At 45.2% G+C, this 55,993-nt stretch carries 66 protein-coding genes, 3 pseudogenes and 1 riboswitch (2 of these 70 only partly in view); of the genes and pseudogenes, 48 read left to right on the plus strand and 21 right to left on the minus strand.

Annotated elements, in window-relative coordinates; genetic code table 11:
• Positions 1-110: pseudogene (locus tag BTW00_RS01970) on the minus strand (integrase core domain-containing protein) (its annotated part extends 85 nt beyond the left edge of the window); the annotation flags it as partial.
• Positions 111-126: 16 nt separating this feature from the next.
• Between BTW00_RS01970 and BTW00_RS01975 the strand changes: the two are divergent.
• Both BTW00_RS01975 and BTW00_RS01980 read left to right on the plus strand, forming a co-directional pair.
• The gene (locus BTW00_RS01975; protein WP_256713961.1) at positions 127-366 is read left to right on the plus strand and encodes a glutathione S-transferase C-terminal domain-containing protein; all 240 of its coding nucleotides are present in this window, start codon (positions 127-129) and stop codon (positions 364-366) included.
• Positions 367-622: 256 nt separating this feature from the next.
• A complete protein-coding gene (locus BTW00_RS01980; protein ID WP_075105986.1) occupies positions 623-1,207 on the plus strand; it encodes a TetR/AcrR family transcriptional regulator in 585 nt (194 codons plus the stop codon).
• 164 nt (positions 1,208-1,371) lie between these two features.
• Here BTW00_RS01980 and BTW00_RS01985 read toward each other — a convergent pair whose 3' ends face one another.
• Both BTW00_RS01985 and BTW00_RS01990 read right to left on the minus strand, forming a co-directional pair.
• Positions 1,372-1,644: a hypothetical protein gene (locus BTW00_RS01985; RefSeq protein ID WP_256713962.1), complete on the minus strand. Its 273-nt coding sequence runs from the start codon at positions 1,642-1,644 to the stop codon at positions 1,372-1,374.
• Between the two features lie 241 nt (positions 1,645-1,885).
• Positions 1,886-3,151 (minus strand): siderophore-interacting protein, encoded by a 1,266-nt coding sequence (locus tag BTW00_RS01990; protein ID WP_075105987.1) that lies wholly within the window; start codon positions 3,149-3,151, stop codon positions 1,886-1,888.
• Between the two features lie 187 nt (positions 3,152-3,338).
• On the opposite strand from BTW00_RS01990, the gene BTW00_RS01995 reads away from it, so the two are divergent.
• The 13 genes and pseudogenes from BTW00_RS01995 to BTW00_RS02060 form a co-directional block, all read left to right on the plus strand.
• The gene (locus tag BTW00_RS01995) at positions 3,339-4,103 is read left to right on the plus strand and encodes an ABC transporter ATP-binding protein (protein ID WP_075105988.1); all 765 of its coding nucleotides are present in this window, start codon (positions 3,339-3,341) and stop codon (positions 4,101-4,103) included.
• 50 nt (positions 4,104-4,153) lie between these two features.
• The gene (locus BTW00_RS02000) at positions 4,154-5,215 is read left to right on the plus strand and encodes an ABC transporter substrate-binding protein (RefSeq protein ID WP_256713963.1); all 1,062 of its coding nucleotides are present in this window, start codon (positions 4,154-4,156) and stop codon (positions 5,213-5,215) included.
• The gene (gene fhuB, locus BTW00_RS02005; protein WP_083603535.1) at positions 5,215-7,347 is read left to right on the plus strand and encodes a Fe(3+)-hydroxamate ABC transporter permease FhuB; all 2,133 of its coding nucleotides are present in this window, start codon (positions 5,215-5,217) and stop codon (positions 7,345-7,347) included. The genes BTW00_RS02000 and fhuB overlap by 1 nt, the downstream gene beginning before the upstream one ends.
• Positions 7,348-7,388: 41 nt before the next feature.
• Positions 7,389-8,837: an MFS transporter gene (locus tag BTW00_RS02010; protein ID WP_075105989.1), complete on the plus strand. Its 1,449-nt coding sequence runs from the start codon at positions 7,389-7,391 to the stop codon at positions 8,835-8,837.
• A 350-nt stretch (positions 8,838-9,187) separates the two neighbouring features.
• A complete protein-coding gene (locus BTW00_RS02015; RefSeq protein ID WP_075105990.1) occupies positions 9,188-11,572 on the plus strand; it encodes a TonB-dependent receptor in 2,385 nt (794 codons plus the stop codon).
• A 190-nt stretch (positions 11,573-11,762) separates the two neighbouring features.
• A riboswitch (yybP-ykoY riboswitch) is annotated at positions 11,763-11,930 on the plus strand.
• A 7-nt stretch (positions 11,931-11,937) separates the two neighbouring features.
• A complete protein-coding gene (locus BTW00_RS02020) occupies positions 11,938-12,414 on the plus strand; it encodes a manganese efflux pump MntP family protein (protein ID WP_256713964.1) in 477 nt (158 codons plus the stop codon).
• Between the two features lie 655 nt (positions 12,415-13,069).
• Complete coding sequence (locus BTW00_RS02030; RefSeq protein ID WP_058023721.1) at positions 13,070-14,752, plus strand: NAD-dependent malic enzyme; 1,683 nt, start codon at positions 13,070-13,072, stop codon at positions 14,750-14,752.
• Between the two features lie 177 nt (positions 14,753-14,929).
• Positions 14,930-15,049, plus strand: a pseudogene (locus BTW00_RS14150) (transposase); the annotation flags it as partial.
• Positions 15,036-15,548 (plus strand): transposase, encoded by a 513-nt coding sequence (locus BTW00_RS02040; protein WP_075105992.1) that lies wholly within the window; start codon positions 15,036-15,038, stop codon positions 15,546-15,548. The pseudogene BTW00_RS14150 and the gene BTW00_RS02040, both read left to right, overlap by 14 nt.
• Before the next feature lie 370 nt (positions 15,549-15,918).
• Positions 15,919-16,461, plus strand: coding sequence for a hypothetical protein (locus BTW00_RS02045; protein WP_075106084.1), 543 nt, complete (start codon positions 15,919-15,921; stop codon positions 16,459-16,461).
• Between the two features lie 90 nt (positions 16,462-16,551).
• Complete coding sequence (locus tag BTW00_RS02050; RefSeq protein WP_075105993.1) at positions 16,552-18,099, plus strand: Dyp-type peroxidase; 1,548 nt, start codon at positions 16,552-16,554, stop codon at positions 18,097-18,099.
• Between the two features lie 66 nt (positions 18,100-18,165).
• On the plus strand, positions 18,166-19,314 hold the full coding sequence (locus BTW00_RS02055; RefSeq protein ID WP_075105994.1) for a catalase family protein: 1,149 nt from the start codon (positions 18,166-18,168) through the stop codon (positions 19,312-19,314).
• Between the two features lie 53 nt (positions 19,315-19,367).
• Positions 19,368-19,703: pseudogene (locus tag BTW00_RS02060) on the plus strand (IS1595-like element ISPssp3 family transposase); the annotation flags it as partial.
• A 130-nt stretch (positions 19,704-19,833) separates the two neighbouring features.
• On the opposite strand, the gene BTW00_RS02065 reads toward BTW00_RS02060, so the two are convergent.
• The 18 genes from BTW00_RS02065 to BTW00_RS02135 all read right to left on the minus strand — a co-directional run bounded on the left by BTW00_RS02065 (position 19,834) and on the right by BTW00_RS02135 (position 29,170).
• Positions 19,834-20,586 (minus strand): hypothetical protein, encoded by a 753-nt coding sequence (locus BTW00_RS02065; protein WP_075105996.1) that lies wholly within the window; start codon positions 20,584-20,586, stop codon positions 19,834-19,836.
• Positions 20,587-20,672: 86 nt separating this feature from the next.
• Positions 20,673-20,852, minus strand: a complete 180-nt coding sequence (locus BTW00_RS14280; protein WP_143506498.1) for a transposase — start codon at positions 20,850-20,852, stop codon at positions 20,673-20,675.
• A gap of 144 nt (positions 20,853-20,996) precedes the next feature.
• Positions 20,997-21,191: a transposase gene (locus BTW00_RS13890; protein WP_143506478.1), complete on the minus strand. Its 195-nt coding sequence runs from the start codon at positions 21,189-21,191 to the stop codon at positions 20,997-20,999.
• Between the two features lie 85 nt (positions 21,192-21,276).
• Complete coding sequence (locus BTW00_RS02075; protein ID WP_075105997.1) at positions 21,277-21,579, minus strand: IS630 transposase-related protein; 303 nt, start codon at positions 21,577-21,579, stop codon at positions 21,277-21,279.
• 455 nt (positions 21,580-22,034) lie between these two features.
• Positions 22,035-22,307 carry a helix-turn-helix domain-containing protein gene (locus BTW00_RS02080; protein ID WP_075105998.1) on the minus strand — a complete coding sequence of 91 codons (273 nt, stop codon included), beginning with the start codon at positions 22,305-22,307 and terminating at the stop codon, positions 22,035-22,037.
• Entirely contained in the window at positions 22,300-22,980 is a 681-nt protein-coding gene (locus BTW00_RS02085; RefSeq protein ID WP_075105999.1) for a hypothetical protein, read from the minus strand. The genes BTW00_RS02080 and BTW00_RS02085 overlap by 8 nt, the downstream gene beginning before the upstream one ends.
• On the minus strand, positions 22,973-23,941 hold the full coding sequence (locus BTW00_RS02090; RefSeq protein ID WP_075106000.1) for an exonuclease domain-containing protein: 969 nt from the start codon (positions 23,939-23,941) through the stop codon (positions 22,973-22,975). Before BTW00_RS02090 ends, BTW00_RS02085 begins: the two co-directional genes overlap by 8 nt.
• Positions 23,938-24,489, minus strand: coding sequence for a hypothetical protein (locus BTW00_RS02095; protein WP_075106001.1), 552 nt, complete (start codon positions 24,487-24,489; stop codon positions 23,938-23,940). The genes BTW00_RS02090 and BTW00_RS02095 overlap by 4 nt, the downstream gene beginning before the upstream one ends.
• Complete coding sequence (locus tag BTW00_RS02100) at positions 24,476-24,847, minus strand: YopX family protein (protein ID WP_178379231.1); 372 nt, start codon at positions 24,845-24,847, stop codon at positions 24,476-24,478. Before BTW00_RS02100 ends, BTW00_RS02095 begins: the two co-directional genes overlap by 14 nt.
• A gap of 344 nt (positions 24,848-25,191) precedes the next feature.
• The gene (locus BTW00_RS02105) at positions 25,192-25,467 is read right to left on the minus strand and encodes a hypothetical protein (RefSeq protein WP_075106003.1); all 276 of its coding nucleotides are present in this window, start codon (positions 25,465-25,467) and stop codon (positions 25,192-25,194) included.
• A gap of 3 nt (positions 25,468-25,470) precedes the next feature.
• Positions 25,471-26,559 carry a recombinase RecT gene (locus BTW00_RS02110; protein ID WP_075106004.1) on the minus strand — a complete coding sequence of 363 codons (1,089 nt, stop codon included), beginning with the start codon at positions 26,557-26,559 and terminating at the stop codon, positions 25,471-25,473.
• Between the two features lies 1 nt (position 26,560).
• Positions 26,561-26,722 (minus strand): hypothetical protein, encoded by a 162-nt coding sequence (locus BTW00_RS14015; protein ID WP_178379232.1) that lies wholly within the window; start codon positions 26,720-26,722, stop codon positions 26,561-26,563.
• Positions 26,719-26,985 carry a hypothetical protein gene (locus BTW00_RS02115; protein WP_075106005.1) on the minus strand — a complete coding sequence of 89 codons (267 nt, stop codon included), beginning with the start codon at positions 26,983-26,985 and terminating at the stop codon, positions 26,719-26,721. Before BTW00_RS02115 ends, BTW00_RS14015 begins: the two co-directional genes overlap by 4 nt.
• Before the next feature lie 61 nt (positions 26,986-27,046).
• The gene (locus tag BTW00_RS14020; RefSeq protein ID WP_178379233.1) at positions 27,047-27,208 is read right to left on the minus strand and encodes a hypothetical protein; all 162 of its coding nucleotides are present in this window, start codon (positions 27,206-27,208) and stop codon (positions 27,047-27,049) included.
• Between the two features lie 80 nt (positions 27,209-27,288).
• Positions 27,289-27,489, minus strand: coding sequence for a hypothetical protein (locus BTW00_RS02120; protein WP_075106006.1), 201 nt, complete (start codon positions 27,487-27,489; stop codon positions 27,289-27,291).
• Positions 27,486-27,740: a hypothetical protein gene (locus BTW00_RS02125; RefSeq protein WP_075106007.1), complete on the minus strand. Its 255-nt coding sequence runs from the start codon at positions 27,738-27,740 to the stop codon at positions 27,486-27,488. Before BTW00_RS02125 ends, BTW00_RS02120 begins: the two co-directional genes overlap by 4 nt.
• Before the next feature lie 285 nt (positions 27,741-28,025).
• The gene (locus BTW00_RS02130) at positions 28,026-28,469 is read right to left on the minus strand and encodes a hypothetical protein (protein ID WP_075106008.1); all 444 of its coding nucleotides are present in this window, start codon (positions 28,467-28,469) and stop codon (positions 28,026-28,028) included.
• Between the two features lie 2 nt (positions 28,470-28,471).
• Positions 28,472-29,170 carry a LexA family transcriptional regulator gene (locus BTW00_RS02135; protein WP_075106009.1) on the minus strand — a complete coding sequence of 233 codons (699 nt, stop codon included), beginning with the start codon at positions 29,168-29,170 and terminating at the stop codon, positions 28,472-28,474.
• Between the two features lie 109 nt (positions 29,171-29,279).
• On the opposite strand from BTW00_RS02135, the gene BTW00_RS02140 reads away from it, so the two are divergent.
• The 33 genes from BTW00_RS02140 to BTW00_RS02305 form a co-directional block, all read left to right on the plus strand.
• Positions 29,280-29,468, plus strand: a complete 189-nt coding sequence (locus BTW00_RS02140) for a Cro/CI family transcriptional regulator (RefSeq protein WP_075106010.1) — start codon at positions 29,280-29,282, stop codon at positions 29,466-29,468.
• A 23-nt stretch (positions 29,469-29,491) separates the two neighbouring features.
• Positions 29,492-30,115, plus strand: coding sequence for a hypothetical protein (locus BTW00_RS02145; protein WP_075106011.1), 624 nt, complete (start codon positions 29,492-29,494; stop codon positions 30,113-30,115).
• A gap of 8 nt (positions 30,116-30,123) precedes the next feature.
• Complete coding sequence (locus tag BTW00_RS02150; RefSeq protein ID WP_075106012.1) at positions 30,124-30,975, plus strand: hypothetical protein; 852 nt, start codon at positions 30,124-30,126, stop codon at positions 30,973-30,975.
• Positions 30,976-31,072: 97 nt separating this feature from the next.
• On the plus strand, positions 31,073-31,837 hold the full coding sequence (locus tag BTW00_RS13815) for a phage antirepressor KilAC domain-containing protein (RefSeq protein WP_083603537.1): 765 nt from the start codon (positions 31,073-31,075) through the stop codon (positions 31,835-31,837).
• On the plus strand, positions 31,837-32,148 hold the full coding sequence (locus BTW00_RS02165) for a hypothetical protein (RefSeq protein WP_075106013.1): 312 nt from the start codon (positions 31,837-31,839) through the stop codon (positions 32,146-32,148). The genes BTW00_RS13815 and BTW00_RS02165 overlap by 1 nt, the downstream gene beginning before the upstream one ends.
• Positions 32,145-32,975: a helix-turn-helix domain-containing protein gene (locus tag BTW00_RS02170; RefSeq protein WP_075106014.1), complete on the plus strand. Its 831-nt coding sequence runs from the start codon at positions 32,145-32,147 to the stop codon at positions 32,973-32,975. Before BTW00_RS02165 ends, BTW00_RS02170 begins: the two co-directional genes overlap by 4 nt.
• 43 nt (positions 32,976-33,018) lie before the next feature.
• Positions 33,019-33,531 carry a hypothetical protein gene (locus BTW00_RS02175; protein ID WP_075106015.1) on the plus strand — a complete coding sequence of 171 codons (513 nt, stop codon included), beginning with the start codon at positions 33,019-33,021 and terminating at the stop codon, positions 33,529-33,531.
• Complete coding sequence (locus tag BTW00_RS02180; RefSeq protein WP_075106016.1) at positions 33,528-33,833, plus strand: hypothetical protein; 306 nt, start codon at positions 33,528-33,530, stop codon at positions 33,831-33,833. The genes BTW00_RS02175 and BTW00_RS02180 overlap by 4 nt, the downstream gene beginning before the upstream one ends.
• 12 nt (positions 33,834-33,845) lie before the next feature.
• Complete coding sequence (locus BTW00_RS02185; protein WP_075106017.1) at positions 33,846-34,154, plus strand: hypothetical protein; 309 nt, start codon at positions 33,846-33,848, stop codon at positions 34,152-34,154.
• A 20-nt stretch (positions 34,155-34,174) separates the two neighbouring features.
• Positions 34,175-34,591 carry a DUF1064 domain-containing protein gene (locus BTW00_RS02190; protein ID WP_178379234.1) on the plus strand — a complete coding sequence of 139 codons (417 nt, stop codon included), beginning with the start codon at positions 34,175-34,177 and terminating at the stop codon, positions 34,589-34,591.
• Between the two features lie 16 nt (positions 34,592-34,607).
• A complete protein-coding gene (locus BTW00_RS02195) occupies positions 34,608-35,315 on the plus strand; it encodes a hypothetical protein (RefSeq protein ID WP_075106018.1) in 708 nt (235 codons plus the stop codon).
• A 101-nt stretch (positions 35,316-35,416) separates the two neighbouring features.
• Positions 35,417-35,872 (plus strand): hypothetical protein, encoded by a 456-nt coding sequence (locus BTW00_RS02200; protein ID WP_075106019.1) that lies wholly within the window; start codon positions 35,417-35,419, stop codon positions 35,870-35,872.
• Positions 35,872-36,288, plus strand: coding sequence for a hypothetical protein (locus BTW00_RS02205; protein ID WP_075106020.1), 417 nt, complete (start codon positions 35,872-35,874; stop codon positions 36,286-36,288). The genes BTW00_RS02200 and BTW00_RS02205 overlap by 1 nt, the downstream gene beginning before the upstream one ends.
• A 252-nt stretch (positions 36,289-36,540) precedes the next feature.
• Positions 36,541-37,368 (plus strand): hypothetical protein, encoded by an 828-nt coding sequence (locus BTW00_RS02210; protein ID WP_143506484.1) that lies wholly within the window; start codon positions 36,541-36,543, stop codon positions 37,366-37,368.
• A 74-nt stretch (positions 37,369-37,442) separates the two neighbouring features.
• Positions 37,443-38,108 (plus strand): HGGxSTG domain-containing protein, encoded by a 666-nt coding sequence (locus BTW00_RS02215; RefSeq protein ID WP_075106022.1) that lies wholly within the window; start codon positions 37,443-37,445, stop codon positions 38,106-38,108.
• Positions 38,059-39,573 (plus strand): terminase large subunit domain-containing protein, encoded by a 1,515-nt coding sequence (locus BTW00_RS02220; RefSeq protein ID WP_256713968.1) that lies wholly within the window; start codon positions 38,059-38,061, stop codon positions 39,571-39,573. The genes BTW00_RS02215 and BTW00_RS02220 overlap by 50 nt, the downstream gene beginning before the upstream one ends.
• An 11-nt stretch (positions 39,574-39,584) precedes the next feature.
• On the plus strand, positions 39,585-40,292 hold the full coding sequence (locus BTW00_RS14100) for a Gp49 family protein (RefSeq protein ID WP_218609000.1): 708 nt from the start codon (positions 39,585-39,587) through the stop codon (positions 40,290-40,292).
• A 58-nt stretch (positions 40,293-40,350) separates the two neighbouring features.
• Positions 40,351-40,521, plus strand: a complete 171-nt coding sequence (locus BTW00_RS14025; protein WP_178379235.1) for a hypothetical protein — start codon at positions 40,351-40,353, stop codon at positions 40,519-40,521.
• The gene (locus BTW00_RS02235) at positions 40,512-40,949 is read left to right on the plus strand and encodes a hypothetical protein (RefSeq protein WP_075106024.1); all 438 of its coding nucleotides are present in this window, start codon (positions 40,512-40,514) and stop codon (positions 40,947-40,949) included. The genes BTW00_RS14025 and BTW00_RS02235 overlap by 10 nt, the downstream gene beginning before the upstream one ends.
• Positions 40,946-43,282: a hypothetical protein gene (locus BTW00_RS02240; RefSeq protein WP_075106025.1), complete on the plus strand. Its 2,337-nt coding sequence runs from the start codon at positions 40,946-40,948 to the stop codon at positions 43,280-43,282. Before BTW00_RS02235 ends, BTW00_RS02240 begins: the two co-directional genes overlap by 4 nt.
• Positions 43,279-43,491 (plus strand): hypothetical protein, encoded by a 213-nt coding sequence (locus tag BTW00_RS02245; RefSeq protein ID WP_075106026.1) that lies wholly within the window; start codon positions 43,279-43,281, stop codon positions 43,489-43,491. Before BTW00_RS02240 ends, BTW00_RS02245 begins: the two co-directional genes overlap by 4 nt.
• A gap of 11 nt (positions 43,492-43,502) precedes the next feature.
• Positions 43,503-44,456: a hypothetical protein gene (locus BTW00_RS02250; protein WP_075106027.1), complete on the plus strand. Its 954-nt coding sequence runs from the start codon at positions 43,503-43,505 to the stop codon at positions 44,454-44,456.
• Positions 44,457-44,470: 14 nt separating this feature from the next.
• Positions 44,471-44,674 carry a hypothetical protein gene (locus tag BTW00_RS02255; protein ID WP_075106028.1) on the plus strand — a complete coding sequence of 68 codons (204 nt, stop codon included), beginning with the start codon at positions 44,471-44,473 and terminating at the stop codon, positions 44,672-44,674.
• Positions 44,675-44,678: 4 nt separating this feature from the next.
• The gene (locus BTW00_RS02260; RefSeq protein ID WP_075106029.1) at positions 44,679-45,809 is read left to right on the plus strand and encodes a N4-gp56 family major capsid protein; all 1,131 of its coding nucleotides are present in this window, start codon (positions 44,679-44,681) and stop codon (positions 45,807-45,809) included.
• A 94-nt stretch (positions 45,810-45,903) separates the two neighbouring features.
• Positions 45,904-46,356 carry a hypothetical protein gene (locus BTW00_RS02265; protein ID WP_075106030.1) on the plus strand — a complete coding sequence of 151 codons (453 nt, stop codon included), beginning with the start codon at positions 45,904-45,906 and terminating at the stop codon, positions 46,354-46,356.
• A gap of 87 nt (positions 46,357-46,443) precedes the next feature.
• Complete coding sequence (locus tag BTW00_RS02270; RefSeq protein WP_075106031.1) at positions 46,444-47,004, plus strand: hypothetical protein; 561 nt, start codon at positions 46,444-46,446, stop codon at positions 47,002-47,004.
• Between the two features lie 40 nt (positions 47,005-47,044).
• Complete coding sequence (locus BTW00_RS02275) at positions 47,045-47,689, plus strand: DUF6682 family protein (RefSeq protein WP_075106032.1); 645 nt, start codon at positions 47,045-47,047, stop codon at positions 47,687-47,689.
• Between the two features lie 12 nt (positions 47,690-47,701).
• Positions 47,702-48,325, plus strand: coding sequence for a hypothetical protein (locus BTW00_RS02280; RefSeq protein WP_075106033.1), 624 nt, complete (start codon positions 47,702-47,704; stop codon positions 48,323-48,325).
• A gap of 56 nt (positions 48,326-48,381) precedes the next feature.
• Entirely contained in the window at positions 48,382-48,906 is a 525-nt protein-coding gene (locus BTW00_RS02285; protein ID WP_075106034.1) for a hypothetical protein, read from the plus strand.
• Positions 48,887-49,201 (plus strand): hypothetical protein, encoded by a 315-nt coding sequence (locus BTW00_RS02290; protein ID WP_075106035.1) that lies wholly within the window; start codon positions 48,887-48,889, stop codon positions 49,199-49,201. Before BTW00_RS02285 ends, BTW00_RS02290 begins: the two co-directional genes overlap by 20 nt.
• Positions 49,202-49,232: 31 nt before the next feature.
• Positions 49,233-49,973, plus strand: a complete 741-nt coding sequence (locus tag BTW00_RS02295; protein ID WP_075106036.1) for a glycoside hydrolase family 19 protein — start codon at positions 49,233-49,235, stop codon at positions 49,971-49,973.
• Position 49,974: 1 nt separating this feature from the next.
• Positions 49,975-51,861, plus strand: a complete 1,887-nt coding sequence (locus BTW00_RS02300) for a hypothetical protein (protein ID WP_075106037.1) — start codon at positions 49,975-49,977, stop codon at positions 51,859-51,861.
• An 8-nt stretch (positions 51,862-51,869) separates the two neighbouring features.
• Positions 51,870-55,993, plus strand: the 5' portion of a protein-coding gene (locus tag BTW00_RS02305; protein ID WP_075106038.1) for a DUF1983 domain-containing protein. The gene runs 2,680 nt beyond the window's last position; 4,124 of the gene's 6,804 nt are visible here — the first part of the coding sequence; it begins with the start codon at positions 51,870-51,872; the stop codon falls past the right edge of the window.

The following is a 55,993-nucleotide window of genomic DNA, read 5'->3' on the forward strand; positions in this document are numbered from 1 at the left end:
TCAGTCAACTTACTAACCTCGTTTAAATTATTAAAAAGATAACAGTCTAAAACCTCATTGCGGTAACTGCGATTAAACCGTTCAATATAAGCATTCTGATAAGGACAGCCAGAAGATCGTAGCGAGATGCTCTCATGGTTGATGTTTTTAGCAACTGGTCTGGGCCCTTATTCTGGTCAGTCTGTGCATTTTAGACACAAGGCGCCAGAAAAAATCCCCTATGCGATGAACCGCTATCTTCGTGAGGCTGAGCGTCATTACGAAGTGCTCGACACCCATTTGGAAGGCCGTGAGTATTTGGTTGGAGACGAGTATTCAATCGCTGATATCTCCGCATGGGGCTGGTTCGATAAAGCATCAGCCTGAAATGACAGGACTCTTTTTTGCCGCTTCATTGCTAAAAATACACGTATAGAATGACTATACTCACTATTTTTACCTGCGAATCGCCTAAAAAATAGCCTCTGTCAGTGCCATGGTTGAATGTTCAGCACGCCTTAATAACAGCAAAGAGACGTAAAAAGCTTTATAATAAAAAAGTGATTAAAAACAGCAAGTAAGATTGATTCTATAAACTTTGCCTTAAAATAGATTTTGAGGCAAAGCGATTAAGGTAAAAACTATGAGTGCTCCGATAAAGTTCAATCGCGAGGATGTGATCGAAAAAGCAAAAAATCTCTATTGGGAAAAAGGCTATCACGCAACCTCGATGCGCAATTTGCAAGACGTCATCAATATGCATCCTGGTAGTATTTATGCCGCTTTTGGTAGTAAAGACAAGCTCTTTATAGAGTCATTAAACCGTTATGCGGCAGATGATGCCAAGCGTTTGGCTGACTGTATGGAGCAAAAAGACACCGTGCTTGCTGGATTAAAACATTTTATCCATACCGTCATCGTAGTCAATAAAGCGACAGCACCAAGTGGTATGTGCATGATTGTAAAAACGATCGCTGAATTGACTCAGAATGATAGCCCCGAGCTATTGGCACATGCCACAGAGATTTTGGAAGAAATTGAGGCATCATTTGCCACGTTATTCGCACAAGCTATTGATAGTGGTGAAATCAGTGCAGAGAAAAACCCGATTGAATTGGCACGCTATCTTCAAATTCAGATCATAGGTCTGAGGACGTATGCTCAGATTACCAGTGATGACGCTGCGGTAGAAAAGTACATCGATGATATTTTTAAAAACATCGTATAAAGACTGATACTTTTTAGCGAAAACACCCTGACTGTCTACTTAAACAGTCAGGGTGTTTTTTATTGGTCATTTGATAAGAGTCGTTACGGTATATTGGTAGAGTCGGTAGGGTTATCTCGAATGAATTTAAGTAGCAGCTCAGCCAGCGTTTCACCTTGATCTTCTTAAAGAAAATGGCCACCGTTGATAATGGTCGTATGCTGCTGACCATTGGTGCCGGGGATGAGTTTTTGCAAAATACGATCGCCACCACCCGTCACTGGGTCAGAGTCACTAAACAGCGTAATAAAAGGCTTTGTCCATTTGCTTAGTACTACCCAAGCGGCACGATTTTTTCCTGAAGCAGGGTCATCTGGTGTGTTGGGTACCAGGAGCGGAAACTGCCTAGCGCCTTCTTTGTACGATTCATCAGGAAAGGGTGCATCGTACGCAGCCATCACCGCTTGTGATAGCGTCGTTGTGGTACCAATGTTAATCGTCGCGCCTACATTGAACTGCGGTGTCTCTTGCGAGAACTACTGCCATAATAAGGTCTTGAATAAAGACTATAGCGTACAATGCTTTGCTGCTACAAACCTTAGTCATGAACAGGTCAGTGGTGAATGCTATGCATGAGAATGCTAAAAAACTGTCATCTTCAGCTCGATTGTTGCGGTCAACAAGCCATATCTTATGGATTTAATCCTGACGCCAATAAACCTTTATCACCACCTCTGCGCGGCTAAGATCAAGCCGCTCTCTAAGCATGGGCCGTAGTGCCTTGACAGTACTTGCCTCCAATGCACCCCAGACTTTATCAATTTTTATAGGTTGATCTATCAAATAATTGCCTATCGTATTATCGATTAAGGACGCTAAATGCTGTCCTGAGCATTGCTGATCGGTGACGATGGGAAGTACAGTAAAGTTGTCTTTAACGGTATTCTTGGTAGTGCGCTCACTATTGCTGTCAATACGATTATTTATGCTACCAATATCAATACCACTACGTATTTTTACGGTATCAAAATAACGTTGATCCGCCGCGTTTTGTGTGACACTAACAACTAACGGCGGTGTTGGGTTTTCCCATAGCTCGAGTAATCTCGCGACAGTTGGCATAGACGTTTCATCAGCGATCAGTAACGCTTGACCGTCACGCAAATGCTCAATTTTTTCAGGAAACTCCCTTTTGGTCACTACGGTATCACCTGCTTGTAGTGAGTTTGCCCAATTACCGCCCGGTGTATTGCCATGCAAGAAAACATCGACCCACGCTTGTATGCCAGCAGGGGTTTGCCATGCTTTTCTTAAGGTGTAATAACAATGAGATCGAGCAAGGCGCGAGGTATTTTTACTGTCATCAATATTGTCAGCTGTCGTGTCTTTAATCAATGCATTGTGCTCTAAATCAAATAAATACGCGTAACCTGCCTCGTTGATGGGTACTGAGGTCGGGTTTGATGTGCCGTTAGTATTATTCAACGTAGGCATGTTCAGTTCAAGGCGCAGCATATTTTTGCTGACTCTATAACTGTCTTGCACATCAAATACTTGCTTGGTCAGTTTAATCGTTTTTTTACCCAGCTTTTTATCCGCTTTTTGTTTGAGTGCAATATATTGAATTTGTAGCTCATCAGGATGCGTAATGGCTGCAGGAAAGGCAATAAAAAAAGTCTGCCTCTGTTCAGGGTGATTTTGAGCATTGGTAGATGGAGATTCTGTATTTTTTGTCTGTACTTGTAACTCAAGGCCTTCAGCGTAAACGGTGGTTAATTTCACCTCTATATTATCCAATTCAGCCGTGGATATAGGAGTAAATGCGTTTAAAAACCCTAACAGCTCATCAAGGCTTTCTTCATTGATATAGGTGATGATGTCGTTTAGTTCATGAGTGTTTAAGGAAGTATATGGTTTGTCTTGGCCATAGGTATTATGTGCAGAAGATAGGAAGATATTAGCCATATTGATACTCATAAGCAGATGATAAGTGAGGAGATAAAAAGTCTAGTTGGTTAATGATAATTGTTTTTATTATCGTTTACGAGTAAAATCCTCTTTTATTGTCGCTTTTGTTTCAAAACTATAAGCATCATCGACGCCAATTTTTACTTTTTATCAATTTTGATTTTTATCAATAATGAGTGCCTATATGCTACGTGCAAACCAACTGACCATCAGTCGACAAGGGAATACTTTACTAGATAACGTGAGCTGCGAGATTGATATCAAGCAGTTGGTGGCGCTAGTGGGACACAATGGTTCAGGAAAGTCGACTCTGATTAAGGCATTGGCAGGGGAGATGGCGAGTAGTAGCGGTAGTATTACCTTAGATGATACTCGCATCAATGATTACGGCAGTAAGGAGCTGGCACGTCATATGGCTTATCTGCCACAGCAACTACCTGACGCCGCTGGATTTACCGTGCGTGAGCTTGTGATGCTCGGACGCTATCCGCATCAAAAGTGGCTACAAAAGCCAACCCAAATGGATAGAGATAAAGTTGATCAAGCGCTAAAGGTGACCCAAACCGAAGCCTTTGCTGATCGCATTACATCGACGCTATCAGGCGGTGAGCGTGCCCGTGCTTGGCTTGCGATGTGCTTGGCGCAAGATACCAAGTACCTACTGCTTGATGAGCCGCTCGCTGCATTAGATATGCATTATCAGATTGAGGTCATTCAGCTGATCCGCCGCTTGGTAGATGAGCAGGGCTTGAGTGTGGTGATTATTATTCATGATATCAATCTGGCGGCGCAGTATGCCGATCGAATCATTGCGCTAAAAAACGGCCGAGTTTGCCACAATGGCACTATCAAAAGCACGATGCAGCCTAGTGTATTATACGATATTTTTAATGTGGATATGCAGCTGCTCAGTCATCCCATTACTGGGCAGCCTGTTGCAGTTGCTTGACATCAGATCGCTTCTCTTTCACCCAAACTCGCCTAAAAAGATATGCTCCTATGTTTTCTATTTTTTATCAATACGAATCATTCAAGCGCTCGATACTCATGCCAGCGTCAGTGACGCCAATAACAGTACGCAAGTGGCAGACGCTTTTAGCTTTTATAATATTAGTCTGTCTAACGTTGACCGCTTGTAGTCACTCAGCATCTGATAAAGATATTACTCACTTTGATACATCACCTCCCAAAGATATTACCGAAACAGCAAACAGCCATAGTGACCGTATTAATAGTGATCGTATTGATAGTGACCGTATCAATATCGTCTCCCCTGATTGGGGCAATGCTGCAACGCTGACGGCGATGGGGCATGCACCGATTGCCACTGGTGATATCAGAGTGTGGGACAGATGGGTGGGGCGCCCCCATCTCCCAGCAGCAACCACCGATATTGGGATTCGTTATCAGCCCAATGCTGAGCTGGTTGCACAGCTTCCTGTTGATATGGTCATAGATAATGCTTTTTATGAGCATGCCCGTAGCTTATACGGTGATGTGCCTGCGCAGTCGGTGATGTTTGCGGCAAAAGGGAAAACGGCAACGTGGGCTGACTATACCGAACCGACGCGCGCGCTTGGTGCATTGATTGACAATCCCAAGATGGCTGAAGACTATATTGTACAAAGTCAAAAAGACATACAGCTTGCCAGTCAGCAGTTTCAGCAGCGCTATCCAATAATCAAAAAGTTCGCGGTCGTCCAGTTTGCGGATGCCAATAACATGCGCATGTATGTTGATAACAGCCTGTTTAAGGTGGCATTAGAGCAGATGGGCAAAGAGCTTGTGGTCTTAGGGGAGGGCAATCAGTGGGGGTTTGTACCGATACGAATGGGTGATTTGGCGCAGTTAGATGATGAGACTTGCCTGCTGATCATCGACCCACTCAGTCCCATCACCAGAGCTGAGATTAAGAACAGTTTGGTATGGCAGCGTTTGGGCTATGGTGAGCGCCGCTGTATGGCGGAGTTGCCGCCAGTCTGGATATATGGCGGAATGTCGTCATTGGTCAGTCTGGCCAATAATTTATCCACGGTTTCGTTAACAGGTGGCGCGATATAATGACTATTCATACCAATCATACGAGCAGTGCCAGCAACACCCATAGCGCTAATAGCCTAGGCTCCACGTCCTCCTCGCATACGGCAACTGTGATGACATCATCGCCCAAGCCGCCACCCCAGTCACCACAGCCATCACAGTCATCTGTAGCGAGCAGCACAGTATGGCGATTATGGGTGATTTTTATAGGATTGGTGGTTTTGTCCGTCTGCAGTGGCTGGGCACTATTAGAGCGAGAATGGACACGCCCGCTCAGTGAGCTATTTTTACCAAGTTTGCAGCTTGATATTGCCAGTATGGCGACTCAGCTTCACTTAGTGGCGACCAGTGTGGTGGCGCTATTGGCAGGCGGATTATTAGGCGTAGTCAGTATTTTGTTACAACAGTTGGTCAAAAATCCATTGGCATCAGACACCACTTTGGGAGTCGGAATTGGTGCCCAGTTGGCTATGTTGATTGTCACGTTGTTTTTACCGAGTTTAGCCATTTATGGTGGCCTCTACGTGGCCTTTGTCGGTGCCATCATGAGTATGGGCTTGGTGTTTGCCTTGTCCGCGCCTAGTCGCTTCAATCCGCTGATTTTGATACTAGCAGGTCTGGTCGTCAATATCTTGCTTGCCGCTGTTGCCAATGTATTGGTGTTATTTTTTGCTGAAAGAAGCAACGGTATGTTGTCATGGGCCGCTGGGTTTTTGGCACAAAGCAGCTGGGATAGCAGTCGAGCATTGATGATCACAGCGACCTTGGCGGCGATAGCCTGCCTGCCTTTATTGAAGCCGCTGACCCTGATGAGCTTAGATGACTCACAAGCCAAACGTTTGGGCGTGCCTATCAATGGTATTCGCGCCTTAGTGGTCGTGATTGTGGCGGTGGTGACCGCACTAGTCATCAGTGAGGTTGGGCTGATTGGTTTTATAGGGCTTGGTGCCGCAAGCTTGGTCAATGCGCTAGGTATCTCGTCCATTGGTAAGCGCTTGGTCACGGCATTTGGGCTGGGTGCATTGTTATTGCTATTGACCAGTAACGTTGCCTTATTGCTTGAGCCGATACTGGGGATGCAAATTCCCGCTGGTGCCATGACGGGAATCTTAGGAGCGCCACTGATTATTTGGCTGATTTTGCGCCAGCGCCGCGATCGGATAGAAACCATCACCCCTATGATGAGCGGTCAAAACAAGACCATTGTGTTTTGGCGATGGAGCGTTGGAGTTATCATCACGATAATGTTGGCTTGTCTTTTTGTACAGGATATCAATGGCTGGGGGATCAGCACAGATTGGGCGCTGACACAGCAGTATCGTCTGCCTCGTAGCTTGAGCGCGGCGGCAACAGGGATGATGTTGGCGGTCGCAGGCGTATTATTACAGACGCTAACGCGTAACCCTATGGCTAGTCCTGAGGTCTTAGGGGTCAGCTCAGGCGCGGCGCTGGGGGTGATTTTAGGATTTTTATTATTACCCAGTTTGGGGCTGTCGGCTGGAGCAGGTACATTATTGATTTCAGGACTGTCAGGTGCGATGGCGGTGCTGCTGTTGATTATGTGGCTGGCGCGTAGAGTCAGCTCAGGTTACCTGTTATTGGTTGGTATTGGGATTGCAGCGATGATGGACGGGGTCATGCATATGGTCAAACTCTCAGGTGACCCGCGTCTTGAGGCGATGCTCAGTTGGCTATCAGGCACTACCTATAGCGCGCAGCCTAGTACAGTATGGTATCTGATGGGCATTGCGCTTATTTTATTGGTACTTAGCTTATTGATTGTCAAACCCTTACGTGTCCTTGGTTTAGGGACGGGTGTGGCACGTAATTTGGGTGTGGCAGTGACACCCGTGACATTATCATTACTGGCGCTCGTAGCCGCGCTTAGTACCGCGAGTACGCTTGCGGTGGGGCCGTTGAGTTTTATTGGGCTGATGGTGCCGCATTTGGCGACGTCTCTTGGCGCTGTCAAACTTGAGCGCCAGTTGCTGCTGGCTGCTCTCTTAGGCGCGGGGGTTATGGTAATAGCGGACTGGATCGGGCGGTATGTGATGTTTCCTTATGAGCTGCCTGCTGGTACGGTTGCCGCTATCATTGGCGGTGGCTACTTCTTGTGGCTTATTCGCAAAGTGCCAACCGCTGCTAGTGGTTAGTTTGTTTTTTTATGAAACGATGAACCAACAATCAAGCGCTTATGAATGATGCTCATAAAAATAGCAGGGATCAGCGCTTGAGCGATGAGCAAGTACGGCGGGTACTGGTGACCTTATTGCTCGGTGGTACGGTCATAAGCTTTAGTAATAGTGCGCTCAACCCAGCGATCCCTGTTTTTATGTCAGTGTTTGACGTCGATATTGTGCTGGGCGGCTGGGTGTTAAATGCTTATGTATTGGCCATGAGTGTGGGGCTCATGCTGAGTGGTTACTTAAACAAAAGGTTTGCTTCTAAGCCAGTCTATTTGGCGGCAGTACTTGGGTTTATGCTCGGTTCGGTCATGGGTATGATGGCGTTTAATATGAGCTTTGTCATCATGGCGAGAGCCGTACAAGGGCTGAGTGGTGGGCTGATTATTCCGCTCTCAATTGGTATGCTGTATCAGATTTACCCAAAGCAGCAGCACGGTAGGATAATGGCGCTATGGGGCATCGTTATTATGATGTCCTTGGCATTTGGTCCTTTGATTGGTGCTTATTTGGTTGATCAGTTTGCATGGTGGACACTGTTTGCCGTTACATTACCCCTTATTGTGATCGTTATGGCGATGGTGTGGCGATTGATACCTGAACCTGATAGAGGCACGCATGACACCGCAAGCCCTTTTGATACGGTAGGGTTTGTCAGTTTGATCATCTGGCTACTGGCGATGATGATTTGGCTGAGCACCCTCAAAATAGATTTTACTCACGGTATCTCAAGGCGCGATGATTTGTTAAAAATAGTGGCATTAGGCGCATTGTCTATTTTATTTTTGCTGTCAGCCGTGGCTTGGTGGGCGTATGAGCGTCGTCAGAGCCATCCGTTGCTAAATGTGGGTTTGTTCGACAATAAAACTTATTTGCACAGTAATGTCATTAGTATCACCCAAACAGTAGGCTTGATGCTGTGTCTTTTATTATTGCCGATATTGATTCAGGAGGTGATGGGTGAAAGCGCTTTATGGACAGGCGTCGTTCTGATGGTTGCGACGCTCGTCGCCAGTATCACCACGCATTATGCTGGCAAGCGGGTAGACAAACGCGGTGCCCGAGGGATTGGTATGGCGGGTATCACGATTAGTGCGCTGTCTACTTTGATGCTCGCATGGTGCTTGTACCAGCCCACACTTTGGCTACTCATATTGACGATGAGTGTGCGCGGTGTCGGCGTGGGTTTGGCGTATCTGCCAACCACCACAGTGGGTTTTAGTAGCTTACCTAAAGACTCGGTCACTGAGGGAGCTGCACTCAATAATATCAGTCGCCGTATCATCTCTACCATCGTTATCACGTTGACAACCCTTTATATCCATAGTCGAAGCGCGCAGCTACTAGCCGCAGGTAGTGATGTTGGCATAGCAAGCGCTATCCAAGAAATACTGGTGATAATCGCGTTGATGCTATTGTTCACACTTCCTTCTGCCTGCAAATTACCCCGCGCGCCATAACGATCAACTTCATAGTTGGGCAGCATGTAGATTACCGGTGTCAATGACGATCTGCTTGAAGGCTTATCCCTTTTATCTATTTATTTGAACAAACTTTGAGACAAGCCGCTTATGTCACTGTCTAACCATTTCGCCAAATTTACCAAAGAAACGGACGGTAATTGCAGTAAGTCAGTCAACATGGTCACTCGCTACTTATAAAAACCTATTTGTAAATACTTATAGAAATAAAAATCATTATCATTTAGAATTTCATTCACAAAGTTAGTACATACAGTATCATTTGCTAAATATAACGCATATCACTGTCCACCTATCCAACTAAGTGAAATAACCTAAGTGAAGTAATTATGAAAAGCCACCATCACGTTGCTCTATCTCTTCTTACCCTTTGTATCAGCCAGCAGTTATACGCCCAAACCAATGCCAATTCAGTACAAAGCGCATCAGGTGTGCAGGCCACCGCTGCGGCGACCTCGAATGCATCATCAAGCGATGTACCTAGTGTGACTTTAGATGCTATTACAGTTAGTGCCAATGCCAAGACAGGCACGGCGCTGGCGCAAAAAATCAGCGAAATGCCCGCTGTCACGCAAGTGATTCGTGAGGCGGACATTCAGGCGCAGGCGACAGGTAACCGCACGGTCGGGGACATCTTAGCCCAGCTCGTGCCCAGCCTCGGCGTGAGTAGCGGCTCGGTCAGTAACTACGGCACGACCATGCATGGGCGTCCTGTACAGTATTTACTAAACGGCGTGCCATTATCTGGCTCGCGCAGTCTGTCACGCGAGCTGAACAGCATCGACCCTGAGCAAATTGAGCGCGTCGAAGTGCTCTCAGGTGCGACCAGCATCTATGGCGCGGGGGCAGCAGGCGGTCTGATTAATATCGTGACCAAATCAATGGCAGGCTATGGCTTCACAGGGCAGACACGCCTTGGCATCAACAGCAGTCGCGAGTTTAAATCCGACTCGCTTGGCTATCACGTAGGGCATAGCTTTGGTTATGGTGGCGAGCGCGTGTATGGTAATGTTGATATAGATTATGAAGCCACAGGTGGCAAGTTCGACAGTCATGGCGACCGCATCAGCCCTGACGCCAATCAAACCGACAACCAAGACACCGATACTGTCAGCGTCAACGCCAACCTTGGCTTTGATATTAGCGACACCAAGACCATGAATCTTGCGGCGACCTATTATGACAGCGAGCAAGATACCGATTATGGCGTCGATTATGGTGATAACTTGTCTGTACTGCTAAAAGGAACCACACCGTCACTACGTGCTATCGATGGGGCCGATATCGAAAATCAGCCGTACAATACTAAAAGTTCGCTCAATTTAAACTACAATGACAGCGACTTTTTTGGCTCAAATCTTAGCCTAACAGGCTACTACCGTGACGAAAAAGCACGCTTTTATCCGTCAGGAAAGCTTTTTAACAAACAAGCCCAAGAGGTATGGGTAAATAATGGCTTGACGGATGAAACAACCTTAGGAAAATTATTGGCTGCATCGGCTGTGGTTACTCAATCAGAAGCGGACATTGAGGTGATGGGACTGCGCGCCGCTATGCAGACTGAAACCGATGTTATGGGTAAAAATACCTTGTTCAGCTATGGCGCGGACTTTGAACGTGAAGAGAGTGAGCAGACCTATTATGGCCAAGACCTGACTACCTTCCTTGCAAGTAATGGCTTGACTTCAACAAGTAATGGTCTGAGCTATAACGGCGGACCAAAAACCACTATCGATAAATGGGGCGCGTTCGTCAATGCCGATGTGGATATGACCGACAAATGGCACACCAGCGCTGGCGTGCGCTATCAAAACATCAAATCGGATACCGACCGTTTTGTACCCATTTATGAGCAGCTATTGGCGGATTATTTTGCGACCAATGGCATCAGTGATATTGCTGACGCTTACGGTATTGATTACGAAGCAGGTGCGGTTGAGGCGGGTAGCAGTAAGCACGACAAAGTGCTGTTTAACCTTGGCAGCAGCTATCAGTTGACCGATGACGACCAAGTCTTTGCTAACTTCTCGCAAGGCTTTACCACGGCTGACGTGCAGCGCGCCTTACGTGACGTGCGTGCTGGATTTGTGGTCAACTCAGACAATATTCAGCCGATTTCTATCAATAACTATGAGCTGGGCTGGACAGGTAAGCGCGGTGATACCAGCGCAAGGGTTAGCGGTTTTTATAACGACTCAGACAAAACCGTGCGCTTTACCAACGACTATACCGTCGAAGTCGTCGATACGGACGAACGTATTTACGGCGCTGAAGCCTCGCTCACGCATGATTTGAACAAAGACTGGCAGTTTGGCGGCAGCCTTGCCTATACCCGCGGGCAATACAAAAAAGACGGCGACTGGCTGGAGCTGGATGCAGTACGCCTGACGCCACTCAAAGGCACGGCATACGCGCAGTATAACTTTAGCGAAGGCAGTAACATTCGATTGCAAGCGCTGGCAGTCGGCGGTAGCGACAAGGCTTATAAAGACCAACAGAACGACCCAGACGCGAGTGCGCAGCCATTGACAGGCTATGCGACCTTTGATGTGCTTGGGCAAGTCAAATTACCTGTCGGCCGTATGGGCTACGGCGTGTATAACATCTTAAACAAAGACTATCAGACCGTGTATCATCAAACGACCTTTGGCGATTTAAACCGTTTGCCTGCTTCAGGGACAACTTACGGCTTGAGCTATACCGTGGATTACTAAAAAGCGCCACGCATTAAAAAACCCTTCATGCTATGAAAATTTAGCGTGAAGGGTTTCTTTATGTTCATAACTCTCTAAATCATTCATCTGCTCCAAGAGTATTTGCTAGCGTTTCCAACTTCACGCTTTATCAGGTGTAAAATTCTTCTTTAGTATTTTATGATTGACTTATAGCGTATCAATGCTAATCTAAGCACTCTTTGGGGAGTAGCCTGCTTTCGTACTGCGAAAGCGTTCGTATCAACACACTTGGCCACATACCATGGTGCGAACACCTCTCGGTTGGCGAGACCATCGATATATCTACACTGCAGGTCGGGGGTGTGGCTATGTCGTGGACTCTATACTCGACCAGAGAAAATCACATGAATCCTATCGCACTTCTATTACTTGCTTTTTCTATGTCTACGGATGCCTTTTCTGTGGCAATCAGTAAAGGAGTAATTCTTAAAAACCCTCGTTTTACCGAAGCCTTCAGAATGGGCGTTATTTTTGGCACCATTGAAGCGATCACGCCGATTATTGGTTGGTTAATTGGTCACTCTGCCACATCCTTTATAGATGCGTCTTTTATTGAGGCATGGGATCATTGGGTCGCGTTTGTCATACTTTTTGCGCTCGGTCTGCACATGCTGTATGAGGGACTGAAGCCAAGTGATGAAACGGCAGAAGTGCTATCGAGACATTCTTTTTTTAAACTTGCTTTGACTGCATTTGGTACCAGCATCGATGCCATGGCTGTCGGTGTGAGCCTAGCATTTGTCAAGGTCAATATTTTGCTGGCGGCGGGTCTGATTGGTCTAGCGACTACGATAATGGTCACTCTAGGGGTGATGTTATGAAAGGTGTTGGGCTCCATAATCGGTCACAGAGCTGAAATATTTGGTGGTGTGATGCTAATTGCCATCGGTACATGGATTTTATTCAGCCATCTTTAGTCACTCGATAGATATGAGCTACTTGATAAATAAAAGTCCATCTATATCAATAGCTGGGCTTTTTTATGTCTATAATCAGCACATAACACCATAACTCTTGCTAAATGACCGGAACATCTCAGCACTACAAAAATTGCTAATCATCAATAGAATAACCATGATGAAGATAAAAATTCCAATGCCCCACATAGGCAAAGTGAGCATCCAATTCGTCAAATTTTGGTTACCACAATGGCTACAGCTCCAATCAGAACGTTTGAGACTAGTATCACATTTCGGACATCTTTTATGATTAATAAACAATTTAGCCTCCCTTACAAATATATACTTTTATAGAAGTATATATCCGCTACATCAATTGGGCAATTGTTTATTAAGACAATTGTATGTTGTCAGCGATTGGATGCGAATCAGGATGGAGTGCATAATGATGAACATCTCTAAAAAAATACATATTTAAAATGATTTTGTTACATATTGTTAAATAGCAGTCGATGCTATGTATAATGCAGCCCTAATACAGTTTTCATTCATATGCCCTTAAGAAGAATATTTTATCATGTCAAATAAGCGTCCCTTATATATTCCCGTTGCTGGCCCCGCTCTTTTAGAGACCCCTTTACTCAATAAAGGCAGTGCCTTCTCAGCAGAAGAGCGCAATAGCTTTAATTTAACTGGGTTACTACCGCATAATATTGAGACGATTGAAGAGCAATCATTGCGTGCTTATCATCAGCTGCGCTCATTCACGAGTGATATGGACAAGCATATCTATTTGCGTAATATTCAAGACACCAATGAAACCTTGTTTTATCATTTGGTTGAGCAGCACATTGAAGAAATCATGCCGCTCATATATACCCCGACAGTTGGTCAAGCGTGTGAAAAATTCTCGCAAATCTATCGCCGTAAACGGGGGCTATTTGTCTCATATGCTGAGCGCCATCAAATTGATGATATATTGCAAAATGCCACCAAACAAAACGTCAAAGTGATCGTTGTCACTGACGGCGAACGTATATTGGGCCTTGGAGACCAAGGGATTGGCGGTATGGGCATTCCAATCGGTAAATTGTCTTTGTATACGGCGTGCGGTGGTATTAGCCCAGCGTATTGCTTACCAATATTGTTAGATGTCGGCACCAATAATCAACAGCTCCTTGACGATCCTATGTATATGGGCTGGAGAAACCCACGTATCTCTGGCGATGAGTATAATGAATTTGTGGATTTATTCATTCAAGCCGTTAAACGCCGTTGGCCAGAAGCGTTATTGCAGTTCGAAGATTTTGCACAGGAAAATGCCACCCCATTATTGAATAAATATCGTGACCAGCTATGCTGTTTCAATGATGATATCCAAGGTACTGCTGCGGTATCGGTCGGTACCTTGATTGCTGCTTGCTTGAATAAAGGTCAAAAATTAAGCGAGCAAAAAATCGCGTTTTTGGGGGCAGGCTCGGCAGGTTGTGGTATCGCCGAACATATTGTTCGCCAAATGCAGCGTGAAGGGTTGACTGAAGCGCAAGCACGCAGCCAAGTATTTATGGTGGATCGTTATGGTCTGTTGACCGACAGCATGACCGAGCTACAAAAATTCCAAGTACCATTGGTACAAAAAGAATCAGACATTGCGCATTGGGACAAGAGCAACAAGCTCGGTTTGGCACAAGTCGTTCAGCAAGGCGGTGTCACGGTATTGTTCGGTGTTAGTGGCCAAAAAGGTCTGTTTACTCAAGAGGTCATCGAAGCGTTATGCGCCAATACGGAACATCCAATTGTATTACCGCTGTCAAACCCAACAACTCGTGTTGAGGCAACACCGCAAGAAGTGATGAACTGGAGTCGTGGCAAAGCCATCATTGCAACAGGCAGTCCTTTTCCTCCTACGACCTTCAATGGCCAGACCTTTGAGGTGTCTCAGTGTAATAACAGCTATATATTCCCAGGCATCGGTCTTGGCGTTTTGGCGGCTCAGGCGACAAGTATCAGTGATAATATGCTCATGGCGGCAAGCCAAGCCCTTGCAGATATCTCTATGGAGTACCAAAAAGCACCGGGTGCTATACTACCGCCAATTAAAGTGATTAGAGAGATTAGTGAAAAAATAGCCTATGCCGTAGCAGTGCAAGCGGTTGAAGATAAGCTGGCACTACCTGATACCGCGGAAAACTTACAACGCCGAATAGAGGCAAACTTTTGGTTACCTGAATACCGTCACTATCGCCGTACTTCTTTTTAATATAAAAAAGATATAAAAAAAGCCTAATGCCACGATGAAAAGTGGTGTTAGGCTTTTTTGTTTGAGCAAACAGATAAGGCATATACTCGCAGAGATGCAAGAAAATTGGAAGGATATCGATAGTATAATGGCAGCTTAGTTCTACTTATTTGGTGTTTTAAATTTGGGGGGTATTTCCGTTTGAACTGTAGTAAAACAGGCATTCATCATGCCCTAAAGCGCCTAGGCATCAGTCAAAAAAAAGACCTTAGAGCATCCAAAAGCCTGTCCGATCAAAAGAGCGATATACCACAGTAAGCTTTATAGCTTTAAGCAGCAAGGCTATCCCATCGTTTATATATACGCGCGCGGCTTTGAGAGTCAGACCATTCGCTCTCATGGTTATTCACCGATTGGTAAGCCTTGCATTGATCGCTACAACTGGCAAGGTAAAAAGCGAACCAACGTTATCGGTGCTCTGTATGAAAAGATGCTGTTTGCACTAGATTACTTTGAGACAAACATCAACAGCATCGTCTTCTATCACTGGTGCAAACACAAGCTAATCCCAAATCTTAAAACCAAATGCGTGATTGTGATGGATAATGCCAGATTTCATAAGAGTAAGCGTATTCAAAAGCTACTGAATAGACATGGTCATCGTATTTTATGGTTGCCGCCGTACAGCCCTGATTTGAACCCTATTGAAAAGAAATGGGCTCAGGTGAAGTTTCTACGCCAAGGCTGGATGGAAAACGACTTATCCAAATTGTTTTATGATGTTTGTCCTAACCATAACAATTTTATTTTAAACTGACTATATAAATAGTTATAAAAACTCGAAGTATGATTTCAAAGCTTGGTTACCTAGAGTAGCCAAGCTTTTTTAGTATTTAATAACAAGTACAAAAACAGTCATGCTTTTAAAGACTTAATAAGTACGACCAAGATTTATTGCGCCGGTAAGTGCGCCGTCTATCTTTGTAACACTGCTGCAATTTAAAACGTTATTGTTAAACCTATGTTTTGTTTTGTGTGATTAGTCCGCTATTACTTGAGCCTTTTACCGTTTTTGCTATGGTAATAGCTCAACAGCAATCATATAGGAAAGACTTATGAGTAAAAACAATAATAAAGAGCGCATTATCGATAATTCAGAAGATCTGAAAGATAAAATCACTGAGTCTATGGATGCCTTTAAACTGCGGGCAGATCTGTTAGTGGCGAATTTAAAAGAGGGCGGCAATGACGGTTATGATCACTCAACCTCTAGCGCCGGCGAGAAAGGTCTAAAGTCAGGCAAAGTATCCGAGCTTACCGTTATCGCACCGCTAAAAGACGGCGGCGCTGCCCGTCTCAAAGAGATTCTAAAAATAGCAGGGGGCAATCTAAAAGGCGCGACAAGGGTAGGCACTTTGCACGATTTGCGCTTCGTCTTTTTAGATAATGATACAAGAGTGCTTTTTTGCACCGCTTATGACGGCGACTGGGATCCTTATATTGATGATTTCGCCACCAAAATTCCTGAACTCATGGATATTTTATTCGGCAATGTCAAAGGCTGGCCGGGTATCAAAGACCCAAGTGTTAAGCAGTTTATTCTTGATCATCAGATTACCGCTGCAGGCTGGTACGTAGGCGTCCCGCATCTGACGGTACAAGATATTCGCCGTCATGAGCGTATTGTTAAAGGCATCAATAAAGCTTTAGATGAAGCGCAAACAAACTAATTTTTTAGACATTGTATTTTTAAGCGCATAAATTTTAGGGCTTTGATACGGTCATACTTTAATAACGATAAAAAATGAATAGGGCGATGTATGAGTAATGATGATAACAAACCTTTAACGGGATTGACCGATAAGTTGCAAGACTTAAAAGATGAGTTTGGCAATCGCATCGAAAACAGTGATTTTGAGACGTGGCTTAAAGGGGTGAAAGAGGAAGTCGGTGACGGTATTGAGATGATGGCTCGTAGGGCGCGCGGGGTCTTTAACCCCAATCTCGTCACCATGCAGCTAAAAGATATTCAATCCATCGTCCTACGTGAGCGTCCCGCCCCATATTTTGGCACGGTAGTAGCACTAAAAATCAATAATGCTGACGTTGGCAAACAAATGCTAGCAGAGGTGTTGCCTCATGTAACCGGTAGTGAAGACTGGCACAAAGACATGCAAGCCACGCTGTCTATCGTCATGACTTACGAGGGTCTACAAGCATTAGGTGTACCGCAGTCATCACTTGATAGCTTTCCTGAGTCTTTTAAAGCAGGTATGGCAGCGCGTGCTGAGCAGTTACGCGATTTTGATGTTAATGCCCCTGAGAATTGGATGGCACCTTTTGGGGATAAGGGTGATATCCATGTGGGCGCGGCTATTATCGCTGATACTAAAGATAAATGGCAGGCCAAACTTGACGAGCTTCGAGATAATCTTACCGATCATATCGATGTGGACAATCCTGCTAATGGTGATGTAGAAATCCTAATCGAGCAGGACTTTGGTTCAAATGACAACGTCAAAAACGTCTTTGGTTATCGTGATGGTATCAGTAATCCTGAGATTCAAGGCAGTGGTATTCAGACGCCTTCGAACCATGACGGCCATCCTATTGCCGCAGGGGAGTTTGTGCTCGGTTACGAAGGGGAGGCAGGACTAGTTGCGCCTATGCCGCAGCCTGAAGTCTTAGGCAAGAACGGCTCGTTTATGGTGTTACGTGCTTATCATAGCGATGTTGCTACTTTTAATAAATACCGCAAAGATAATACCGACAGCGAGGAAGAGGCGGAGCTGCTGGGTGCAAAAATGTGGGGACGCTGGCGTTCAGGCGCGCCGCTCGTTTTGTCTCCCGATCATGATGATAAAGCGCTTGGCGATGATCCTAGCCGCAATAACGACTTTGGTTATAAAGACGATCCTTACGGTAAAAAGTGTCCGTTTGGCGCGCATATCAGGCGTATGAACCCACGCGATAGCGAAGATTTTATTTTATCTGATGTGCGTATTCACCGTATCGTTAGACGTAGCGTGGGCTTTGGTGAAGTTGTGCCATCCGATGTAATAGAGGACGATGGCAAAGATCGCGGTCTGTTTTTTATTGGTATTAATGCTCATGCCATGGAGACGGTTGAGTTCTTGCAATCACAGTGGATCAACGATGGCAACTTTATGAGCTTAGGCGAAGAAAAAGATCCTATGGTTGGTTTGCACTCTGGTGATAAAGACAGCGATGCAGATAACTTTACTGTTCCGGCTGATCCAATTCGCAAACGCTACCATGGTATTGAAACCTTTAATACCTTGCACGGCGGCGAGTACTTTTTTATTCCGAGTTTATCGGCGCTAAAATGGATTAGCGAGCTGTCTTAACTCTCAGTACCATTTGTAATAGTCACCACTTAACAATAATAATCATGAATAAAATTAGGAAATATAATGCTAAAAAAATTATTTAAACCCAAATACGTCCCCTACGATCCAAAATATATCGAATTAAATGCTGAGGACGAAAAAAACATTCGTACTATTACCGACGATATCAAAAGCTATATTGCGCGTAGTGATAAAGCCAGCAATATCGATTATCACACGCGTGATGCCCATGCCAAGGGGTACTGCGCACTAAAAGCCAAGTTTGAGATATTAGATGATATTCCCAAAGAGTACGCGCAAGGTTTGTATGCTAAAGCGGGCATTCATGATGCGGTGATTCGTTTGTCCAACGGTTCATCTCGAGTATTCGCTGATCGTAAGTTGGGCTTTGCTCAAGGTCTCGCGATTAAAGTCTTTGACGTACCGGGTAAGAAGCTCGCTCCCGGGGAGGAGGACAGTACGACCTTTGATTATAACTTTATCAATCATCCGGTGTTCTTTTGCAATAGAATTGAGGAGTATACCTATCTCTCAAGACTGTTTTTGGAATTACCTAAATACACGGAGAAGGGCGCGATCGGTAAAGCGCAGTTGGCGTTTAACTGGCTGACCAATTACGGCTCAAGATTACCAACCAAAGAGTCGATTAAAACCTTTAAAGCTATCGGCGGCTTTACGAGGATTGAACCAAAAAATACCTTGTTATACGACTTTCATTCGCAAGGTGTGGTGCGTCATGGTGATTATATGGCAAAGATACGGGCAACGCCAACAGCCGCTTCTGTCAAAAAAGTCACGCGCCGTGATGTCGATGTCGACGCCCGCGAAGAGGCGATGCGACCGCTTATCGTTGAGGAGATACGCGAACATGATTATCAGTTTGATATCCAGATTCAGCTATGCCGTAATCTCAAAAAGCAGCCGATTGAAGAGATTACGACGCAGTGGCAAGAGTCGGATACGCCCTTTGTCACCGTAGCGCGTTTAACCCTTCCTTGCCAAGACGTACCAGATGACGGTAATTTTGAGATTATGGAGAATCTATCCTTTACCCCATTTCGCTGTCTTGAAGAGAACCGTCCTATCGGAAACTTACAACAGTCGCGTCTCAAGGCCTATCAAGTCGCCTCCGAGACTCGCCATAAACTCAACGACGTCAAGCGCCGTGAGCCAAAGAGTTTAAAGGAGACGTTTGCTAAGTCTTTTTTTTAGACTAATTGTTTTTGGGGCTGTCCTAGATAAGCAAAAATATTTAGGATAGCACTATGAGAAAGAGTAAACTAAGTTGGTATAAACAAAACAGACTCATCGAGTTATTTGTTGCTGGTTCTACCGCGAGAACAGCAGCAAGCCTAATTGGTGTTAATAAAACCACAGCCAGTTATTACTTTCATAGGCTACGAGTGCTTATTTACGAGAATAGTCAAGACCCTGGTCTATTTGAAGGCGAAATCGAAGTAGACGAATCATACTTTGGTGGAACTCGTAAAGGCAAGCGAGGGCGAGGTGCTGGTAGCAAAGTGCCCGTGTTTGGCCTATTAAAGCGTAATGGCAAGGTCTACGCTTGTATTATACCCAATGCTAAAGCAGATACTTTAATCAAAACCTCTTATCAGGTGTCTAAAATTAGTTGACCACTACAATTCGGGATGGGTTCAAATATTAAACCCAGTCAAAACAGGTATTAATTTATAAACTCAAAACCAACTTGAACAGCATAAAGACCAACGTTTATAATTTTTGACAGTTTTGCAATAACACGTAGCCATCTTTAGATTTTTTTAAATCTACCAAAGAGTAGACCATTGAGTCTCCAAACACGCCATCATTAATAGTTCCTACGCTCAGTAAGTAGTTATTATTGGAGAATACTGGATTATTTTTTTTACTATATTGATCATCAAAGTTTAGCTGTTGTGAAATATTATCGTAAGTCACTGTCGCACTAGTTTTTTGGTTATTAAAGTGGTAGGTTACGCTTAGATTTTTGTTGCTATCACACTTGTAGTTGACGACATAATTTTGCTGGTTAGATGGTTGCTGCTGGTCAGTGATAAAGGCTTTCAAATTAAAGTTTATTGCGGTGTTTGCATGCTTACGGGCATCATTGCGTGTTTGGCTTACGATAAGCTTATAATCCCCTGTATAAGGCAGGACTTGGAAATCACCAGAGAGTTCACTAGTTTTATTGTTATTTCCAAGATACAGTAACTTTAATACCACATCGTCTGATGTGTTTTGTCTTACTACTCTTAATACTTGATTAGCTTGTGCATGGAATATATATTCCTTTGTATCATAGCCAGTAATACTTCCCTTGATATCCAAAACTTGGGGGTTAGCAATATTACTGTGACTATTTTTATGAGAAGTCTCTACTGCATTAGTATACTGACTATTGTTATCAGGTGTTGTGTTACAGCCTGCTAAAGCAGCTATGCACGACATCACAAATGCAAGGGCGAGTATTTTCTTTGATTTCATCTTAAAACCTTTCGTATTAAAAAATAATTGATTATTTTAATATCCAAAATAGTTGAGTTTATTGGCGTCGGAAAAACTATATACAGTCAATCCAACTTAAAGTTGTAACAGCAGGCATTGCTGAATAAATGATTTAAATTATTCTCACCCCAGCCTTGCCTGAGCGTTTTTACTTCAGCCCACTTCTTCTCAATAGGATTTAGATCAGGGCTGTAAGGCGGTAGCCATAGAATACGGTGACTATGTCGGTTTAATAGCTTTTTGATACGTTTGTGCTTATGAAATCTGGTACTCGATCATAGCTCTCCCCTTGCACTCAGGCAAAACAGTGCTTTGCTTTATCCTCGCTCATATCCATGACGATGACACATTTGCGACCAAGCTTTGGAATGACGTTATACTTAAACCAGTTATACACCACTTGCCAATTGCCAATTGATATTCTGAGTAAACGTGTCCACGGCAAACAAGCTTTTTTGATATAGCGCCCCAATGACGTTAGTTCTTTTTGTTTTTTGATAGTTATAGATATCGATGCAAGGTTTGCCTACTGGCGTATAGCCAAAAGCTCTGATGACTTCTTGCTCAAAGCCGCTTTCATCCATATAAATAATAGGGTAGCCTTGGCATTGATAGTGTTTCAGTTTAATGGTTTACTCTAATCGCTTAAGCCAGCTTGCTTTTGGGTGTTTAAGACTTTTTTTTGCGGGTATAGCCCAGCCGCTTCATGGCAGCTTCTACGCCAGACTTACTACAGCCCAAACGAGCAGCTCTTTCATAGTAGTAAGCGTCAGGATAGTCAGTAATGTCTTGTTTTAGGGCATCATTAGATATTTTGCGCGGTGCTCTAACGATGGGCTTGATACTGATGTCTTTTTTCCAGTTAATAATGGTGGTGGGACTCATATCATAAAGCTTCGCTGCGGTGCGCACGCTCATGCCTTGTTCAAGAGACTGTAGTACCTTTTTACGAAGGGTAATGGGGTATGTCATGGTAATTAGCGAGCTGGAATTTAGAATTACCGTAACAGTTCTTGGTAGGGTTTACTATAGTATCAAAAAATTAATTACATCCATGCAGTCACATAAATTTTAGACAATAAAAAACCCTTACAGTCATTGACTTGTAAGGGTTTGAATTTGGTGGGCCCAGTAGGACTTGAACCTACGACCAAAGGATTATGAGTCTTATATTCGGTTAAAATACATAGAGATAAATACTAATACATGATGATATATAGCGATATATAACTATAAATATCAAATACTTATATTGTGGTTAGCGATAAATGGCAATATATGACTATTGTGTAACGATAATTATAAAGTGCCCAAGAAGTTCTCATGGGTACTTTTGCTTGCTGTAAACAGTGCCCACGGCCAGAGCTGGCCGTGAGGCAAGGCAGGAAAACGGTAACGGCATTCTAAGGAAAATTCGCAGGGCCGCGTTACGCATATTGCGCGGTGCACTGGTATGCGTCATTGGTTAGGTAGTTATCTAAATCGCGCTTATAGTAAACAATACATTTATGGCGCGGTTTAAAGAAGGGTATGCCTTTAGTGTTTGTGCAGCGCATTTTTTGCAGTGTTGCGGTTGATATATCCAAGTAGCTTGCGGCATACTCAGGCGTCAGCGGTGTGTCGTCTGGATTGTTAATAACAAACTGCTTCATCTTCATTTTTTCGTCTTCAGTGACGTCCTTCCATGACTTCTTAGCCATTCGTATGTACTCCTTCTATTGCTTTAAAATCAATCACCCAAACCCAATCTGTGTAATGCACGGCAAGTTTTTTTTCATGTCGTAAATGCAGGAAAAGAGCGCTAGCCCATATGCCGATACAACCTATATCTTCGCAAGTTTGATATTTGTGATCGCAATAGTCTGGTTTTAACCCCATTGCCTTTGCGTCAGCCTCACTAATATCTTTTATTCGCTCGATACGAATATCGGTTATCTCCAAGAGTATGCGACTTGCCCAATATGGCATGTGTTCAGCGTCAATAGGCCCCGTGTATTCTTGATGATCGTCGTCCCACGGCAAGTACAAGTCACTTGGTGTGTAAGGGTCTTTGCATTCAACTAACGAGTGCGTCGCATCATAGAACCAATCCCAGCTATTAGCTGTATGCGTTGGCTCTTGTACCCACAAACGATCACCAACTTTACCAAGTGGACACTCAAAGTCGTAAACCGAACCATCTTGATAGGCGCCAGTTACGAGCTCCGACAAAGTGCAGTTCGTTTCATCTGCTACTTTCTGTACGATTGGCACGTTGGCTTCTTTAATAAACTCAAAGTCAAACGGCACTCGATGCTGTGTCTTGTCACCTGCAAGCACTGCTTTGACTTCTTGCACCGTTAAAACTATTGGACGTTCTTTTGTATTATTCATGAGGAAAAGCTCCTATGTTGAAATGTTTATTGCACCAAGCCTTAGCGTCCTCTACCGTGTCAAAATAACCGTCATCAACAACACGATCATCTAATTTTTTAAGGGCGGTGTAAGGCTTAGCTGCGGCAGGACTATAGTAGACATGGTAGTTATCACCATTATCGACAGTTGCTAAAAAGGGCAGGCTGGCTTTATCCCATATCAACGGAGTAATAGTATTTAGCACAGCGCTGCAAGCGGTTATCAGATATGGCTTATCTTTAATAGTGTCTATGACCCAATGTAGGTATTTACGGTCCTTCTCATGACACGCCATTTCTTTAATGTTTTTACCTTCGTTCTTGCCAAAGGTAAAAGTAAGCGGTATTCGCGCCTCTTCGCTGGCAAGATATAACTGTTCCATGCTGGTAATACCGCCCAGCTCGCATAGATGCTCAAGCAGCCACAGCGTAAACGTCACATCCCAGCCAGCATTGTGAGCATTGCGGCAATGCTGACGCGCTAGCTCAGGGTTAATAGCGTAGGTCAGTGCGCCTAGTGAGTGGCTATCCAAGTCGGGCAGCAATCGACGCGCCAGTGCTTGCGTACAGATAGCTTTATACTGGCTAACATCGACGCCAGCATTGGCAGCGACTTGAATGTCGAAATCGACGTTATGGCCTACGATGTAGGCTTCACCTTTTGGTAGGTATTGCGGCACCACTTCTTTATGACTTGGGTGTCCTTCAACATCTTCAGGTGTGATATGACTGACCGCCATTGCACCGTAGCTAATAACTCGATCAGGTTGGCAGTTGATCGTATGACTAGCAAAATCTATAGCGCCATCGTAGAAAGCCATATCAGCTATTAACGCACCTTCATCATCAAAACCTATATTTCTATACCCAAGCTGCGTTGCTTCCGCTTCCTTACTAACATCGGTCGCTTCAAAATCTATAATCATTGCTGGCGTGGTCATGCTGCTTGACTCCCTTGGTTTTTCGCTGTCATTAACCGCAACTCTCTTTTTATCATCTGTTCTGCTTTTGCGTAGTTTAGGCCCATGAGTGGCACCTGCTTCTTCTCAACCAGGCGTTCAGCGTCTATCGCCTTACGCTCTTTATCGGTCAGCTTTTGTGCTCGCAGAACAACGTAAGAGCTTGGCATATCGATGTCGTTCTCTTTCTCTCGCGCTGCTGCAAACGCTATTTGAGCCATTTCAGGTATGGTTCTACGTTCACTGAGACAGTCTTTATCAACCGTGGCAACAGCTTTGCCATATTGACGACTGAAAACATGGGCTGTCATCTTGTAGCGATGGGGATAGCCCAAAACCTCATTGATGACGCCTTTATGCCTAAACTCATCAAAAAATTGGCAGCGGTCACGAGTCTGCGTGTCGCTCAATGATGGGTCCAGCGGAATAACCATATAACCATCATAAAATTGCGGCTCTTTTGCACGCGCCTGGTTTACTTTCTTTGCCTGCGCCTTTTTGCGCTTGTCGCGGTTTTTAATCTTTGCCATTGGTCGCGCCTCCTAGTAAATCAGGATTTTCGTAGATATTTCCTACAACGCCAACCATATCTAGCGAATCACCTCTATCGCCATCCTCAATATACATCGACGCCAGCATGACCATGTTGTCGCAGTCCTCATTAAAAACGAGTGATATGTTTTTTGCATAAAACCAAAATGCGCCACACTCATAAACCACTTTAGCGGTAACATAATACCCATCATTACCGCTTACTTGGACAATATCGCCCTCGTAAATCTCATTGCCATTCACGTCTTTTAAGTCAGTGAATTGCATGATAGGGCACGCGCAATCAAACTGAATTAAACCTGCTTGTAATTCGTTCAATGTAAATGGTTTTGACATATAGTCAGTGTTATCCCAAACTCTAAATTTTTTAATTTTTTGCATAACATTCTTCCGTAGTGGTTTTAAATAGGGTGTTTAGGTAGTAACGCCACTCTAGCGTTACCCTTGCGTCGTCGCCTTGGAGCGCCTGATCTCAGACACGCCCTTTTTGAGCCATCACCTCACCAACTAGCTGATACCAGTTGCCTAAACGATTGATGGTTTGTTAAGCAACTTACGGCTGCCAGTCGGATTTTAGTGTTAGCCCTACGGGGCATTCGCTTTCCTTTTTTCTGAGGCTTCGCTCATAGTGCCGTAGCAAAGGGGTCTTACCTGTCCTATACCCCAAAAGTCCATTCTCGCTAAGGTTCATAACACCGTCGCTGTGCAGGGGACATATCCTTTGATGCGCTGATAAATTCAATATTTCTAATATAGAGATAGCCTTTACCCTCTGTTTTGTTTACTCTTTTGATTATCCCTACATCAGACAGCACCTCAACATGACGCTGGGACATGCGCACACCAAAACCAGTAATCTTGCTCATATCTAAGACAGACAAAAAGGCGTCACTATCCAGAATAACCTTTAGCGTCTTGAATATAGACCGATTAGCATTCGGGCTGCTCTTCTGCATTCATTATCCCTCCGCCATTTCTTGTTGATTGTCGTAAAGAACATCTTGAACACCATTGACGATAGTGGTTGCCTCGTACTCATTAGCACTATCAGACTGCTCTTGCGCGTAGCTTGCCTGTTCATCTTGGATAGCTTGCGCGTCTATCGTTTTTTTGAGCTTATTTTGATAGGCGTCAAAATCACTTGCTTTTACCATCCTTACATCCGGAATAGCTTTTTCGATATTAGCGATAGAGTCTGGATTGGTTATGCACTCAATCATTTTCGTTAGGATGTTGGCTTGCTCATCGTCAACGTACTCTATGGCAGGCTCGTTGCTTTGCATTTGACTGACTTGAGATATGGCAGACGGTTGATTGCTTTGCTGCTGGGGTGGAGTTACGTCACGCGCTTCAGTAAAGTCCTCAACCTCATCCTTGGTGTAGATACCCATCGTGACTTCTGGTGCATAAACTCGACCAAAGAAGGCCGCAGCTCTATACATTGCCATTTGACGCGGCATGGTGGGCCATTTACTGCCTTTCTTGAAATACCACCCTTCTTGAATGGCGAGCTCCAAAGTAATAGGTGAAGACTCCACCTTTTTACCAGTCGCTTTATCAATCGCCCATGCCACGCAAGAGAACTCGTTGATATTGGCAGTCTTGTTGCTGTACTGCTTGTTTCTGCCATAACCAGTAGATTCTTGATATTGAATATCGCGGTTGCCAATTTCGGTAAACTCAAAATTTAATGTTCCAAAACGGCCGCAAGAATTAATGCTTGCGATAATGAAAGTTGATGACCATGCTGGACGGCCTTCGATAAGGTGAAGATTTTGCATAATCATTAAGGGGTCAGCACCCATGCGATTAGACATATTGAGCGCGATCAAGCAGTTTGCGACCGCATTAGGGTTTTCGATACGCTCTTCTCTGTAGTTGTCACCCCATCCTGATTTTTTCACTACTATCGAACGATAAGTCTCAGGTACGATGTTTGAGTTAGCTAAAAGCTTAGCGGCTTGGATTACTTCAGAGAAGTTGTTAAAGTTGAAAAGTCCAGAACCAGGCGCATTCATTTGCGCATTTACTTGTATGTCACTATTCATATTATTCACCCTCATTCATAAAAATACTGTCAAAGTCAGCGAGCATCCGATCTGTCACTGACTGATCTATTGGCTGGCGAGTCGCTGCAAGCTCTTGCTCGGCGTGCCAGCGTCGCTCATCTTCCTGCGACCATTCCCACCCAGCTTGATTAGAGTTACTCATGACTCTCTCCCATACGCCTTAGCGATAACCAGGTTAGCGTGCTTAGCAGTTTCAGCCTGCTGGCTAGACTCGTACTGATCATCGTTATCAGTAACCGTATTTTCTTCAAGCCACAGTTTATGCTCTAAGTGCGTGCGATCTTCTGCTTCGATGCCAGTATCGATAGCGTTTGCACCAGTAACGATGACTGCGCTGGCGAGTAGCGCGGATATTGCGAGCTTTGCTGTCAGCTCGATGTTGATTTGCTTTATTAGATGTGCCATAATTTACGGACTCCGTAGTAGAGTGTTATGCCCCATTCAGTTCGTGCTGATTGGGGCTTTTCTATGCCTGTTTGTTAAGTGCTTTGATCAGCGCGTCAGCGTGTTTAACCGCTGTTTCTGCCGTCGCGTAGCTGGACTTACCAGTATTGGCGGTGATAAGCGCTTGCATGGCAATGGCGGCTAGTTGCTCGCGCTTGGTCAGTTGTTCTGTTTTGTCTGCCAAAATTGACTCCTTATCGATTGGGTAGGTTGTTACGAGATAGACGACTGCGAGCAATCGGCTATGTTGTAATAACTGGTTATTTATTCAGGATCGCTCTCGATAACATCGAGGTAATGCTCTAGCTCTACGATCCTGTCTCGAATTACGCCTTTAGTGTCTGCGTCATAAACACTGCTCGCTAAACTCTGCCCCATATCCTCTATTGCTGCTTTTACCGCGTTGACTGTGTAGATTGATGTTGCTCTATACGCGTTAAGCACCCTTATATCTTCTTCGCTCATACGTCCTCCTGATACTTCACACCGCAGAAAGGGCAGTAAGTAAAAGTCATAGTCGTTTTCTTTGGTGTCTTACGACCTTCGACCGCCAGTAAAATATCTGCTTTCAATGCGCTAGTGATTTGACCGTCGCGCATTGGGAATACTACGTCTTTAAATCTTGCTCTTAACACTGGCGGTTGCTTTGGTGTTTGCGGTTGGTTGCAATGAGCGATAATCTTTTCGGGTAAATCTTCTAAGCATTTACATGCCATATCTTTATCTCCGTAGTAGTGGTCGTAGACCGTTAGTTAATACGTGATAGCCAACCGTCTAAAATGATTGGCTATTTTTTATTAGCTAATTTTTTTCATTGAGTTGTTAAATAGTTTTAGCGATTGTTCGCAAGGCGTTTGCCGTTTTGATACATATAAGGTAACTTAACTTACCTTTTAAGTCAAGAAAGAAAGTAAGAAAGGTTATCATATTTCTTGTAGGCAATAAAAAAGCCACTTAAAGGTGGCTTGTGCGAATAAAGAGCTAAGACTTACTTGCTTACATTAGGAGCGTGAGAATAAACACATATCGTGAATAACAAAGTTTCCCAGACTGTTGGGGAAAGCTACATTAAAGTCATTGGCTGTAAAATACCTATTACGATGACTATCTACCACCCTGTTTTGTGCATCATAAGCATTAAACACAGGAGTGTAGTAAGTATTATCATCGCAATTAACTATGAAGTAGTATTGCATATAGTACCAACCCTTCTTTCTGTATTCATGATCGTCGAGATAAGAAAAATGCGCAAACCCAGACATATAATTACCGCCTGAGTTATCCAGCATGATTTCTTTTTCGTAAGGCTTGATTGAGTCTATATCTAAATATACCTGAACGTTAGTATCAGTAGATTCAGCCAAGGCCACCCAATCTACAGCATTGGCATTAATGCTTGTGCAAAGACATGAAGCCGACAAAAGAAGTCCTAATAGTTTACTCATAATTAAACCTTATTGGATACCCAGTGCACTCTACCAAACAAATCAAAATGCCCGAAAGTATCACGGGTCACTATTTGGTCAGGGTAAGTCTGCTTATCAGGGTTATCTGATATCAATAAAACAGTGCCGTCCAAGTTCTTAATAGCACGCTTACAGATCATTTCACCGTCAACACTGAATACATATATCTTGTTGTTTACAAAGTTATCAAACTCTCGGTTATTGGTATTTACGATAATCAAAGAAGCATTAGGGATGGTGTAACCCATACTGTCATTACAAGAGTGCATAACTATCACGCCTTTTCCGTCGATAGGTAGGTCGTTATCTCGCAAAAACTCAACGCTTAAATACTCAGAATGTGCAGTAGGGAAGTCTTCATTTGCATAACCAGAACCGCAGCTGGCTTTAATATCTAAATATTCAATTTTGACTGGTGCGTATTCAGAAGGCCTGCCGATGGCAACGATGTTCGATGGCAGCTCTACAACAGGACTGTCAGCCTTACCATCTACTAAGTAATCAATACTACGGTTAAAAACATAAGAAAGCTTATCTAGGTATTCATGCTTTGGAGTGTTTTCGTCGTCTTCCCAATTTTTAATTGATGTTTTAGACACGCCAATTCTTTTGCCAAGTGCTTCTCTTGAGAGCTGCTTTTGCTTTCTTAAATTGAATATGCGTTTTCCCAACGTTTCCATCTTACCCTCCTAACCTATAGTAAGTTATCTTACCAGTTGATAAGGTAAGTTTTCTGTGTTTTAATAGGTAATAAAACTTACTTTAACCGCGACAAAAGGAACTTTTAAAGTGACTAAACAAGAAGCTTTAAGCTATGCCGATGGCTCGGTTGTAAAGCTGGCAGGCATTCTAGGTATTGAGCATCCAGCAGTGTCTCAGTGGAGTGAAGACAAAATACCTGAACTTCGAGCCTACCAACTTCGAGAAATGTTCGGTGATCCAAAATCAACCGAAAATCAAATTACCGAACACGCTTAACCCTACTACTACGGAGAATAACCATGTCCACAAATCAATTATCACTCGAAAGGCAACGCCAGTCACGCAATATGCAAGAAGACATATTGCACGCCATTGCAGAGAAAAAGCAGGTCAATGTTGCAAGACACTTAGGTGTAGAACCAAGCACCGTTGGGCGCTGGATAGATGCAAAAAATCAAGATAGTCAGGTCGTAAGATTTTGCGACATGCTGGCGTTCTGCGGCTTAAAGGTCGTGCCAGCTAATGCGCAATGCTATGACAAAGAAAAAATCGACATCCTTTTTCACATCACAAAATACCACTTCCAGAATTTAGAAGCGGTTGATGACTTCTTTCAAAACGATGCAGGCATGTCTGACAGCCGTGAGTTGCGTTTCAGCCGTGGCGCTGATCTGCCATGTACCAGTGCAGCTACCGCGTTTGGATGGGTCGCAAGCCTTTATACCGCAATCAAAGCTTCTATAGTTGCCAAAAATGAAGCTGTTAGACCGTCAATCTTAGTCGCAAGACAAAACGCCAATGCTGAGATAGAAGAAGAACGCCAGGCACTCACTGCCGACGAGCAGAAGCTTTGGAAAATAATCTACATCCTTGTTCACGCCGTATTGGTACTGGTCGTACTGTCAGCAATTTATAGATTTTAGGGGTAGTTATGCAGGTAGAACATCATTTTGCGGATTTAAGCCGCTACGCAAAAGTGAGTGAGACATCAACACCGATTGATGTCGTCGAATGGTTTGCAAAAAACAAAGGCATCACAAACTTGGATGATCCAAGCGTGAAGATAAAAACCATCATTGATGATGTGAACGAGTGTGAGCTGGCAAGACAGAAAGCTAGAAAGGCGCGTGAAGCGAAAGCACAAGATGCGTTCCTTGATGCGATGTTCAATCTCAATAATGGCACCGCTGAGTTACGTCAGAAAAAAGACCGCACGCCACTGCCAGTAGCTAAACCAAAAGTAGCTAAGACGGCTAAAAAAGTAGCTAAACCAGCTAAAAAGATAGCTAAAGCCGCTACGGTCAAGAAAGGGCCGTCATCAAAGCAGATTGCCAAAGCGAGGCGTGATGTCCTCATAGCTGACCTGAGCGCTGGCAAGATGATAAGAATGGTATCTGAGAGTGAAAAAGGCAATACGCAAAAAGATTACCAGAAGCAGCGTGCTGATTTGGTTTATATCAGAAGAAATATGGATATCACGTTGATTCGTCTGAATCGTATTCAGACCGGAGAGTCGTATTTCATGATCGATAGCCTCACACGCCATAAACGAGTCAAGCTGTCAGGCAACTTAATTGGGCCAGACCGTGAACCGTTCATCAAAGCATTGAATAGCGGCAAGCTGTTTGAGGCATCAAATATCACTAAGGGTGGAAAAGCTGGGTCAGCAAGCGTGGCCAATCTAGCTGATAACCACGGCATGAACATCTATTCGGTTATCAGTGGTCGTGACTTGGTTGGTTGGGTAATGCCGAAGGACGTTGAAGTTGCGCTGACAGAATAGCAGAAGCATGCCGCGAAAGACGCGCAATAAAAACGCCTTATCAGCAGCAACTGATAAAGCGTCTAACAAACTTAACCTGTAATCGGAGTATATATCCATGAACGACATTATGCAAGTAAACGAAGTAGGCAAAACCATGAGTAGTCGCGAAATTGCCGAACTATGCGGTAAAGAACACCGCAATGTTTGTCGTGATATCGACACACTCAATGAAAGCTATGAACAAATGGGCCTGCTCAAAGTTGAGCAGGGGTACTACACCCTTCAAAACACTGGCAATCAGCAACATCGCCAGTTTTTACTAAGCAAAGAACAGACGATTGATTTAATAACTGGTTATCGCGCTGATATCCGTATTCGTATTAATCGCCGCTGGCAAGAGTTGGAACAGCAAGCGCAAGCAAGTAGTCCAGTCATGCCAGCACTGCCAGACTTTACTAATCCAGCAGATGCAGCGATTGCATGGGCAGAAGAATATAAAGCTAAAGAAGCGGCACAAGCTGAGGTTATCGAGTTAAAACCCAAGGCCGAAGCGCTGGCACGTATCAGCAGCTCAAAAGGCGCTACTGGTATTCGTGATACCGCTAAGGCCGTTGGTATGCGTCAGAACGACTTTGTAGCGTGGTGTGTTGATGATACCAAGCCTATTAGCCGTCGCTTTATGTACCGCGATGATAGAGGCGTGCTTAATGCGTACTCACATCGCACCAGTGCAGGACTCATGACGCAAAAGCTACAGTCGTTCGTTGGTCGTGATGGGCGCGATAGAGCAGAGCCTAGAGTGAGGTTTACGCCGGCAGGCGTGGCTAAGATTGCAGAGATGCTTGAGAAAGAGCGTAGTCGTGAAGCGGAGCTAGTGTAATGGCTGTCATTGGTATCAAACCAAGGTTGCATCGAGTTGTCACTGACAAGCACTTCCAAAGGTCAGCTGCAAAAGGATTATCTACAGGCTTTACCACGCTGGTTAGAAAGGGCACTTATCCACGCTCAGGAATGGATCATCCAAGCTTAGCGATAGGCGACCACTTGGAGTTTATCTTAAGCGAGAAGGGTTTAAGACTGCTTGGTAACCAGCCAGCGTATGAGGTTACAGAGATAGGCTTGCAGCGTGATAAAGATAGCGGCCAGTGGGTATGGACTGTTGAGTTTAAGAAATTGGAGTTGGAGCCATGAGCTTTAAATTAGTAGCACAAGTGATGGATATTAAAGTCGGCAGCCCATTGCGCAAGATAATACTTATCAAGCTTGCAGACCAGGCTAATGACGAAGGTGTGTGCTGGCCTAGTTATGAGTCTATTGCTAAGACTTGCGAGATCAGCAAGCGCTCAGTCATTACTCATATTCAGAAGCTAGAAAAACAAGGGTTTCTCCGTATTGAGAAACGATACAACAAAGATGCTGGCAAGAATTTTAGCAATAAGTATCACTTAACCTTGTCTAAGGGTAGTGCAAATGATTCACCACTAGAGGGTGGTGCAAATGCTGCACTAGTGCAAATGAGCGTCGAGGGTAGTGAAGGAGATTCACTAGGTAGTGAAGGAGCTGCACCCGAACCTATCAATGAACCTGTCAATGAACCTATCAATAAAGAAGTAGGGGCAAAAAAAGATAAGTCTGCTTTTGATGCTCTTAGTTACCCAGTACCTAGTTTTGTTGATAAAGAAAATTGGAATGATTTTGTAGAAATGAGAAAGAGGATTAAAAAACCTCTCACAGAAACGGCTTGTAAGCGCTTGGTTAATAAAATAATCAAATTGGATGAAGATGGTTTTGATGTTAACGACTCATTGGACTACTCAATCACAGGCGACTATCAAACGGTATTTGAGCGCAAACGCAAGACAATCACTCAGGGGAACACTCATGCAAGCAACCAATCAGCTAACAACAAACCTCGCAGAGAAACTACAGAAGAATACAAGCAGCGGATGCAGCGAGAGTTTAACCAAGAGTTTGGAATCGAAGTACAGCCCGGCAGCCATACAGACTGCTACAGCTAAAGTCTTAAATCTTTTTGCAGAACTCAAGGAAGAGTATGGCGCATTGTTTGACAACAAAGAACATCGCTACACGCCAGCCAAGGCACGCGAATGGGCAGTAGAGCTGCTAGAGAGTGGCATCAACGGCGAACAGTACCAACGTGGGCGCTGGCAAGCACTCAAGCAGCAGGATTATCCAGTAGAGCGAGCATACAAGTTTATTCAGTTATGCAAACTTGGTGAGATTGATACATACCCCACAGCCAACGACGCTTTTACAGTCGCTTGCCAAAATTGCGGTATGAGAGGCGATGTTAAGCGCGACTGGAAGCATGAAGTGGTCTATGAGACAGCAAACCGCATTGGTTGGGGAAAGCTGGCAAGTGCGACGGAGTATTTCTTCAAGACGTTCCATCAGGTTTATGAGCAGGTAGTAGCGGAGCACAAGGCTGGCAAGACGTTTGTTATTCCTGAGTCGCATCAAGTCGCTTATGAGCATACGCCGGTGCAGCCAGACAGCCCTTTTAACGCAAAACTGGATGATTTTTTTAAACAGTTTGGGAGTAAGGCGGTATGAGGGTTTGGGAAGTAGAGCTGCGCTGCAAATACGATCATACAGGGTATAGACGGTTGATAAAAGATGATAGCGAGCTTTTGCAGAAGGCCAAGGATTGGATTGTCTCTTGCTTAAAAGACCAGCTCGATAGCGTGATTGAGCTAAACGATGATGGTTTTCTTGATAAAGAGATAAAGGCGATCCGTAGAAACACAGAGTTTATGAGCAAGAAAGTTTTGGCTGCTAATAATATCGACGCATTGGTAAGGCTGGATTTTTACGATAGCCAAGAAATCATTATTCATGAGCGCGTTATTTTTTAAGGTGATCTAACCATGAAAAAAGACCCAGCCGACTATACACCGGGCGAACGCAAGTTTGCTGATCTAGTAGCAGCGCTAAAGGCTGGCAAGCCGAACGCCTACACGTACCGTGTGAATAGCGCAGTCACTAAAGATGGGGATTTTGTCATCGGACTGACGTATCACAATGATCGTCAGTATTACTCAGCAAGCGCGATTGAGATTGACGGAGTACGCGATAACGGCAAGGTGTGTAGTTGGGACGCAGAGGGCGGTGCATTAGAAGGCGATTTAAGCGACTTGTTATTGGCTTCGGTACATTCATCGGTCAGGACGGTTTAAAAGGGCAGGAGGGCGGTAAATTGGCACGTAAAAGCAGAAAACGACCCTCTAGTCTTGAGCAGTTGGTCAGAGAGATAAGCGGAGAGCCTAAAAACAAGTTTAATGCGGTCAAAGTTGTAATAGATGGCATTAAGTTTGACAGCATAACAGAGGGCAATCGTTACGAAGAGCTAAAGGTGCTGGTACGCGCTGGCTTGATCAAAGACTTAGAGACTCAGCCAGTATTTATTTTGGTAAAAAGCGTCAAGTTTAGTGGCGATAAGAAGTCCACGCCAGCCATGATATATACCGCTGATTTTAGGTACTACGATATCAAGAAGGGCAAGGTGGTTGTTGAAGATGTGAAGTCTAAGGCCACGGCAAAATTAACTGATTATAGGATGCGACGGCACATGATGCTGGCATTTCATGGGATAGAAATATTAGAGACTTACTGAGCGAGGCATTAGATGTATGAATGATAGCCAACAACTTTTTGTTGCACAGTACGAAAAAAACTTTCCAATTAAAATTGAGGATATTCGCATGTCAAAAGAACCAAAAAGCAAAACGCTGGCACGTCACGGCTCGCTTGATGAGTATGTAGATAGCTTGCCTGCGTATGAGGATAGGACTATCAACTCAGCATTAGAAGCAAGGAAGGTTAAGGTGGGCTCTAAGTGGACCGTACTTAACGAGTACCACACAGCAATAAGTGACGACATCTTAGCTGCTGGCGAGGTTGAGGTTTACAAGTTGGCTAGTAGTGAATGGGGCGATGTTATGGTTACTGTTATTTTTGGTGAGGGTGAGACAGATGAGTTTGAGTTGTGTTTGTTCGTTAAGTTATTTAAGCATAAACCAATAGTTGACGATACGTTCAACAACGACACACCAGCGCAGACGTTTGGCGATATTAAATGGGATATGGGCACGCAAGACAAAGGTGAATCTATTTTAGTGACCGTTTGTTCTAAGTGTGGAAGTACCGTACCTGCTGATAGTGTTGACAGTCTAGCTCTTGGTGAACTCAAAGATGATGGTTATCAAGATTGGCTTAAAAGACGCAACAGAATGAATGGCGAGATCGTGTACTACAAGCGCTATCAAATGGAACTGCTTAAAAAATACAGTTGTATCTTGGTTGGTTTAATGGGATTTGTATATTTAGTTTTTAGCTAAATAAAAACCGCCCACGTTGGCAGACGTAGGCGGCTTATAGCTGGCAAGTAACAGAGCAATGTTATTCGCAAAATCATTATACATTATTTTGGGGATAGCTGATGAGTGATACGATTGATAAAACTGACGTAGTTGATTTATTAGAGGTGCAAGGTTGGCTAACTGGATGGGGTGATTTTTGTAATAATCGTGGCACTGTGGGCGGTCACTTGGGATATCAATCGCCTTGTGCGATTATCATGCGTGATAATGTAGAGCAGCAGAGCGCAAGCGTTCGCCCGGTGCTGTGGAATGTGGACGATCAGGCGTACTATACACTGATAGACCGCGAACTCGCTGGTATGAGGCAATCAGGGGACAAAGAGCTTATGATGTGGGCAAGCTTGATACGTCGTTATTACTTGTATGGTATGTCTTATACTCGCTTGAGTAAGTCAGTCGTGAGTGAGTATGAGCATGGCAAGGGTACGACAGTGCAAGCGCATGTGCGCAAGGTGCAACGGCATTTGGCCAATGCTGAGCGTCATATTTATGAGGCTATTTTGGAGTTGAGTTGATGGGTAGACAAACGCCAGTAGTGAGAAAGCCGTTTATGATCATCGGTGGACATGCTGAAAACAGTCGAGACGGTGAGATAATCTATCAGGATTGCTTTTACGGTCAGTCGTGGCCCAAAGATAGTCGTTTGTTGCTACCGGAACCCTCATGTGCTTTGCCAAAACCTATGGATATGGATTATCTCTCTCGATATGGCACAGCGGTATACGCAGAGAATGAATCAGCCTATCGTTTATTTATAGCTGATTCCGTCACTATGCACTCTGTTTCAGAACATCCCTGGACTTACGGAGCGAAAGATGAATGGCGCTATTGGTTTTATCGTAATGCTTATGATCTGGCATATAAAGAACGCTATACAAGTGATGAGATATGGCAGCGATTGCATGAGTTTTATAAGAGTCTTGATGAATAAACCCACTCAGCCCACACGCCAGCCAGCAATTCAACCCCATGCAAGCAAACATCAAGTGTTTTATCGTTAATTTTCATCACAGCGTTAAAATACCTTGATTATTGGCACGACTTGAGGTAACTTTATGTTATCGTGAACGGATAGGTTAGTGGATAACAGGTTGTGTATAGCAACTACCATGCCTAGCCGCACTAACTATATTCTAAAAAGCTCATACCTTAATTGGTGTGGGCTTTTTTTATGGGTGATTTTATGGCTATTCAGACGATCAACTTAACAGTGCCGGGCGGTGACACGCCTCGATCTGCTAATACAAAGATTAATGCTAATTTTAGTAACCAGGCTCATGCAGCGAGTCGCTTAGTGGGTACGTCAGCAGGTCAAGTACCATTAGCTGAAAATACGTATAAAGCTGCATTTTCAAACCTTGCTCGTAGAGCATCAGATGACGCAATCACTGATGCAAATAATCTGCCGTCAGGCACTCGCTACTACTTAGCGGCAGGTTCTACTAACACCCCTAATACTAAGCACGATACCGCTTGGAATATAGAGACGCGACAAGGCGTTAGCAGTAACGTACTAAATCAAATCGCGTTAGGTGGTAATAATAGTACGGCAGGTATGTATTTACGGAATAGAAACTCATCGTCAGCGTGGGGCGAATGGTCAATAGTCTATACCAACAAAAATACCACTGTTGACGGCAACGGGTTGTTAAAGCCGTCATCGCCAGTTTTGCGCGTCTTTAGTGACCGCATTGAAGGCAATAATGATGCAGATATTATGCAGGCAGTTTTTACTAAAAACGGCGTGGGTGACTACACAATCAGCAACACAACAGGTCTACGCACAGATGGCTGGTATATCACCATTCCAAATGATATGAATGGAAATCCAAAAGTTGCGGTAACACTATCTGAAAAAGATGGCGTTGTTAGCTTAAAGTCTTATAAGCGTATTTTTGATATGAGCGACTTTATCTTTAAGCCCGATTTAGAGCAGCCGCTTGAAATACCGGATGGACGTTGGATTGACTTACGTTTTGAAGAATTGACGATAGACGAAACAACCCTATAAACTCTTTTTGGCTCATAAGTATCTGATTGTTGTGAGCCTTTTTTACATGCGAGGTAAGCCAGAGAGGTGCAAGCATGGCAGATAATATTTGCGGTGCTAAGACACGAGCTGGCAAACCTTGTAAGAAAACGCCAATCGCTGGCAAGAAACGCTGCCGATTGCATGGTGGTCTATCAACAGGACCCAGCAAGGGCAGTCGAAACAATTTAAAACATGGCATCTACAGTCGTATCTTTGATGACAGTCAGATAGATGATGCTATAGCTATGCAGGGCACAGTAAGCCGCGAGCTGGCAATCGCACGCATACAGCTTGCTAATTGCTTGGCCTATCGTAAAGCGCAGGGTGACACGCCAGCATTGGACGAGATTAAAGACGAGACGCTGGCAGATGAAGAAGATGAGGATGTCGTTAAGAAGGCTCGCGCTAAAGATGCAGCCAGATGCGGTGAATATTATGATCCCGATGAAGATGATTATGGCGGTCAAGAATCAGAGCCGCTAAAGCGCACTAGGGTTTATCGCACACGAGACTGGGCAAACGAAGAAGCCCGGCTGATTAACTTGATTGCTAGATTAGAGATGCAGTTGGTTAAGCAAGAGTTAAGCGTTGTTGAGCTTGCGCAGAAAAAACGCGAGGCAGAAAAGCTACCGACGGGCGGCAATAACCGCAATGTGGATGATATGACAGATGACGAACTCGATGAGTACGCTCTTAGACTACTCAGCGGAAAGTCTTAAAAACTATCTGCCCTATCTCACGCCAGCGAATAAGCGCGCACTAATTAAGGTTATTAAAGAACGTCAAAAGCGTGAGCAGTACAAGCTATACAGTTACTTCCCTGATGACGGACCGTTTGCCCGTCATGGCTACACCAAGCACCTATCCTTCTTTAAAGATGGGGCGTTCTATGGTTCGCGCCTATTCATGGCTGGGAACCGTGTCGGTAAGACAATCGCTGGCACGTATGAAGATACGTTACACGCGACAGGGCTTTATCCGGACTGGTGGGTAGGTAAGCGCTTTGATCATCCAACAAAGGGCTGGATTGCTGGCAAGACCAACGAGACGACACGCGACATTCTACAAGCGGAGTTGTTTGGTAATGTCATCTACAAAGATGGCGGTAAGAAAAAGACCATAGATGGTAGTGGCATCATACCGATTCACTTGATTGATCAAAAGTCTATCCGGTGGAAGTCTGGCGTCGCTGACTTAATCGATACAGTAAAGGTCAAACATGCCAGCGGCGGCTGGTCATATATTGGCTTAAAGTCGTACCAACAGGGCCGAGGAAGCTTTGAAGGTACGGCAATGCACTACATCCATTTGGATGAGGAGCCGCCCGAGGAAGTTTATACCGAGTGTCTGACACGTACAGCGACAACACGCGGTCTGATTTACATCACGTTTACGCCACTAATGGGCGTGACACCGATGGTCAAAGGCTTTATTGAGAAAGCTGATGAAGGCATTAACAGCGTTACTCGCGCTACATGGGACGACGCACCGCATTTAAGCGAGGACGACAAGGCTAATTACTTAGCGTTATTCCCTAAGCACGAGCATAAAGCACGTATGCAGGGCATACCATACGCAGGTAGCGGTCTGATTTATCCGGTTGATGAAGATGAAATCATCATTGATCGTTTCGATATACCAGCGCATTGGCCGCAAATCAAGGGTATGGATTTTGGTTGGGATCACCCAACAACGTGCGTCACGCTGGCATGGGACCGCGACAACGACATTGTTTATGTCATCAACGAGTATGCAGCACGCGAGAGAACACCGCGCGAACACGCACCACACTTTAACGATAATGGATCATGGCAGCCAGTTGCTTGGCCACACGATGGTTATCAGCATGACAAGGGCAGCGGCTTAACACTTGCAGAGCAGTATCGTGCCGAAGGCGTGAACATGCTCGATGAGAACGCCACGCATGATGACGGTACTAATGGCGTCGAAGCTGGCCTCATGGAGATATTACAGCGCATGGAGACAGGCAGGCTGTTTGTCTTCCGTGATTGTACCGAATGGCAGGACGAGAGACGCACCTATCATCGTGACAAAGGCAAGATTAAGAAGTTATACGATGACTTGATGGACGCCACGCGATACGCAGTGATGATGCTTAGGTATGCTCAGGTTAAGCCTAGAGCTGGCAGCAAGAAGGCCAATAACAATAGAACGGTTATATAAAGGATAAAGATATGTCAGAGCTACCGAACAGCGTTACCAAAGATCAGTTAGATAGCCTAGTTGCTCGAAGCAATGTTGAGTATGCAGTATTCGGCAACAAGCTAACGGTAGCTGTTATTACGCTACCAAGTAATTTTAAGGTAACTGGCGAGGCCTCTTGCGTTGACGCTAATAATTTTGATAAAGCGTTAGGCGAAAAGTATGCGCTTGAAAACGCGGTTGAGAAACTGTGGGAGCTTGAAGGTTACTTGCTAGCCAATGATCGTTATCGTGCTGAGCAAAAACGCACTGACAAATATGCTGACGAGTTCGTACCATGCACAGCACCGAAAGACCCAGACCACGTATTGACTGGTGATGAAATTGTACGACTGGCTGAAACTGGCTCATTGTGCGATTGTGCAGACTTCACCCAATACGGCGGCGACTGTCCGATTGAAGAAGGTGACCAGTTTGATTTTGGTTCAGCTATTCATCTACTGAAGATGGGTAAGAAGGTCATGCGCGCTGGCTGGAACGGCAAAGGCATGTTCTTGTACTACGTGCCAGCAGCAAGTTACCCCATGCAGCGTAACAGCTTAGAGACAATGGGCGGTATGTTCCCTGATGATATGGTTCCATACGGTGCGTATATCGCAATGAAGACCGCACAAGACAATGTTGTGCCGTGGCTGGCAAGTCAGACCGACGTACTTGCCGAAGATTGGCAACTAGCATAAACAACCAAACACCAAAAGCCACCTCGTCGAAGGTGGCTTTTTTGTGGGAGTCATTAGCATGTCGCATTACAAGATACCCAACAGCAGGCTATACGGTAGAGCGCTTGGTGGTCATGTGACTAAAGAGCTACAAGCCTACAGCTATAAGACGCTACAAGACCGCGCTAACAACGGTAATGCAGAAGCTAAGCGGCTGATTCAGCAATTAAAGGATAAGCAATGTCACTAACGATACGATATGGCGTGCCAGCCCCAGCAGCAGTACGCAAAGGCTATGGACTGGTGGCGTTTGTCTCAAACGTATTCTTTGAAGCAGACGAAGGCGCAACTGCTAACGATGCTGCATTGATACTGTGCCGTCGTGCGTTTGGCTTGGGCAAGTCTTATATTGCTGTGCGTCGCAATCAAGCGTACCAACTGCGTGATAAAGACGGTGCGTTCTTGGCAGACACCGCAGAGGACTGCGCTCAATATTTATGGAATGGTCATGCAACAGACCGTGAAAAGCATGTAATCATGGATTGCTTGCTTGAAAACATTGATCAGTTAGTCATGCATAAGCCAGAAGGTGAAGATTTAAACCGTAAGGCGCTTGATAAATATTTTGAAGGTGAAGAGACGTTCACTCACGGACTAATGGATATTGCTAACTCATGAGTAATCAAGCGACACACGGCCTTGCCGACGACTTTAAGCTAACAAAGGACGGCAAGTTTCTTGTGTGGGCGCACGATATGTATGAGTACGAGCGCGAAGCACAAGCAGAAGGCCGAGCACTGCGCGCACGCGATGAGCGCTTTTATGATGGTCATCAATTCAGCGACGAAGAAAAGCAGGTTTATGCAGATCGCAATCAAAAGCCGCGCACGTACAACGAGATCAAGCCAGCCGTCGATTGGATTATCGGTAGTGAGCGTCGTGCGCGTAGCGACTGGAATGTACTACCACGCACCCAAGATGATGTCGAGCCAGCCCAATTAAAGACTAAGCTCATTAAGTACATTGACGATATCAACAAAGCCAAGTGGCAGCGCAGCACAGCGTTTGAGGATTGCGTCAAGACTGGTGAAGGCTGGACCCGTATTAGCGTAGAGCCAAACGAAGATGGTGAGCTGATGATTCAGCTTAACTATGAGAACTGGCAAAACGTACTGGTCGATGGTCAGTCGGTCAAAGCGGATATGTCTGACTCGCGCTATATGTGGGTATCTAAGATTGTTGATTTAGAAACCTTGCAGGCGTGGTTCCCCGATAAAGAAAGCGAGCTTAAGCTGGACGCTGGCGAGTACCAAGAGCTTGAGGATGACTTGAAGTCTGATCAAACAGGCGATGATGGCAACGACTTGTATAACAACGGCTATCGTGCGCGTGGCTGCGGTGACAATGCTATCAATGTGGTGCGCTCAGGCTCAATGAGCATCACAGGCGGCTACTACTCATCAACCCGTCGTGCAGTGCGTGTGTGGGAAATGTGGTATCGCAAAACGGAGCGAGTCACGCTACTGGCTAATGCAGGCGGCCTAACAGGTCAGATATTCGACAGCAACAAGCAAGAACATCAAGCAGCACTCAAAGCAGGCGCTAAAAAACGCGAGACAGTACGCGAGCAGATGTATATGGCTATCTACACTGCGACGACTGTACTGTTTCATGGCAAGTCAATCTATAAGCACAACCGTTACCCGTTTGTCCGTCGCTTGGCATTCATCGATAAGACAACCAAGTCGCCTTATGGCGTGGTACGTCAGATTGTCGATCCGCAATCAGATTTAAACCAGCGTCGTAACTATGCGCTATATCTTATGGCCACACGTCAAGTGATTGCCGAAGAAGATGCGGTAGATGATAAAGATGAAGCCATCAAAGAGGTGGCTAAAGTTAATGGTTATATCGAAGTTAAGAAGGGCAGACGCTTTGAGATACGCGACAATCAATCGCTGGCAGGTCCTCATGTGCAGTTTGCTGAAATGGACAGCTCTTACTTAAAACAGATCAGCGGTGTGACCAGTGAAAACCGTGGCATGAATCAAAATGCCATGTCCGGTATTGCTATTCAATCATTGCAAGAGCAAGGGACTGTCATCACCACACCTATCATCGACAATCATCAACTGGCCCATCAAATCGAAGGCGAGATTGTATTGTCATTGTGCGAGCAGTACATCAACCGTGAGATGCAGTTTAGGGTCACAAGCGATATTAAGAACCCCGGTAAGAAAGACTTTGTGGTGCTTAATGAGTCACCAGAGACAGACATCACCGCGACGCAAGCAGACTTTGTTATATCAGAGCGTGATTATCGTCAGACGATGCGCCAAGCACTGTCTGAGCAGCTAATCAATGTCTCAGCACAGATCACCCAAGCCACAGGTAACCCAATGCTGGCGATTGCCTTTATTGAAATGGCAGTTGATTTACAAGACCTACCAAACAAAGAGCGCTTACTCAGTAAAATCCGCGAAGCTACAGGACTACCACCCATTGATGAAAACGATGAGCAGAAACAAGCGCGTGAAGAAGCACAGGCGCAAGAGCAAGCGGAACAAAAGGCAATGCAAGAGCAGGCGCTTAAACTTGAGATTGCAAAGAAAGAGTCAGCAATCAACCTCGACAACTCACGGGCCAATCAGAACAACCGCGAAGGCGAGCGCGAAAAAGCCAATGCTCGTCGCGCTCAAGCTGAAGCAATGGTTAAGTACCTTGAAGCGGCTGGCGTGGTCGTACAAAACGCTGAGCTTACTGCTATTGCTGATGATCTTATTGGCAATATGGACAATATTATGAACGGCACCTTACCAAGTAGCGAGCAACCAGTACAGGGCCAGCCAGTAGAGCAGGCGCCAGTACCGATGCAGGTAGAAGCGCAACAGCCACAACAACCGCCAATGCCAGAGCCAAGCCAGCCAGTAGGAGGTGCGCCTGATGTGAACAACATGACGCCTGAAGAAGCCGCCATGATGGAGCAGCAAACAGGAGCGCCAGACGCATGACTACGAATTTAGAAATAAAGGTAGATGATGATAAAAAAGGCAAATGGCAAAGCTTTACAGCTAGTGTCGACTTGGGAATGCCGCATTTATTTAATTCAGAAATAGAAGCTTACGGTGCTGATGAAAAGGAAGCTGTGGACAATCTCATGGCATTCATAAACGACATAGTAAAAGATATTAATGATAAACATAAATCACTAAATCCATAAGGATAATTAACATGACAGTAGACACGCACGACGACGATTTTGAAATCGACACCACAGAGCTAGATAACTTGCCAGCCGACGCAGTAGATGCTGACGATGACCTTGATGAAGATTTTGGCCTGAGCTACGACGGTTTAACCCAAGCTGAGATTGACGCTATCAATAGCCCTGAGAGTGATGATGACGACAATGACCAAGATGACGATACAGAAGTCGATACTACTGACGATGGCGATGCTGGCGATGATGTTGCAGCCGACGACGCTGAGACTGACAGCACTGATGACGCTGATACTACTGATCAAGACGACTTCACACAAGAAGCCGCCACGGTAGCAGATAAGCGCGCTTCTATTGATGCAGAGTTCGACGCTAAACACGCTGAGCTTGCCGCATTGGGTGAGCAGTACGATAACGGTGACATCTTAGATGGTGCCTATAATACCGCCAAGGTTCGCATTGAGCGTGACTTAAAACGCATTGAAGCACGCGAGTCTGAGCTGGTCGCTAAAGAAGATGAGATTGCCGAGCGTGAGACAAGCAAGCAAGAGCAGTTTCAGAATGAATTTACTAGCGCAGTCACGGAATTTATGGCGCGTCCTGAAAACAAACCTTTTGTTGAAGGCAGTCCTGAGTTTGCCGCGCTTGACCAACAGCTAGGCGTCATTGCTCAAAGTATGCCGCCCGGTACACCGTTTGATGTGCTACTAGATAAGGCACGTACCGCAGTATCGTCTTATATGACTTTGCCGGAAGCTGGCAAGAAAGAGAGCAAGCCTGCTGACAAGTCGGTTGAGCCTGATCCCGAGACAATGCCTAGTATCTCGAACATGCCAGCGGTCGTTGCCAACAGCAATGATAACGGCAAGTTTGCTCACCTAGACAAGCTTGATGGGCCAGCGCTAGAGCGTGCAATCGCTGATATGAGCGAAGCGCAGCAAAACGAATACCTACTAAACCAATAGGTTAAAACTTATTTATGAACAAGATACGCTATCGAGACTGCAGCATAGGCGATGTTATCGAAGTCACAGGCCCGTGTACCATTGTTGTTGAAAGCAAGAGTGGTCGCTCGCCAAGACTCAAAGTGATAACCGATCAAGGTAGCGACGTGAGTTTTTTAACAGGTGAACAAGCGCATACGTGCTGTGATACCAAAAATAGTCTGACTAAAGGAGACTAATATCATGGCACAGACTAAAATCAATGACAGCCAAGCTGTCAAAAAATGGGCAGGCGCGTTATTCGGTGCCGCTTTCGTAAAGTCTTTTTACGGTAGCAAGCTGATGGCCTCAACCAAGCTTGTCGGTAAAGCTGGTCAAATGGCAAACGCACCTATTGGTGTTATCAACGATTTAGAAAGCGGTGCTGGTGACAACGTATCATTCGATATGTTTGTTCAGCTTAAAGGCCGTGGTACTTATGGTGATGACGTTTTAGAAGGCAACGAAGAAGATTTAACTGCGTTCACGGACGAAGTTAAGATCAACCAAGTTCGTCATGGTGTGACGCCTGGTGGCAAGATGAATCAGAAGCGCACTATCAACGACTTGCGTGCAATCGCTAAGGTCAAGCTTGAGCGCTGGCACGCAAACCACTTTGATGATGTTGTGATGACAACATTGGGCGGTGGTCGTGGTCATGCTAAAGACTTATATATCCCGCTAGGTGCAACTGCGCCTATCCGTGGCACGATGGATTACCAGAAGTATGATGATGACAGTATTGTCTATGGCGGCTCTGCCACATCAAAGGCCAGCATGACTGCTGCTGACACCATGTCACTTGATCTCATTGATGAGCTGGTATTGAAGTCTAAGCGCGGTGGTAAAGCTGATGGTGAGTTCCGTATGGAGCCACTAGAAGAGTCGGCAGAAGAGTATTACATGCTGACCCTATCGCCTGAGCAGATTCACGACTTGCGTAAAGATACTGGTACTGGTGGCTGGCTTGATATCCAAAAAGCGGCTGCTGCTGCTAATGGCTATCAAAACCATATCTTTAAAGGCTCGGCTGGTGAGTACAACAAGGTTCACATTAAAGAAGTGAATAGTGTTGTAACGTACAACGACTTTGGTGCTGGTAATAACGTGAAAGCGCATACAGGCGTATTCATGGGGCGTCAGGCTGCTGTGGTCGCTTTTGGTAGTGCAAGTGATAAGAACATGCGCGCCAATTGGGAAGAGAAAGAAAAAGATTACGGCAACCAAGTTGGTATCTCCGCTGGCATGGTGTACGGCACGAAGCTACCAGCGTTTGACGGTAAAGTTGTCAACTCAATGGCAGCCTATACCGCAGTGAGCAAGTCACGCACTTAATCTAACGGATTTACCTTAAAAGCAAGTTGGTCATGCCAGCTTGCTTTTTATTATCTATTTTTCTATTTAGTATCTCTATAAAGGACACAAGACTATGGCTAAGTTCCAGTCTGAGCGCTATTTGCATAACACGCAGATTCAAAGCTCAATGATTAGCGGTGTGACAAACACACCAACCATCACCCATAAGTTTCTAGCAGACACCACGGTTGCCGTCGGTGACTTTATTCTGATGTGCAAACTACCTGAACGCTCAGCGATTCTAGGTATTGAAGTGGTGTGTAGTGCATTAGGCGCTGGTATCACTGCTGATGTCGGCATTATGGATGCGGACGAAACCGATATCGATGCTAAGTTCATTGCTGATGGCAACCTTGCCGCGCAGAAGTGGATCAAAATTAACGACAATGTGATTGAAGGTCGACTCGCTAAAGTGGTTGATCGCCCAACGACTATCGCCATTAAGTTAAAAGGCGCTGGCACGATTCCAAAGGGCTCGTTCATTCACGTCACACCGCATTACCGTCACGCCAACAACGACGAGTAAGCAACTACTGGTAAGTCATTAAAGCCCACAACGCGAGTCGCTGTGGGTTTTTCCATTTCATCTACTTATTAAAAAAGGAGCCATGTCATGGCTGACGATAAAAAGAACGACGACGCTCAAGAGAGTGCTGAGCAGCAATCAACACCTATCCAATGCCTACTGCGTCGCAAGGGCGGTACTAAGGTCACATTCGGTCACAACCTTGTGAACCAAAAGACTTATCACTTTAAGCCACTAGACAGTAGCGACGAAAACTCACCGCATGTCTGTAACGTGGGCGATGAAGAGCACGCAGATCGACTGCTATCAATCCGTGAGTCATATCGTTTGTATCGTGGCGATGCAAGTTATGTCGATAAGATTGAGGTCACCAAAGGCGCGGCTATTGATGAGAGCGCATTTACCAATCGCTTTGATGATATCTTGTCTATCGACTTTGAAACCGCTGAAAACGATACCGTGAAAGACTGGGCGAAAGAAGTGTTAGACCTCACCCCATCACACAGCGCCAAGATTCGTGAGAAAGCGGCCAGTCTCGACGTTGAAGAGAAGAAAGGCGACAACATGAATGAGCTGCTACGCAAAATCGGTAAGGCTATGCAGGAAGAAGAGCGCGCTGCCAACGATCAAGCCAGCAAAGATAAGTAGCAGGGCTACTAAACACCACTCACATTAGGATGATACCGCTATGTTTAGCAGTCAAGATTTATTAAATGGCGTGCGCATGACGCAGCTAAATGACCCGGAAGCAATCACATGGTCAGATTCAGCGCTCATTATTGCGCTTAATCAAGCGCTTCTTATGTTGTCACTGGTTCGTCCTGATGCGACAGCCAAAATCGCCACACTATCGCTAGATGAAGGTTCGCGCCAGCTTATCCCTGAAGATGGTGTGCGCTTGTTGCGCGTGGTGCGTAACATCTCATCAACAGGTGCTATCGGTCGGGCGGTGCGTCTGGTGCAGCAAGAAGATATGGATAGCATGTCTCCTGATTGGCACAACACGCAGGGTACTATTGTCAAAGAGTATATGTTCGACTCGCGTTCACCAAACCACTTTTATATTTACCCAACCGTACCAACAGGCAGCAAGCTTGAGGTTGAGTACAGTAGTTACGCTGATAACGTCACCGAGTTGAACGCAGGCGAAGCATTACCCGTATCACCCGTATTCGCACAGCCGGTGCAAGAGCTGATGCTTTACAAGCTGCTATCTGGTGACGCATCAAACGGTACAAGCGGTAACGATCACTTGCGTGTCGCAATGGAGCTATTAGGCGTGAAAGACGTGCAAGATGAGCGCGTATCGTCAGCAAGACGCACATCAACTTAATAGGCGGTATTTATGATTCATCTTGATGAGTTTGTCGATGGAGTGAGTGTTCACTTAGGTAATGCAGATGCGAGTAATGTACCAAGGCTCGCTATCGTGTTTGCAGCAAGGCAGGCGCTCAAAAGGTTTTGTGATGAAAGCTTTGCTTATGTGGTCAATGCCTTTGATCCGCTGGCAGGTACAAATCAAGTGTTATCGCCCAACGACTTCCACCTAAGCGTTACTGATAGACGCTGTGAGATTGCCATACCTGATGATACGCATATCATCAAAGTGTGGCGTCTATCTGATGAGTGCTGCGACGCGCAAGGGTTGTCAGATAGTATTCATAGCTATCCTAACGTGATCAACCTGCCAGCCGATGACAGCAAGACGGATGATGTGGTGGTGTCACTATCTATCAACCAAACAGCCGAAAGCTGTCCTGATTTTATTTATCAAAGATACTACGATGGTCTGCTATCAGGGACCATCGCCTACTTGCAGCTTATGCCCAATAGAGAATGGTCAGAGCCCAACATGGCACAAGTACACATGGCGGCCTTTGATGAGACAATCCGTAAGGCTAAGTCTCATATCAGCAACGGGTTTTTGAAGGGCAGACCTTCAACGTCCATACCTGCTACTTTTGGGTAGCAATAATCATTTATACATCCGCATATGTGGCTGTCTTTTTAAAAAAAGGAGCTACTATGCTCAAGTTTGAACACGGTATTCGCATTAAGAAGCGCGTGCTATGGCTTTTCTTTGTGGCGCTATTGGTTATGACCGAGGCAATGGCGACAGGCACCACAACCAATATAACTGCCGAAACCGTTATCGTCGTCAATAAATACGGCATGACAGCCCCATTCCTTATTAGCTGGGTGCCAACATGGGTTTTTGCTTTTTCTGGTGGTCTTGGTGCTAACTTCATCAAAATACCAGAGATTGATAAACACTTTCGCTACCTGCTACTAGCTAAACCGTTTTTAGGTCTGTTCGGTGGCATTGCTTTATGCCTGCTAGTATCGGACGGTAGCGAGCCACCAGAAGTCGCCTTGCCAGCCTATGCGCTAGGCGCTTCTTTGTTGTCTGCCCCAATACTACAAGCGCTAATAGCTGTGGTTACTATCCCTAAAAACCAAGCTGGTTTCTTTAACAGCGTAAATCCTTTTAAGTTCAAGATTGTAGTAGCAGATAGCAAGGAGCCTGGCAATGGCAGCAATAACGAGTAGTTCTATTTTGTGTACCATTGGTGCGGTGTATGGTGTCTATGTGTTAATCAAGCACTTAAAGGTGATTAAGCATGATGTGCCGACAGAGATGCGTTACGCCTTTCCTATCATATGCGGCACGCTGGCATGGATTAGTGCGGCATTTACTTTTTATTCAATAGGTGTTGGTAGTCCTATCGACATCCCTAGAGTAGCCATGCTAATAAGCTGGTGTATGCTGGCAGGGCAGTATCGTCAAAAGTATCGATCATGCAATAACAAAAAATCCAAAAACAAACAGATAAAGCCTCGTTAATACGGGGTTTTTTTACGCGCGGAGAAAAGTGATGAGCTACGACAGTAGGATTGATAACGCTGTAAGAAGATTGCAGGCGCAGTTAGGGCTTGCGCCAAAACATATCGATGGCGCGTGGGGCGGAACATCGCAAAAGGCGCTACATGCCAGCGGTAAGAAGTTGGACTACAACTGGGGTGTGTTGCGTGACCATTTTGGCAGATTCACCCAAGCACAGGTTGACGGCTTTAATACGCTGCTTGAGGCAATCAATAAGCGCGGCAGCGACGCCTTAAACCCCTTGTATGCAGCCTATACACTGGCTACCACATGGCATGAAACCGCCGCTAAGATGGAAGCGATTAGCGAGTACGGCAAGGGCAGCACCCGCAAGTACGGCAAGTGGTATAAAAATAGTAAAGGCGTGGTATATGGTCGTGCCAATCATCGCGGCAATGTTTATCTTAAATCACAATATCCATTTTTATATTATGGCCGTGGCTATCCACAGCTAACATGGCTTGATAACTATAAGAAAATGGGCAAGCTGCTAGGCTTAGATTTAGCCAACAATCCCGAGTTGGCGCTAGTACCAGCCAACAGCGCCGCCATTATGATCGAAGGTATGCTGTTAGGATCATTCACAGGCTTGTCATTATCTAAGTGTATGCGCTACGGCTCTTATGGTGAGTTTGTTTACAGCCGCCGTATCATCAATGGTACAGACCGCGATAGCCTTGTCGCACGCTATGCCGTTCAATTCTTAGAGTGCTTAACCATAGTGGACGCCTAACATGCACATACGGATCAATGATTTTGCTGGCACGTTGCCAAAGTTACACCCAACGAAGCTACCAGAGCATGCAGCGCAGTCATGCCAAAACGTCATGGTCGAGCATGACGTTTTAACCCCTAGTAATCAAGCTAGTGATAGTTATGTATCCAACATTGTTGGTGCTGAAAACTTTGTTAGCGCCATGTTTTTTGATCACGATGGTAAAACCTATAAGAAATTTAGTAACGAGCTTGCAAAGTTCGCCTTCTCACCAGTCCATGACGCCTATCGTCTTTACTGGACGACGGAGGATAAGAAGGCGCAACTCATGTTTAATGATTGGGATGTGGGCGGTGCGAGCGACGAGTACGAGCTTGTGACTGATAACTTTGACTACATTGCAGGCTTGCCAGCGCCAGAGGTTAAAGACACCGTTATAACTGGCATTACGCCACCAGTTGTTGAGCAAGAAGAACCCGTCGAAGGTGAAGAGCCTGCCGAGCCCGTCACTTACGCTTCAATCACAGACGCCATCAAAGATATGTTTAAGAAGGCAATGGACGGTCAAAACTCTTCAGGCATTGATAAGAAAGAGGATGAGATTAGCGATGCAGTGGCAGAGATAATCGCTAACATGCCCGATGATGTGGAGGCGCGCGTCTATGCTTTGACCTATGTTAATCGTTTCGGTGACGAGTCAGCACCAGGCGTGATTGAAGAGGTGCTATATCTCACCAAAGGCGATAAGCCTATCCTTACCATACCTTATACAGAAGGCACGCGCACCAAACTGACAAGAGACTATGGAATAAATGCCATTAGACTTTATCGGTCCGTCACCAACTCCATTGGTGTTGCGCAATTCTTATTCGTCAAAGAATATCTGCTAACCATGACAGGAAACAGCGTCACTCTTATCGATGATATGCCGTATGGGTCCACTCAGATAGGTGAGCCGTTAGTAACCATGAATTATGATCAGCCAAGAGTTGGTATGAAAGGATTGGGCGTTACCAACAGCGGAGTGGGTTACGGTTATGTTGATAAAACAATCTGCCTATCAGAGCCATACACCTTATATGCATGGCCACGGTTTTATGAGCTAAGTTCGCAGCATACCATTATGGGCTTGGGTCACTACGACAATACGATAGTAGTCGCCACTACAGGTAATCCAATACTAATTAGTGGTAGTGATCCTGAGTCGATGAGTGTGCTTAGCCTGCCGCTATATGAAGGCTGTGTGTCTCCACGCAGTATGGTCAATCTCAATCATGGTTGTATGTACGCAAGCGAGAACGGCCTTGTTCTTGTCACCACTAATAGCGCAAAGCTACTCACAGAAAGCGTATTTTCTACGCGCGATTGGCAAGACATTAAACCATCAAGCATTCATGCAACCGCTTATAAGAATGGTTACTTATTCTTTTGGAATAACGGCAGCGCTAAAGGCAGCGGCTATATTGACCTTAACGATGGAAGCAAGGGTGTTTTGTGGTTCGATGAGTATGCACTAAACACCTTTTTAGATGGCAATTTGGTTCAGATGATCAATAAAGGTGTGGGTGCGCTTGGTGACACCAATTCAGTGTATAAAACATTCAATCCTGAGTATGGCGTTGCATTCACTGCCAAAACTTTTAAATGGCGCTCAAAAACTTTTAATGTGGACACGCCTAGACGTATGCTTGCAGCGCAGGTAGTTGCTGATAACTATCCGGTAGATGCTATCACCTTTAGGGTTTATGCGGATCAGGTTTTATTGCATGAATCTAAAGTGAGAGACGGTAAACCCTTTAGAGTTAAGAACCACAGCGTTAAGCGTGATTTTTCTATTGAGATTGAATCAAGCGTGCCCGTTCGTGAAGTGGTACTGGCTGAAACCATGCGTGATACTATTTTATAGGTGAAACAATGAGTAGTAAAAAAATATCACTGCCAAGCGTTCCTAAAAATGCAGATCGTGACACGACAGTATTTCTACAGTCGCTTAAAAAAGCAGTAGAAAAAATGTCAGCCGATGAGTTGGTCGGTATTAACAAAGCGGTGCAAAGCTATGTATTGAGGTCAAATAAGAAGATTCGGGCAGATTTGGTCGGTGTGATTGGTAATGAAATGGGCGTGGGTCCTATCCTTGATAAAATCAGAGGTCATATTACCGAGTCAGAGCTTAGCAAGGAGTTAGGCACACGTATTGAGAAGATAACCTCAAACGAAAACGCTATCAGTGAAGAGCGTTTGCAGCGCGTGGCTGACGTTTTGGCCGCTAACGAGGCGCTTATACAAGAGCGCCGCGATAGAGTGCAAGCGATCACAGATAGCTCGAATCTATTACAGCAAGATATCGATGCAGAAGTTTTGGCTCGAGTAAACGCGATAAGCGATACCAGAGATCAAGTATTAGCTGAGCGCAATGAGCGTGTGGCTGATCTATTGCTTGTTAACGGCAAGATAACCCAAGAAGCAGAAGACAGGCTTCAAGCCATTGCTGCAACCAACACAGCGTTAGAGGGTGAGACGCGAGAACGTATTGCTGCCATACTTGCCGCTAACACAGCTATTGGATCAGAGCGCGAAGCACGCATTGCAGACATACTAGCTTCTAATCAGGCTATTATCAATGAAGCGTCCGCTAGAGCAGCAGCGCTAAAGCTTGTCGGTGAAGCCATAGGAGCTGAAGAGCAGGCGAGAGTTGACGCCTTGATAGCGGCTAATCAAGCGATATTGGATGAGCGCAATGAGCGCGTAGCGGCAGTTTTGAAAAATAGTCAGGATATTGCAGCAGAAATCTCAATCAGAACCAGTGAAACCATAGCCGCCAACCAAGCGATAACTGATGAACGCCGGGACCGTATCGAAGAAGTCAAAAACAAGGCGTCTGAATTACAGAGCAAAATTGACGCAGAAGGTGCAGAGCGATTGCGTCTTGATAACTTGTTAGCCCAAGATATTGTAAATGAAACAACACAGCGTCAGAATGAAACAGGCGTCTTGACCGAACAGTTTAACGGCGTTTATGCTCAAGTCAATCCGAGAATGGCTGGTGACGTTAATGGCTGGGCAGGTGATAATGATTATTTTGCAGGGGTTTGGTCCTTGCAATCAGCACGTATTGAAGATGGACTTGCGACAGCAAAGAACTTTGATGTGGTAAAGGCAAGTATTGATAGTAATACTGCCACTATTAGCCAGATGAATACAGCGCTAGTAACCAAAACAGAGGTGGTCGCGAATCAAATCGACATGCTATCTGCGCAAATGGTTGGTGGATATAAAGGTAGTGACTTAAATAAAGTAACGTCAGGGCTTATTTACCAAGAGCGAACCGCTAGAGCTACCGAGTTTGAAGGGCTGGCTGAGCAGATGAGCTTGTTATCCGCTGGCGTAGGAGAGCAGTTTGATCCGTTTGAGATATGGCACTTTAACGAGGATAAGGATGGCTGGACTGGTGGTACGTATAACAACGGATTCATCGACGTTAGCAACGACACGCTAACAAGCCCAGCGATTGATATTAACGGTTCTATGTATCGCCATATAAAGATGCGTATCAAGAAAGTTGGCAACCCTATATGGTCCGCAAAGATTGTTTATGGCGCTATTGAGCAAACAGAGAAAGAACCAGACTTCGACCTTGACGGTATTGCAACCATATCTATTCGTATGCAGTGGACCGGTGCGGTAACGGGCTTTACTTTACGATTAAGTGATACCGCGAGCACCACTAATTACTATTCTATTGACTGGATAGCAGTCGGCAGACCATCGCCTGGTGCTAGTAGCGCAGCCTTACTTAATGAGCAGCGTGCAAGATCGGAGAAAGATGAGGCACTTGCGCAATCAATAACCACGCTTGATAGTAAAGTGAATACTGAAACCAGCAATCTATCGTCAACCATCACGCAGGGCTTAACCACTTTAACCACAGCCACAGAAACCAACGCCACTAATATATCAGGACTTAGCTCGCGCATAGATGGTGAGCTTGGTGATATAACAGCAGTCATTGATGGTAACTATCAGACTCAGGCGACAGAAAACGCAGCCACCGCTGTTAAGTTAGATAGCGTCATAGCTAAGGCCGGTGCGAATTCAGCAGCGATCACAAGCGAAGCCAGCGCAAGAACCACCGAAGATGAAGCATTAAGCAGCCGCATTGACACGTTGGTATCAACCACTGGTGCAAACTCAGCAGCCATTGAATCAGAGGTGACAGCCAGAACTACGCAGGACACAGCGCTTAGTAGTCGTATTGACACGTTAACAGCTACGACTGGTGAAAATAGCGCCGCCATCCAAACAGAGGTCACAGCGCGTACTGATGCTAATAGCGCTATGTCTAGCCGTATCGATACGCTTGCAGCGACAACAGGACAAAATACCGCAGCCATTACCTCAGAGGTCACGGCACGTACTGATGCTGATAACGCCATGAGTAGTCGTATTGATACCGTGTCAGCTAAAACAGATGAAAACTCAGCGTCAATAACAAGCAATTTTGAGACACTAACCAACGAAGATTCAGCAATAGCAACCAAGCTTGATGGCGTATTTGTTCAAGTTAATCCGCGCCTTGCAGGTGATACCGAAGGATGGGCAGGTGATGATACTATTCAAGTAGGTGTGTGGTCTGAACAGTCAGCTCGTATCGAAGATGGACTTGCTATTGGTGAGCGCATTGATACCTTGAACGCCAGTTTTGAAAATAGCAATGCTTTGATAGAAAGCAAATTAACAGTTATGGCTGATAAAGATAGCGCCTTGGTAGGTAAGGTTGATACGCTGGTAACGACCACTGGCGACAACAAAGCAGCTATTCAAACCGAGGTTGAAGCTAGGACCACAGAGGACAGCGCGTTAAGCAGTCGTATCGACACCTTATCAGCGACAACCGACGAGAACGCCGCCGCTATTCAGACTGAGGTTGAGGTTAGGACTACAGAGGTGGGTGCGCTAGGAACGCGAGTTGACACTATTTTTGCAAGCACTGAAAGCAATACCGCGCTGATTGAAAGTGAGGTTATTGCGCGCACGACAGAGGATGAGGCTTTAAGCGGCAAGATTGATACGCTTCTTGCAACAACAGATGAGAACTCCGCAGCCATCCAGACGGAAGCAACTGCTAGGGCAAGCGAGGATGAGGCGCTAAGTAGTAGAGTTGATATCTTAACTGCTACAACGGGCGATAATGCCGCCGCTATTCAGACAGAGCAGCTAGCAAGAACCACTGAAGATGAAGCATTAAGCAGTCGTATTGATATACTTCTAAGTACAGTGGACGAAAATACCGCTTCAATCCAGACAGAGCAGATAGCAAGAGCCGACGAAGATAGTGCGTTAAGCAATCGAATAGAAACGCTTGTTGCTACCACTGGCAGCAACACCGCAGCAATCACATCAGAAGTAACAGCCAGAACCACTGAGGATACCGCACTTAGTGGACGCATTGACACCCTATCTTCCAACACCGATGGTAGCTTAGCGTTAATCACTAGCGATATTGAGACACTAACCACCGACACAACCGCGACGGCCACAAAACTAGATGGGGTTTTTGCACAGATCAATCCTAAGCTGGCAGGTGATACGGACGGCTGGGCAGGTGATACGGAAAGTTATGTTGGCGTGTGGACTGAACAATCAGCACGTATTGAAGAAGATTTTGCGCTAGGTCAACGCATTGATACTTTGAACGCAGATTTCGATAACAGCAATGCTTTAATACAAAGCAATTACAAGGTGCTTGCAGAAGTAGATAGCGCACTTGCTATGCAGACCGATGTTATTCGCGCTAGAACTGAGCAGAATACCGCTGCTATCAATACTGAAACGCAGGCGCGTACTGATGCTAATAGCGCTATGTCTAGCCGTATCGATACGCTGAGCACTGTAACGGATGATAATAAAGCTGCCATTATCAGTGAATCGACTGCGCGTACCAGTGAGGACGAGGCTCTTAGCAAGCGCATTAACACAATTGTTGCAACAACCGATGGCAACACCGCCGCTATTCAGACTGAGGCTACCGCGCGAACCAA

It is taken from the genome of Psychrobacter sp. C 20.9 (assembly GCF_001921765.1).
GTDB classification, from domain to species: domain Bacteria; phylum Pseudomonadota; class Gammaproteobacteria; order Pseudomonadales; family Moraxellaceae; genus Psychrobacter; species Psychrobacter piscatorii_B.

Excerpts from the sequence above, each read along its gene's own strand:
- BTW00_RS01975 (WP_256713961.1), top strand. The coding sequence starts at position 127 with ATGCTCTCATGGTTGATGTTTTTAGCAACTGGTCTGGGCCCTTATTCT.
- BTW00_RS01980 (WP_075105986.1), top strand. The coding sequence starts at position 623 with ATGAGTGCTCCGATAAAGTTCAATCGCGAGGATGTGATCGAAAAAGCA.
- BTW00_RS01985 (WP_256713962.1), bottom strand. The coding sequence starts at position 1,644 with ATGGCTGCGTACGATGCACCCTTTCCTGATGAATCGTACAAAGAAGGC.
- BTW00_RS01990 (WP_075105987.1), bottom strand. The coding sequence starts at position 3,151 with ATGGCTAATATCTTCCTATCTTCTGCACATAATACCTATGGCCAAGAC.
- BTW00_RS01995 (WP_075105988.1), top strand. The coding sequence starts at position 3,339 with ATGCTACGTGCAAACCAACTGACCATCAGTCGACAAGGGAATACTTTA.
- BTW00_RS02000 (WP_256713963.1), top strand. The coding sequence starts at position 4,154 with ATGTTTTCTATTTTTTATCAATACGAATCATTCAAGCGCTCGATACTC.
- fhuB (WP_083603535.1), top strand. The coding sequence starts at position 5,215 with ATGACTATTCATACCAATCATACGAGCAGTGCCAGCAACACCCATAGC.
- BTW00_RS02010 (WP_075105989.1), top strand. The coding sequence starts at position 7,389 with ATGAATGATGCTCATAAAAATAGCAGGGATCAGCGCTTGAGCGATGAG.
- BTW00_RS02015 (WP_075105990.1), top strand. The coding sequence starts at position 9,188 with ATGAAAAGCCACCATCACGTTGCTCTATCTCTTCTTACCCTTTGTATC.
- BTW00_RS02020 (WP_256713964.1), top strand. The coding sequence starts at position 11,938 with ATGAATCCTATCGCACTTCTATTACTTGCTTTTTCTATGTCTACGGAT.
- BTW00_RS02030 (WP_058023721.1), top strand. The coding sequence starts at position 13,070 with ATGTCAAATAAGCGTCCCTTATATATTCCCGTTGCTGGCCCCGCTCTT.
- BTW00_RS02045 (WP_075106084.1), top strand. The coding sequence starts at position 15,919 with ATGGATGCCTTTAAACTGCGGGCAGATCTGTTAGTGGCGAATTTAAAA.
- BTW00_RS02050 (WP_075105993.1), top strand. The coding sequence starts at position 16,552 with ATGAGTAATGATGATAACAAACCTTTAACGGGATTGACCGATAAGTTG.
- BTW00_RS02055 (WP_075105994.1), top strand. The coding sequence starts at position 18,166 with ATGCTAAAAAAATTATTTAAACCCAAATACGTCCCCTACGATCCAAAA.
- BTW00_RS02065 (WP_075105996.1), bottom strand. The coding sequence starts at position 20,586 with ATGAAATCAAAGAAAATACTCGCCCTTGCATTTGTGATGTCGTGCATA.
- BTW00_RS13890 (WP_143506478.1), bottom strand. The coding sequence starts at position 21,191 with ATGGATGAAAGCGGCTTTGAGCAAGAAGTCATCAGAGCTTTTGGCTAT.
- BTW00_RS02075 (WP_075105997.1), bottom strand. The coding sequence starts at position 21,579 with ATGACATACCCCATTACCCTTCGTAAAAAGGTACTACAGTCTCTTGAA.
- BTW00_RS02080 (WP_075105998.1), bottom strand. The coding sequence starts at position 22,307 with ATGGCTAAGAAGTCATGGAAGGACGTCACTGAAGACGAAAAAATGAAG.
- BTW00_RS02085 (WP_075105999.1), bottom strand. The coding sequence starts at position 22,980 with ATGAATAATACAAAAGAACGTCCAATAGTTTTAACGGTGCAAGAAGTC.
- BTW00_RS02090 (WP_075106000.1), bottom strand. The coding sequence starts at position 23,941 with ATGACCACGCCAGCAATGATTATAGATTTTGAAGCGACCGATGTTAGT.
- BTW00_RS02095 (WP_075106001.1), bottom strand. The coding sequence starts at position 24,489 with ATGGCAAAGATTAAAAACCGCGACAAGCGCAAAAAGGCGCAGGCAAAG.
- BTW00_RS02100 (WP_178379231.1), bottom strand. The coding sequence starts at position 24,847 with ATGTCAAAACCATTTACATTGAACGAATTACAAGCAGGTTTAATTCAG.
- BTW00_RS02105 (WP_075106003.1), bottom strand. The coding sequence starts at position 25,467 with ATGCAGAAGAGCAGCCCGAATGCTAATCGGTCTATATTCAAGACGCTA.
- BTW00_RS02110 (WP_075106004.1), bottom strand. The coding sequence starts at position 26,559 with ATGAATAGTGACATACAAGTAAATGCGCAAATGAATGCGCCTGGTTCT.
- BTW00_RS14015 (WP_178379232.1), bottom strand. The coding sequence starts at position 26,722 with ATGAGTAACTCTAATCAAGCTGGGTGGGAATGGTCGCAGGAAGATGAG.
- BTW00_RS02115 (WP_075106005.1), bottom strand. The coding sequence starts at position 26,985 with ATGGCACATCTAATAAAGCAAATCAACATCGAGCTGACAGCAAAGCTC.
- BTW00_RS02120 (WP_075106006.1), bottom strand. The coding sequence starts at position 27,489 with ATGAGCGAAGAAGATATAAGGGTGCTTAACGCGTATAGAGCAACATCA.
- BTW00_RS02125 (WP_075106007.1), bottom strand. The coding sequence starts at position 27,740 with ATGGCATGTAAATGCTTAGAAGATTTACCCGAAAAGATTATCGCTCAT.
- BTW00_RS02130 (WP_075106008.1), bottom strand. The coding sequence starts at position 28,469 with ATGAGTAAACTATTAGGACTTCTTTTGTCGGCTTCATGTCTTTGCACA.
- BTW00_RS02135 (WP_075106009.1), bottom strand. The coding sequence starts at position 29,170 with ATGGAAACGTTGGGAAAACGCATATTCAATTTAAGAAAGCAAAAGCAG.
- BTW00_RS02145 (WP_075106011.1), top strand. The coding sequence starts at position 29,492 with ATGTCCACAAATCAATTATCACTCGAAAGGCAACGCCAGTCACGCAAT.
- BTW00_RS02150 (WP_075106012.1), top strand. The coding sequence starts at position 30,124 with ATGCAGGTAGAACATCATTTTGCGGATTTAAGCCGCTACGCAAAAGTG.
- BTW00_RS13815 (WP_083603537.1), top strand. The coding sequence starts at position 31,073 with ATGAACGACATTATGCAAGTAAACGAAGTAGGCAAAACCATGAGTAGT.
- BTW00_RS02165 (WP_075106013.1), top strand. The coding sequence starts at position 31,837 with ATGGCTGTCATTGGTATCAAACCAAGGTTGCATCGAGTTGTCACTGAC.
- BTW00_RS02170 (WP_075106014.1), top strand. The coding sequence starts at position 32,145 with ATGAGCTTTAAATTAGTAGCACAAGTGATGGATATTAAAGTCGGCAGC.
- BTW00_RS02180 (WP_075106016.1), top strand. The coding sequence starts at position 33,528 with ATGAGGGTTTGGGAAGTAGAGCTGCGCTGCAAATACGATCATACAGGG.
- BTW00_RS02185 (WP_075106017.1), top strand. The coding sequence starts at position 33,846 with ATGAAAAAAGACCCAGCCGACTATACACCGGGCGAACGCAAGTTTGCT.
- BTW00_RS02195 (WP_075106018.1), top strand. The coding sequence starts at position 34,608 with ATGAATGATAGCCAACAACTTTTTGTTGCACAGTACGAAAAAAACTTT.
- BTW00_RS02200 (WP_075106019.1), top strand. The coding sequence starts at position 35,417 with ATGAGTGATACGATTGATAAAACTGACGTAGTTGATTTATTAGAGGTG.
- BTW00_RS02205 (WP_075106020.1), top strand. The coding sequence starts at position 35,872 with ATGGGTAGACAAACGCCAGTAGTGAGAAAGCCGTTTATGATCATCGGT.
- BTW00_RS02210 (WP_143506484.1), top strand. The coding sequence starts at position 36,541 with ATGGCTATTCAGACGATCAACTTAACAGTGCCGGGCGGTGACACGCCT.
- BTW00_RS02215 (WP_075106022.1), top strand. The coding sequence starts at position 37,443 with ATGGCAGATAATATTTGCGGTGCTAAGACACGAGCTGGCAAACCTTGT.
- BTW00_RS02220 (WP_256713968.1), top strand. The coding sequence starts at position 38,059 with ATGACGAACTCGATGAGTACGCTCTTAGACTACTCAGCGGAAAGTCTT.
- BTW00_RS14100 (WP_218609000.1), top strand. The coding sequence starts at position 39,585 with ATGTCAGAGCTACCGAACAGCGTTACCAAAGATCAGTTAGATAGCCTA.
- BTW00_RS14025 (WP_178379235.1), top strand. The coding sequence starts at position 40,351 with ATGTCGCATTACAAGATACCCAACAGCAGGCTATACGGTAGAGCGCTT.
- BTW00_RS02235 (WP_075106024.1), top strand. The coding sequence starts at position 40,512 with ATGTCACTAACGATACGATATGGCGTGCCAGCCCCAGCAGCAGTACGC.
- BTW00_RS02240 (WP_075106025.1), top strand. The coding sequence starts at position 40,946 with ATGAGTAATCAAGCGACACACGGCCTTGCCGACGACTTTAAGCTAACA.
- BTW00_RS02245 (WP_075106026.1), top strand. The coding sequence starts at position 43,279 with ATGACTACGAATTTAGAAATAAAGGTAGATGATGATAAAAAAGGCAAA.
- BTW00_RS02250 (WP_075106027.1), top strand. The coding sequence starts at position 43,503 with ATGACAGTAGACACGCACGACGACGATTTTGAAATCGACACCACAGAG.
- BTW00_RS02255 (WP_075106028.1), top strand. The coding sequence starts at position 44,471 with ATGAACAAGATACGCTATCGAGACTGCAGCATAGGCGATGTTATCGAA.
- BTW00_RS02260 (WP_075106029.1), top strand. The coding sequence starts at position 44,679 with ATGGCACAGACTAAAATCAATGACAGCCAAGCTGTCAAAAAATGGGCA.
- BTW00_RS02265 (WP_075106030.1), top strand. The coding sequence starts at position 45,904 with ATGGCTAAGTTCCAGTCTGAGCGCTATTTGCATAACACGCAGATTCAA.
- BTW00_RS02270 (WP_075106031.1), top strand. The coding sequence starts at position 46,444 with ATGGCTGACGATAAAAAGAACGACGACGCTCAAGAGAGTGCTGAGCAG.
- BTW00_RS02275 (WP_075106032.1), top strand. The coding sequence starts at position 47,045 with ATGTTTAGCAGTCAAGATTTATTAAATGGCGTGCGCATGACGCAGCTA.
- BTW00_RS02280 (WP_075106033.1), top strand. The coding sequence starts at position 47,702 with ATGATTCATCTTGATGAGTTTGTCGATGGAGTGAGTGTTCACTTAGGT.
- BTW00_RS02285 (WP_075106034.1), top strand. The coding sequence starts at position 48,382 with ATGCTCAAGTTTGAACACGGTATTCGCATTAAGAAGCGCGTGCTATGG.
- BTW00_RS02290 (WP_075106035.1), top strand. The coding sequence starts at position 48,887 with ATGGCAGCAATAACGAGTAGTTCTATTTTGTGTACCATTGGTGCGGTG.
- BTW00_RS02295 (WP_075106036.1), top strand. The coding sequence starts at position 49,233 with ATGAGCTACGACAGTAGGATTGATAACGCTGTAAGAAGATTGCAGGCG.
- BTW00_RS02300 (WP_075106037.1), top strand. The coding sequence starts at position 49,975 with ATGCACATACGGATCAATGATTTTGCTGGCACGTTGCCAAAGTTACAC.